This is a genomic window from Dorea phocaeensis, from assembly GCF_900240315.1.
GTDB classification, from domain to species: Bacteria; Bacillota; Clostridia; order Lachnospirales; family Lachnospiraceae; genus Dorea_B; species Dorea_B phocaeensis.
Map to the genome: position 1 here is coordinate 228,164 of NZ_OEPZ01000002.1, position 57,671 is coordinate 285,834.

The window sequence follows — 57,671 nt, forward strand, 5'->3', positions numbered from 1 at the left end:
ACAACAGAATGATCCGGGACACCGTTGTGTGCGATGACACAGACGATACCCGGACCCATAAAATTTTTCATGCATTAGATACAATCTGCTATGAATTTGATCTTAGCAAGCCTATTTGGCTTGATTCCAATATTGAGGAATTCAAGCGTCACGACAAAACTCGATTTTATCAGGACAACTTTGTGGATTCCATCGACTTTGACTATCTGGAAATCCATATCATCGAAGAATAATTTTAGGAGAATAATTTTCCTATTCGCTTCGGATTGCTGCCAACGGGCTTAGACGCATCGCTCTTCTTGCAGGGAAGTACCCGGCTGTCACACCTACCAGCACCGCAAATCCCATAGATAAAAGCACCAGCCACCATGGGATGTAGGAAATATTTCCGTCAAAGCCCATCGCCGCTCCGCTTCCGGTAATAAAGTTAATCACGCCGGACATTCCAAAGCTTAAGAGGTTGCCGACGGCTCCGCCAATCAAACCAATGGCCGCCGCTTCCACCAGAAACATCGTGCGGATATTGCTAAGCCTGCAGCCTAACACTTTCATAACGCCAATCTCTTTGGTTCGTTCATAGATCGACATCATCATCGTATTGGCGATTCCGATAGCCGCTACCAATAGAGAGACTGCGCCGATTCCTCCAAGTACCGCCTGTACAATGGCAAACTGGCTCTTCATCGTTTCCAGATATTCTGTATTGGTCTCCACTTCATAACCCATCCCCCGGATCATCTCTGCTACTGCATTCACCTGATCCAGTTCATCTACTTTCACCTGTGCATAAGAATAGCAGAACTCTTTATATGGCTTTCCAGACTTGGTCGTTGGCTGCCCTGGAATGGCGCGCCCTGCAAATTCTTTCTTTAACATCTGCTTTAACGTATCCAGATCGCAATAAATATTGTAGTAATTTGCATTGTAGGTATCCACATCTCCCGCCACAATTCCGCTGGCCATCACCACATGCTTTTCCACCGTCTTCGCCTGCGCCTCACGCCCGGATCCCCCGAAACTCTCTCCTGTATCTGCTCCGGATCCTCCCAAAGCGCCTCCTGCGCTGTTCTCCTGCTGATTCATATAACCTTCCTGATCCAGAATCATAAAAATCGGATCTTGGGCAAAGTCAATCTCCGGAAGTTCTCCCGTGTCATAATATCCCTTCCCGCTTCCTTTTTCATAGAACATGGTGGGAATCCCATTTCCATAAACCAAATCAAGATGGCTGGTATTGGTTTTCGGAAGACTTCCGCTTGCCAGCTCGATATTCTGCGCCTTCAATCCTTCTGGATTCATAGCCACCAGTTCCCCATATCCTTCGTACTTTCCTTTCAAAAACATTACCTGTGTAGAATATACCGGTGTTACAAAGGTCACGTGAGGAAGTTTTTCTAGTTCCTCAATGGTGTCGTCTTTCACATATTTTTCCGACTCTTTCTCCTGATCCCCTGAATACATCATGGTGTCTCCGGCCTGTTTGCCGCGTACCTTTACCATCGTAAGGCCGCCCGACTGTTCTACCTCCCTGTATAGGGATTCCTGCATGCCAAGTCCCAACGAAATCATAACAACAATGGACGCTGTTCCGATTACCACGCCCAAAATCGTAAGAAAGGTCCGAAGCTTTCTTCGGCGAAGATTGCTAATGCTCATCCTCAGAAGGTCTATCCAACTCATCCAGCAATCCCTCCTCTTCCATCGTAAGGCGCGCCTTCTTTTTCTTCTTGATTACAAACACCACTGCCAGAATCACGACCAAAGCCGCCAACAGTACAACCAGAAGAACCGGGAATCCCGAAGACGTCTCTTCCGGCATCATAGTCTCGGCCGGCATCTCTTCTTCCACAGCGTCTAACACCTCCAGCTGAAAGTCTTTCGTAGTCTTAGAAATATTTCCAGACTCGTCCTCGTAGCTGACTGTCATAGTCACCTTGCCGGGACCCTTGCCCGCCTTCTTTCCTTCCAGCATCGCATCGATTGATGCTGTCGCTCCGGATTCTACATTGCCAATAAAGACTTCTTCCTTTTCAATGCAAGCTCCTTCAAATACCGCCTTCAGATTGTAAAGCTTAATCCGTCCCAGATTATAAAGGCTGCACATGACGTTGGCTTCCTCGCCAACCGCAATGCTCTCCGGGCTGATCTCGAAGTCGCTAAATTCAAACCGCGCATCCTGTTTCACCGGAATTGATACGGACGACGCCGCTTCAATCTGCTGCGCATTGGCATCTTCATACTTCATATTCAGTTCCATGCTGTACGGCTTCTGCAGAAGATCCGCTTTGGCATTCAGCTGAATGGAAATGTCTGCCGTCCCGCCCGCTGCAATTCCTTCCAAGTAGACAGAGCTTGATCCGGAAGTGGGAAGAAATGCCGGCGCTGTACTCTGCTCATCTTTGCCTTCGGTCGGCGCCTCCATATCAAAGAGCATATTGCTGACTCTCATGGTCTTGGATGTATTTTTCAAATGAATCGTCAGAGTAAAGTCACTCCCCGCACGAACCTCTGCCGGATCCGTGGTAAATCCTGTCACAATCACTCGCGGCACAGCGCCATTTCCGCTGGCACCGCCGCTGTAGGATGCACCTCCATTACTGAATCCTCCTGCATCAGCAGATAAAAGATCATAGTCTGCGCCTCCCTGGCTTCCTCCGCCAATACTCTGCTGCTCATTTCCAGAACCATCCTGTCCGCCGGATGGCTTTTCTGCTTCCGGTTTCGCCGTCGTATTAACATAAAATTTCTTCTCTGTCAGCACACCGTCCGCCGAAGCAACCAAAAAACGAATCGTATATCTCGCTGTCGGCACGTCTTCCCTTTGAACAAATGTAAATGCAACATCCCTGGCCTCTCCCGGCTGCAGACTTCCAATCTCCTGTCGGTAATCCTGCACCTGGGTCTGGAACGGCCAATCCTGTCCGCCTTCTCCAAGGTCTGGAGCTACTGCTATCTGTTCAATCGGGGCAGACGTCTCATTGGTCACCGTCAACACCCACTCACGGCTCTCTCCCGCCTGATAAGTCGGAACCGTATTTTCCTTGGAAACAATACTTACCTTTCCCGCCTTCTTCCCCGTCTCTGCTGCATGAGACGCAAGTCCCGGCATTAGCGCGCTTCCTGCCAGCACTGCCGAAAATAATACTGCTGCTGCCTTCTTCCATGTTTTCATCTCTACTCTTCCTCCGTCCTGATTCTGTTGTCGTCAATCTTCAATATTTTCCCATCGCGAATATGGAATACCCGGTCTGCATATTCCGCCAAGTGCGCATCATGTGTAACCATTACGAGCGTTCGTTTCTGTTCCCGAACTACCTGCTGCATCAGACTCATCACCTCTTCGGATGTGTGAGAATCTAAGTTCCCGGTAGGCTCGTCAGCAAAAATGATCTTCGGATCCACCACAAGCGCTCTGGCCACACCAACTCTTTGCTGCTGCCCGCCTGACATCTGTTTTGGCAAATGTTTTTTATGCTTTCCAAGCTTAACCAGATCCAGCATTGCATCCGCTTTTTTCATCCGCACATTCCTGGGCACCCCACGAAAGCTAAGCGGGAGTGCAACATTTTCCACTGCGTTCATCGTCCCCATCAGATGAAACGACTGAAAAATAAAGCCAATATTCTCCCGCCGGAATGCAACCAGCTGCTCCTCATTTAACTTCTCGATATGGCGGTCTGCGATAACCACTTCGCCTTTGGTGGGCTTCTCCAGCCCCGCCAGCATGTTTAGGAGTGTGGATTTCCCAGAACCGGAAGTACCGACAATGGCACAGAATTCCCCCTCGTAAATCTGAAAGTCCAAACCGTCCAGCGCATGCACCACTTCATCGCCGACCCGGTACAGCTTATATAAATCTTTTACTTTGATTACCGTCTTCATGGCGCCCTCCTCTCGTCTTTTCATCATAGAGGATAAAAGGAAATTCTTTTGGTAGAGATTATGAAGTTTTTCTTAAAATTATGAAAGGCCGCTTACGCGACCCTTTCCTAACGACCCGTTACCTGGTACCGTTTATAGAACTGATATCCGAGAACCGTCACTGCCACCGAAATCGTAAGCCACAGAACCGGAACCACTTGCCATTTGTATAGATACTCCCCAAAAGCCGGAACCATCCTTACATTCAAGAGTCCCCAGGACGTTACATTCTGAGGTACGTAATCCCAAAGCTGGGACAGCACCCGGTATTGCTCCGGAACATTCACAAAAAAGGTGACGATCAGAAAACCTACTATGATCGCCATTGGCGCTGCCGGATTTTTCAGCTTCTCCGAGAGGAACATTGCAACTGCTCCATGGAGAACTCCCGCCAATACACACATGCCGAACATCATAAGGAACACCTGCCCTACGGTAAGAGCGAAAGAAACATCCGGCTGTGTCAGCTGAATCGGTGCGCCAAATCCTTCCGTTCCTTCTACGATCAGAGACGGCAATGCAGACACCAGGCACAAAAGCATACTGGTTATCACTGAAAAAGAAAGCCCGGTAAAAATCTTCACCCCGTAAAGAGTCCTTTTCCCAAGATTCGTACACAAGGTCAACTGATCCGTCTTCAGGCTGTGTTCATCGCCGAAAATGGCAGGAATACAAACAGCTGCCAGCAAAGTCTGCAAAAGCGCAGATACCATCATCATTCTGGTTGCCTTGTCATACCCTCCTGTCGGCTCATAGATAAATGGCTTTGTAATGGTATCCTCCAGTTTCTGAAAATACTCTTTTTCCTCCTTATTCAAATGATAAATCTCCCATTCCTTCTGCACATTGGCAAGCCGCTTCTCATACAGGCTTTGCTCTGTCAGACTCTGTACGTCATACTGCTCCATCTGCATCATCCCAACAGTATCCGTGATTTTTCCGCCCACACTGTCCGGATTTTCCTTCAGACGGCTTAGAAACGCTTCATCAATGGACGTTCCCGCCAATTCCTTATCTTCTTCCCGAATTCTGGTCATCCATTGGTATCCGGACATTTTCTCCTCTTTCCCATCGACTTCTTTCGTAAACGTCGCAAAATAGGTCACACTGGACATTAGAAAGCAGATACCCGAAAGCACCACAAACATTACCCAGACCATTTTCTTCTGAAAAATTTTCTTATATTCATACTTGGTTAACATCCAAAAATTACGCATGCTATTCCACCTCCCCGAACTGCTCCAGATAAAAGTGTTCCAGATCTCCTCCCACTTCATAAGGGGTTCCGTCAAAGATCAACTGTCCATCCTTCATCATCAGAATCCGATCTGCGATATGTTCAATGTCTAAGACGATATGCGTGGACAAAATCACAATATTCCGCTCTCCAAGCTCTGCAATCAAATCTCGAAAACGTACCCGTTCTTTGGGATCAAGTCCCGCCGTCGGCTCATCCAAAATCAAAAGTTTGGGCCGATTCAAAAGTGCCTGCGCAATTCCCAGGCGCTGCTTCATTCCACCCGAATAAGTCTTTACCTTCTTGCCTGCTACACTTTCCAACCCTACCAGATTCAATAATTCCCGACAGCGCTTCTTTGCGCTGTTCTTATCAAGCCCTTTAAGCGCCGCCATATACATCAGGAAATCTTTCCCCGTAAAATTCGGATAATAACCAAAATCCTGCGGCAGATATCCAAGTGCTTTGCGGTATTCCTCACTGGAAACGTCAAAGCCGTCCAACGACACGCTTCCGCCTGTGGGTTTTAAAATGCCGCACAGCATCCGCATCAGCGTCGTCTTTCCTGCTCCGTTAGCCCCCAGAAGTCCGTATACTCCAGGCGTCAGCTTCCGGCTAATGCGATCCACGGCAATTTTACTTCCGTACTGTTTTTTCAGTCTGTCTATTATTAATTCCATTGCAATTCCTCCGATTGTCTGATAAATTGATATACTTCTCTTCCCGCAAGGACAGCTCCTGACACAAGAAGCAGCGTCCACACGCCCGCTCCTGCCAGGTCAAACATAGAAACATTCATAATTCCAAACGTCATGCATGCCCCGCTGACGATCACTGCCGTTCCAACACAAAGAGAATGACTCTCCCTGCCATGCATTTTTCGAATCATCAAAAACATAACAAACACTGTAGAAAGCCATGGCAGAAGAATATGGATCCCAATCTCCAGTATTGCTTCCCTCCTGATCGTGTACAGAAACGGCATCAGCAAAAGTAATAAACACAATTGGAAAAGCCCCAGCGCTCCCAGCCTCGCCAAGAGAATATACTTCACCGAAAAACGCGACGCAAGCTCTAATTCTTCCATTCTATATCTTGTTGAACGCAGACCTTCTGCTACCACCATCAATGCCAGATACGGTACAAATGCCGACAGTCCCCAAAGTGTCCTGCCCTTCACAGATTGTTCTGCCACAATCACTGCCGCAAAAAATAGCACTGACACCAGCCAATTCCATTTGCGGATATAGCCAATCTGTATTCCTAAGACCTTCCAGCAAGACAGTTCCTCTTCTTGCCGCCACTCCTCCTTCTCCATTCTCTCTATCTTCTGAAGAAACGCTTCCTTCCCCTGAGGTACCGGGGCCTCGTAGATCATCTTCATTTGTGATTTCAACTGTGACTTTAACCGTCGTTTCAATGCTCTCTCCCCTTTCCCATGATATCTTCCAGCCTCCCTAAAACGGATTTCAGCTTTCTGTGTACTGCAAATCTTGAAATCCCCAGAATTTTCGCAATATCCGTCACCGATACGTCATTAACATACCGCCATACGAGCAGCTCCTGTTCTTCGATCTCCAACTGCTGCACGGCTTCCCTTAAATCCAGCGTGTCAATCAGATATTCCTCGCCCGACTTATCTTCAGCCGAAGACGAAAGCAGCCGTTCATATTCGTCTGGTAAAGCTTCTTCTTTGTTTCTTCTATAATAATCTGTGCACAGATTCCGGGCGATGGTATATAGATAAGCCAGACATTTCCCAACCTCCCGGTAAGATTTGTTTTCCAAAAAACGAAGGAAGGCTTCCTGCGTCAGATCTTCCGCCGTCTGACGATGCCGCACATGCATGTAACAGTAGCGGTAAATCTTATCATATTGTTCTTCTATGTTGTAATCCATGGATGTTTTGAGCCCTCCTTTCATAGGGTTTAACGGATTGGGGCGGGGATGTGTGCGGGGAAATGGAAAGTTTTATATTCTAATTTTTTGAGGCTGTCACTTTGATATGCCAAAAGCGACAGCCTCAAGAAATATTTTTTCAAGTTATAAATGATCTATTATTATTTGCTTAACCATAAGAAAATGCCGGCATCCAAAAGGCTGTTCAATAAAATCTTTTCCATCTTCTTCTCACCCTCCAAACTCATTCTTGAAATTCTACATAAATTATAAAGCAGTCATTTCAAAAAGTAAAATTTCCCTTGAAATAACTGCCTCCATATTGTTTCCGTATTCCCATTCACCCAATATTAAAATCCACCGTTTTGATAAGCTCTTGCAATCACATATGATGGTTCATAAAACGCACTGCAATTATAATTATCTATCGTATCGCAAATTTCATTATTATACACACGGATCATTCCATCTACATAATCTTCTTCCGGAACTAATGTATCAGAAATAAGTCTCTGATATACTTTTCCCATTTCTAAAGCTGTAGGTATTTTTTCTGCCAGTTCCTTATCAACCGCTGTAATATCAAAATCACCTTCTGCTAAAGCATATTCTTCAATCCAGTCATCTTCAACTTGCAAAGGATTTTCACAGTGAAGCACGTTTGCTACGCTGATCAAATGCTCTAATGCTTCCTTTCCAATTGTATTTACCACATATTTATTTTTCTGATGAATTCTACGAGCAACACGTTCAATCATATAGCAGATAAAATACAAATCATTTATCTTTATTTCTTCATCTGGGAAATACTTATTTGTCATAACGTTACGCTCCCTTCGTAATGCAAAGTTTGTAATGCCTCTTCTGTACAAAAAACAATCTGATGCGTAGGATATTTAAACTTAACCAAAGCCCAGAAAGCCTCTTTCGAAATATTTCCGGCAACATAGTCCTCTACGTAATCCCAAATCTGATCGTCTGCCATAGGCCCTTCCACAATATCATATGCATGCATCTGGCCTCTGCGACAATCCACAACAAACTCAAGCCATTCTTCCGTCATCTCAGGAAAGCAAAGAAGCTTAAGCTTTGGATTTTCAGCATAACTATAGTTGTTTACAACAGATGCTCCCTTTTTTGTTAACGCCCATCGTTTGGCTTGCTTTTCAATATTCGTACAATAAAATCCATATCCAAAATCCTTATAGTGACCATTAACGAGAATTTTCGGATTCGGCACTTCTACATTACTACCATGATAAATAATATTGTTTTCCATTATGCTTTCTCCTTACTTTCTGCCATGTAGCATCTGTTGCTCCATTGTCACGAACTTGTTACTTCGTTCTCTAATATGTCTCCATCTTAGCATGTATATACAAAAATAACAAGAAAACCAGCCTTTAAAAAAGGGCAAAGCAGTCATTTCAAAAAGTAAAATTCTCCTTGAAATAACTGCTTCCAAAACTATTTCTATCTCACAGGCTCCTACGCCTCTTTATTCTACGCTGATCCTCTCCACCAGCGGACGCCGGCTCTGTACCTTCAGGCACAGCCACGCGACAAACATGGGAAGTATCAACACACATCCCACATAGCAAAGAGTTCCAACCCACGGGAATTCATACTTCATATAAGATGCAATCTTCTGAAACCACCAGATCACTCCATAGCCGACTGCCGTTCCCACCGTCAGTGTGATCAGAATATTCGGCAATACCAGAAGAAGGCTCTCCCACAAAAGCATTTTCCGAAGCTGCTTTTCTTCCATACCAATAGATTCTAGCATGGACAGTTCTCTTCTCCTTGTCATAATACTGTTAATGATTGTATTTACTAGATTCAGAATGCTGAAAGTAATGACAAAAGCCGCAATGCCATAAATCATAATGGACAACTGTCTCACCTGATCCTCGGTAGCCAGCTTTTCCTCTTCTAAGGTTGACATATCAAGATGCGGATACTCTGCCAGCAGCGCTTTTAACTGTTGTTCCACTGCCGCCTGATTCTTATCATAATCTTCAATCGAAACCTTCAGATTCGCATTGGTGTTAATATCTCCCCACAGCTTCTTCATGGTATCTTCCGTCATAACAAACGTATCGCCATTCCTTGGAAGATCAAAATCTCCAGAAGCTGCGATTTCCACCGCTTCCTTCTTCTCTGTTCCGTCATACCACACCAGCGTCGCCTGATCCTTCGCCTTCGGCTTTATATTATAAACTTCTTCTATCAAATCCGGCATATAACAGATCAGTGAATTCTTTTCTGTCAGTTCATCATAATCAAGTCCCAGCTCCATCAGCTTCGGATTGCTTTCTAACTCTTCTCTTGTAATCGTATCAAAGGCAAGCCGCATGTTCGTGCGCTCCCCGAACTCCAGCATCCCATATCCCTTCTCTTCAAACTTCGCCTCTTTGACGTGAGGAATCGCCAGCACCTTCTGCCTTAACTCTTCATTCAATTGATCTGTCATCTGCAGCTTCGTTACTCCATAAGGATCCTGCTTGGAACGAGCATCATAATCATAGGAAATGTGGAAATCACAATCTTCAAATCCCCCTTGTCTTGCATAAGCATCCGTATCCCAGGACGCCAGATAAGTAGACGCTCCCATAAACAAAATGCCTCCAAATGCCAGAGAAATGGTAGCAAGGACCGCCTTTTTCTTTCCTCGCATCTGCCCCATTCTCGCCAAAACATACGGATTCAGCGGTTTGTGCTTCTTAGGCTTTTCCCCTTCTTTTTCTTCTGCATCTGCGCTTCTTGACGCCTCAATCGGGGAAATTCTAGAAGCCACTTTCGCTGGTTTTCCAATAGAAATCTGTACCACTACCGCGCCGAACACTGCCATTCCCACGAAGGTAAGAAGCGTATTTCCAAGATCAAATCCATCCGGCCGCGTAATGACTGCAACTGCCAGTCCAATCAGGAACCCCACCGGAATCGAGCATGCCGACAGATACCAGCCTTCCCTTCGTATCATTCCCCGAATCTGCTTCTGCGTCATTCCAATGGTCAGAAGCTGACCGATCTGCCGTACTCTTCCTGATACTGACAGATAGAAAATACTGTAAATAACGATGGCGCTGGCCAGACAGATAATGATGCTGATCACTGCCATGGCAATCACCGTTGTACTATTCGATCTTAAAGAATCGGCAAATTTACCATTGATATTTACTTGTCCCGCTTCCAGCCCGTAATCTTCGCCCATCTCAAATGCCAGGTTCTGAAACTCTACACTGTTCATCTGCTTTGCATTTCTTATCTTTGTCAGAGCATAATAACCGCCTGCTCCAAGCTCCTGATCTGCATCCGCAAATGCTTTTGACACCCACACCGGATAGATGGTCTGCTTCATATCTGATTCGGTGTATCCGCTGATGACAAATGTCTGCGGTTGACCGCCTCGTTCCAATGTGATTGTCTCCCCCACTTTGCAGGGCTTTCCAAGCGCTTTTAACAGAGAAACATCCACCACCGCTTCCGCTTCTTTCTTCGGCGGCTTTCCTTCTTTGATGTCATATGTGGTAATTCCGCCCCGGCTTTCCTCCGCGTAGCCAAGAGAATAAGAAAGATCGCCGTCTTTATATTGAATTCCCGGCTTATATCGCAGCACCACCTCATTTCGCTCGTCGGCTTCAACCTTCTGATACTGCTCTTCCGTCAAATCCATGAACATGACATGCTGCATTTGATCTAAGATCCGTCTCTGTGCTGTCTTCATACCCAGAACCGTAAGAATCATTCCAGAGAGCAGTGCGATTGCCAGCACAATGGTAAACGCAGAAAAGAAAGTATAAATGCGGTTTCCTTTCAAATTGCTTTTGGCAACCTTGGGAATGACTGCACGGTTGTTGTTTCTCGTAAGCATCGTACCCTCCCGTCTCATACTACCACCTGCTTTCTACAATCTTTCCGTCTTCAATTCGGATGGTACAGTCTGCGACCTGGGCAATCGCCTCGTCATGGGTGATCATCACGATTGTCTGCTCGAAATTCCGGCTCGTTTCCTTCAAAAGGCCAATTACTTCCTGGCTGGTGTGACTGTCAAGATTCCCGGTAGGTTCGTCTGCCAGAATAATAGCCGGCTTTGCGATCAGCGCTCTTGCAATTGCGACTCTCTGCTGCTGTCCTCCGGACAGTTTGTTGGGTTTCTGTTTCAGCTTTTCCTGAATCCCCAGTACCTTTACGATACTTTTTAAATACTCTCTGTCTACTCTTCTTCCGTCAAGTTCCACCGGAAGTACGATGTTATCGTACACCGTCAGATTCGGGAGCAGATTATAGTTCTGGAAAATAAATCCGATCTTTCTTCTTCGGAATACGGTTAGTTCTCCCCGGTCCATCGTCCCAAGCTCCTGACCATCCACTTCTACACTTCCACCTGTGGGCACATCCAGTCCTCCCAGCATATGAAGAAGCGTAGATTTCCCAGATCCGCTGGTTCCCACAATGGCTGTAAACGTCCCTTCTTCAATCTCCAGCGTCACACCGTCCAGCGCTTTCACAAGGATCGGCTCTTCTCCATAATATTTCGTAAGGTCTTTCGTTCGTAAAATATACATGTCCATTCTCCCTTCCGCTTTTCATATTTTTTAATTTATATCTTCTAATTATAGAAATGAGTTCTCTCAATCCGGTATCATTTCCACGAAAAAAATGTATCAAAACTGATACATTTCCTTCTCTATCGCTCTTCTTTTTTATTCGGAAGTAAAATCTCAAACCGAGAACCTTTTCCAAGCTTTGATTCCACCATAATATACCCACCCTGCAGGCTAATGATTCTTCTCGCAAGGTAGAGTCCCAGCCCCAGTCCCTCTTCCTGACCGGATGTTTTCTCCCGGTAAAACCGTTTGAAAATATCGTTATAATGCTCTGGCGCAATTCCTTTTCCCGTATCCTCGATCTGGATCTTCGTATACATCTCTCCTTCTTTCACCAAAAGAGAGACTTCCCCTTTCTCCGGCGTATATTTCACCGCATTATCCAAAATATTCTCCACTGCTTCTGCCGTCCACTTGACATCATGGACTACTTTTAAGGATTTTGGGCAATCCACCCGAAGTTCAATCTTTTTCTTCTCTGCGGCTGCTGCAATTCCTCCCACTGCCTTTGCCAGCGTCTGAAAGATGGGTTTTTCAACCAACGTCAGATGAATCATCTCCTGCTCTAATCTGGAAGAATGAATCAGAGATTCCACAAGAAATTCCAACTTATCTAACTGTTGCCTGATAATCTTCTCAAACCTCTTTTTCTCTTCCTCTGTTACTTCTTCGTCATCCAACATATCTTGATACATCCGAATATTGGAGACCGGCGTCTTAAGCTGATGAGAGATCTCTGACACAACCTTTTGTACTTCTTCTTTCTCACTTTGATTCTGCGCCGCCTGCCGGGAAAGGATCCGCTCCAGCTTATCAAGCTCCATCACTGCCTTAGAAGTGAGGGTATCCTGATTCTTTAGCTGCCACCTTCTAGCATACCCTTGACTTTCCCGCAAAGCAGTTTCCCGACTCCCCTTTCGCAAGCCCTGACTTTGACGCAGAATCTCCTGCGCACTCTCACACACCTCATCGGTAAAATCCACTATTTTTCTGCGGAAGTAAATATAAGACGCCAGGAAACCTCCCACACAGAAAAGCAGGCACAAACCACATACTGCAGCAATACTTATTTCCATCACTTCTTTCTCTCACCGCCAATCCACTGATATCCCATCCCATAAATCGTCTTAATATAGCTTTCTTCTTCCTCTTCAATCTTACTTCTAAGACGACTGATATTTAAAGTCAGCGCATGTTCATTAACATAGTTCCCCTTACTGTCCCAGATGTTTTCCAGCAACAGTTCCTTCGTCAGCACTTGCCCCCGATTCTTACAAAAGAATTCCAAAAGGTTATACTCTGTAGGCGTAAGGGAAAGCAATTCCCCTTTCTTCCATACTGTACGCTGTTCAAAATCAATTGCCAAACTGCCGCACACATATTGTTTCTTCTCATTTTCGGCATCCTGAATCTTAAGCCTTCTAAGCACTGCCTGGATTCGCTCCATCACGATCTTAATATTAAAAGGCTTGGTGATATATTCATCGGCTCCCAGCTTAAATCCGTAGAGCACTTCCTCATCCAGATTGTGGGCGGTCAGAAAAATAAACGGCAGATGATACTGCTCTTCCAACTCTCTGGCAAATGAAAAGCCGTCTCCATCCGGCAGATTCACGTCCAAAAGAGCAAGGTCGTAATGCCCTTGCTCTAAAATCCTCCTTGCATCCGCCAAAGAATAGGCTTCTTTGACTTCTATCTGTTTCTTCTGCAGGTTATAGCAAAGTCCTGCATTTAACATTTCGTCATCTTCAATCACTAACACTTTGCTCATACGTCTCTCCTTAGATGTCCACGGGGATTCTTATCGTATTTCCTATTATACCATTCATCCCCTTACTCCGCAAACCGGACTCTGTCGATCAGACTCTGCTTTTTGAAATTGGAGTTTACCAGATACGTAATCAAAAGCTGTACAAGAAGTACCACCACCGTCAGCACAATCGCCGGTACCACCGGATACTCATAGTACTTGATGGAGAACATTCCGTCTGCCTTCATCTTCAAGAATAATCCGTACCCTGCAAGGCTTCCGATTCCAAGAGAAAGCGCCAATGTTCCAAAGGTATAGAACAGCCCTTCCATTTGCAGCATCCTTATCATCTGCCGATCCGACATACCGATCGCCTGCAGCATGCCAAGCTCTTTCTTGCGCGCATAGACGCTGTTGATCATGGTATTGATCAGATTTAAAATTCCGATCATCCCGAATATAACCAATGCTCCGTACCCCGCGTATACGAACAGGCCAATTGCATTCTTCGCTTCCTCATAAGCCTGCTCATACGTTTTCATCTCCAGAAATTCTTCTTCCTGCACCAGAGATTTCACCGCTTCCGTCACGTCTTTGATCTTACTTTTTTCCACATAAATGTCAAAATCGTCTGTCAGATCTGTTTCACAAAAGCCCTGCAGCACGTCCGCCGGAAGACCAAAGCTATTGCCCAGAAGACTCTGGGGCGTATCTACCACCGCCACAATTTCAAACTCTTTTTCAATCGTTCGATCTCCGTCCAGGATTTCCAGTTCTACCGTATCTCCCAGCGTCAGATCTGAATTTCTTGTGACGTATCCATCGCCAAGGATAACTCCCGTTCCTTGTGAGAGCTTCGGATCCTTGACACTGCCTTTTTGCACATATGCTTTACATTCTTTCAACTCCTCTTCATTCAGCCCTGAAATACCCGTATAAAGATCCGAACCGTCGTCTTCTTTTAATTCTTCGACGTTCAGAAGATAAGCTCCTGCATACCAGCCCACTTCCAGGTTCTCTACGCCGTCCATCGCTAAAATCTGTTCTTTTCGTTCCTCGGTCAGCGGGTTATTCTTCTGGATATTCTGAATTTCCCGTTCCGGATGCATCATATCTCCCACCCAGGCATCAATACTGACATGGATATCACTTCGGATCTCATCTTCTGCCATGACCTTCTCATTCATACAGTTCAAAACCGTCGCCACCGTCATAAAGAAAATTCCAGTCATTCCTAGCGTCAGGATCGTAATCGCTGTGCGCCTTTGATTTTGCTTTAAATTCGTAATGGTCAGCCTTCGGATATTGAGTTCCCGGTATCCTTTGCGCTCTTTTTTCTTCTTTTTTTCCTGATCTCCCTGATAGCGGATCGCTTCCACCGCCGTGATCTTCCCTGCAATCTTCATCGGCTTAAGAAGTGACAGATACACCGTCAGGAATGCGACCACCGCTGCAAGCCCCAGAATCCAGGGCTGGACAAGTGAGATTCTTCCCTCTCTTAAGATCGTCTTGATGGTATCCGTCAATATATGATCTACAGGAATTATCTGATAAATCATGCGACGCAGAATCCAGACACCCAGTCCTGTACCAAGGAGCACTCCAGACGGAACGGCAAATACTGCAACAGCAAACCCTTCCCGGAATACCAGACTTCTAATCTGTCGTCTGGTTGCTCCAATCGCACGAAGTTTCCCATATTCCTGTACCTTTCCGAGCATAGACACATAATAAATACTATAGATCGTAAGAATTCCGGCCAGGACAATCACAATCATAAATGTGGCAAATCCAAAATACGCGGTGCTGTCTGTATAAATAGCGCTAAGCATTTCCGTATTCGGCACAATGTTCGTCTCCAGGACATCATATTCTCTGCCGATTGCTTTTAATTCTTCTGTTATCTGCTCCGTCGACTTCCCATCTACTTCGGCGAGACAGCCGTAGAATCGAAACCGGTGCTTTCCCTCCGGTAAAAGACTTCTGGCAAAACGTTCCGACACCATGGCAGAATACTTTCCACTTTCTTTCACCTCTTCTGAGTCCACCGTAAATCCCGTGATCACAAATTCCTGCTCTTTAGGAAGGCTAAGCTCTCCGCCTTGTTCCGTCTGAAACGAAAGGGAAATCTGATCCCCGATCTCTCCTGTCATTCCCATAGTTTCCAGGAAATCTCTGGAGACTACGATCTCATCTTTTTCTCTTGGCATGTTCCCCTCGGAAAGCTCGACCCGGTTCAGCCAGCAGGCGGTCTCATCTACTGCCACCATCCCACACACGATATCAGGATCCGTCGTCACAACATAGGCAGGATCTTCCCGAAGTCCGGCATCCGTAAACCGGTCGTCTTTCATAAGCTTTCCGGCCGTCTCTTCTGACACATTCCGAAACATCACATGATACGTCGGATAAATTTCCCGAACAGCTGCATTTTCTAAACGGAATGTTCCGAAAAATATGGTCGGCACAGTCGTCAGAAGCACGGAAGTCAATAGAATGGCAATTCCAATCAAAACATTTCTGCTCTTATTCTTCCGAAAATTTGCTAATGCTGTCTTTGTAAGAATACTCATCTAGCTCACCACCTTACCATCTGCAATCATGATAACGCGGTCTGCCATCTGCGCAATCGTCTCATCATGGGTAATCATCACCAGCGTCTGCCCATATTTATGCACACAATTTTTCAAAATAGAAATGACTTCCATTTCTGTCTTGGAATCCAGGTTCCCGGTGGGTTCATCTGCCAGGATCATAGCCGGGCGCGACGCCAGCGCTCTTGCAATCGCAACTCTTTGCTTCTGCCCTCCGGAAAGCTGGTTTGGCATCGCATGAAGCTTCTCCTCCATCCCAATACTCTTCACAATATCCATGACAAACTCTCGATTTACCTTCTTGCCGTCAAGACCGATCGGGAGCACAATATTCTCCCATACATTTAACGCCGGCATCAAGTTATAATCCTGAAAGATAAATCCAATCTTTCTTCTGCGAAACACCGCCAGCTGCTCATCCTTTAATGAGAAAATATCCCGCCCTTCAATCCATACCTTTCCGCTGTCCGGCCGATCTAAGCCTCCCAGCATATGAAGAAGCGTGCTCTTTCCGGAACCGGAGCGACCGACCACCGCTACAAACTCTCCGTGCTCTACTACAATGTCCGTGTGGTCAATCGCCCGCACCTGACTGGCTCCCTCGCCATAATATTTCACTAAATCCTTCGTCTCTAAAATCGGTTTCATGATAAAACTCCTTTCTCCATCTAGTCTTCCCTTCGTTGATAGTTCCATCATAAACCAGAAGTCTTACAGGAAGCTTGCAAGAACGATAACAAAATTGTTATCTTAGAGAATCAGCAATAGCCTCCGGTGACAACAACAACTTCCCGGCCTCTCCCATCTGGCCTACTTAGGCAGCATCATCTGGAACACACTTCCGCCTTTCCTTGACGGCTGTACTCTCACACTTCCGCCCTGCCCTTCTAGGATCTTTCTCACCAGGTAAAGACCAACTCCGGCTCCTTCCTGCGTCTCCACTTCTGCTCTCTTTCCCCGGTAGAATCTTTTGAAGATTTCGGTATACTCAGATCTTGCCACACCGATCCCCTCATCTTCCACCTCCACAGAGACATAGGACTGATACGGTATCACGCGGATTTCTACCCTGGAACCTTCCGGAGAATATTTTACCGCATTGTCCAGTACATTGGAAAATGCTTCCGCTGTCCACTTTACATCGTGATATAGCCTAAGATCTGTAAATTCTGTCATCTCTATTTCAATCTGTTTGTCATTCGCCTTCAAATATACGCCGTTTACCGCACGCAGAAGCGTTTCTTTCAGACTCGCATATTGCGGATGAAGCTGTATCATTGCCTGTTCCATACGGGATAAATTCGTAAGCGTTCCCATCAGATAATTTAACTTCTTCACTTCTCCTTTTCCACGCTCCAGAAACTCCTGCTTTTCTTCCGTTGTCGTTTCTTCATCTTCCATCAGCTCTAGACTCATACTAAGGGCTGCAACCGGCGTCTTGATCTGATGAGAGATATCTGTAATCAACGCTTTCGTCCCTTCTTTTTCTTTGACCATCTGTTCCTTCATAATATAGAATGCCCTCCCCAGCCGTTCCAGTTGTTCCAAAAGCTGAGAATGAATCCCCGTCCTCATATACGCCTCATCTGAGCGGAACTCATAGTCTCCATTTTCAAACGCCTCTAGATAATCCGAGATTTCCCGATAACTTTTATATTCTCTCCGATATTCCAGAAAGCACCACGCTCCATTTACCAGAAATGCCAGCCCGCATACAGCCCACATAGCGCCGGAAAAACACCTGTCCGAAAGCAGATATATGATAAGAAAAAATGCAGCAACTACCATAGTAGTAACTGCAAGATTAATTCTCAGTTTCCGTTCCAGCCAGATGTATCGCCTCTCTCTTTGATCCATTATTTTTTCGATACTTTTGTCATCCATAGATAACCAAGCCCCCTGACATTCTTAATGTATTCCCCTTCTTCCTTAGAAGAAAGTCTCTTTTTCAGACGGCTGATGGTCACCGGAACGATGTTATCGTCCACAAACTGTCCATCAAGCCCCCAAACCGCCTCCAAGATCTGTTCTTTGGAAATAATCTGCCCCGGATGTTCCAGGAAATAATGCAGAAGCTGAATTTCTTTCTTGCTCAAGTTCAGTTCTTCTCCGCCTTTGTATACCTTCATCTGTACACTCTGCATACAGATATCTTCCGCATAAAGTTCCCCGGTCTCCTCGGATCCGTTCTGCCGACTTTCAATCCGCCGCATAATGGCATTGACCTTAGAAATCAGCACCATCAGGCTGAACGGCTTGGTAATATAATCATCCGCGCCCACGTCATAACCATTTACAACATCCACTTCCTGATCTAACGCGGTAAGGAACAGGATATGCACATCGCTTTTCTTTCGTACCTCTTTGGCAAAATCCAGTCCATTCCCATCATTCATGGTAATGTCGCTGATGATGAGATCTATCTGATTCGTACGAAATACTTCTTCTGCTTCCGTCACCCCGAATGCACTTAAGACTTCATACCCTTCTTTTTGTAATTTTAAACTGATGCCACGGTTCAGGCTTTTATCGTCTTCCAGCAGTAAAATTCTTAACATCCTATCATCCCTCTCATGCTACTGGTTGAATCACTTCTTCCGTCTTCTAACTTCACCGAAAAATTCTATAGGAATTATAACACATATTTACACAAAATAAATTCATTTTGCATTGATTTTTCTGACACAGCGCATTATGATAGATACATGCAGATATAGTTCATCGGTAGAATGCTAGCTTCCCAAGCTGGAGAGGCGGGTTCAATTCCCGTTATCTGCTTACCAAAAGCAGGAGTAATGATTATGATAGAAACCAGCGGACTGAATATCCGATCCATCAAAAAAGAACCGTATTCCGGTTCTCATAATGGGATGCGTTATTATTTGATTACAAAAGATGAACTGATAAAAGTATTTCTTTATCCGGAACCCTGGTGCTTTGAAGCAACCCCGGACGATCAGAAGGAATGGAAAGAATTTCCCTTTTCTCAAGAAGGGCTAGACGAAGCAATTTCCTGGATCAACACCAACTATGAGGAACGCCGGAATTACTGGAATTCCTGCGCCAACGATAAGATGAAATGGTAACAGCCGCAAAAAATTTTGCGGCTGTTTTTCTATCCTTCTATTCTTTTATCATTTCCGAAGAATCTGTTTTCTTGCACTTTCTGTTAGGTCAGATCTTCCAAAACCTCTTCCGCAATATTTCTTGCGTGGTCAGAAATACGCTCCAGACATACCAGGGAATCTAAGAATACAATTCCAGCTTCCGTATTACACTGGTTATTCGTCAGACGCTTGATATGCTTGCTTCTTAAGCTGATTTCCAGATCATCTGCCTGCGTCTCTTTCTCAATTACCCGAAATGCTTTTTCCTTACTCTGCTCTACCAGGGAATCCAGTGCATAACGGTAACTGTCCGTACAGACATCCAGCATTTCCTTAATCTGCTCTTTTCCTACGTCCGAAAAGCTTACTTTCTTCTCATACAGCGTCTCTGCGAATTCTGAAATATTCTCACAGTAATCACTGATTCGTTCCATATCAGAAACAATCTGTAATAAATGTGCTACTGATTGATGTTCCTTCTCACTGATCTGAAGGGAACTCAGCTTAATGGCATAATTGGTAATTCCAGCACTCAGACGGTCTACCGTACTTTCCTCTTCCTTCAGGAACTGAATTTCTTCTTCTTTCTGGGTAAAGAGAACTGTTTTCGCCGCCTCCATAGACTCCAGGACGATCTGTCCCATACGCTCTACTTCGTTTACTACAGACTGAAGTGCGATAGCCGGAGTCTCTAAAATACGGTCGTCCAAAAGGACTCTGCTTCTGTCCTGCTCGTCCTCTTCCACGCGCCCGATCTTCTTCGCCAGCTTAATAATCCAGTTGGATACCGGGAAGAGAAGAACCGTCGTTCCGATATTAAATGCGGTATGCACCATACTGATCTGTGTCTGGGTGATAACGCCCGCACCGATATCTGTATTGAGCACCTCAAAGTAGAGAATTGCACCTACACTGAAAATAACGGTACCAATTACGTTAAATAACAAATGCATCAACGCTGCGGTCTTGGCGTTCTTCTTTGCTCCAAGACTTGACAGGATCGCGGTAATACAGGTACCGATATTCTGTCCCATAATAATGTAAATAGCTGCACTAAACGGAACCAGCCCTGCTGCCGCCAAACTCTGTAAGATACCAACAGATGCAGACGAACTCTGGATAATTGCCGTCACCAGCGTTCCCGCAAGAATACCAAGCAGCGGGTTGCTTCCCAGCGTTACGAAGATATTGCGGAATCCTTCCGAATCCTGAAGCGGAGCAACTGCCGAAGACATGGTCGTAATTCCAACGAACAACAGACCGAATCCTACGATAATGCTTGCCACTTCCTTAGATGAGCGGCGCTTTCCAATTAACATAATCACAACACCGACCATAATCGCAATCGGCGCCAGTGTAGACGGACTCAATACCTTCGCCCATTCTACGGATGATACCAGCCACCCGGTAACAGTCGTACCGATATTGGCACCCATAATCACACCCATCGCCTGAGTCAGATTCATAATTCCTGCATTTACGAAACCAACAACCATAACCGTCGTTGCGGATGAACTCTGGATGACTGCCGTGATGACAGCTCCCAAAAGGACTCCCATCATCTTATTCTTTGTCAACACTTCCAGCAGCGACTTCATCCTGTTTCCTGCCGCATTTTCCAGCCCCTGTGCCATGATCTGCATGCCATAGATAAACATGCCCAGACCCCCGACAAACGGTATGAGAATATTAAGGTAATTCATTGTTTTCCTCCTAAATATGCGTTAAAACTCGTCCTTTTTACCATACCATCTACTTCCTAAGAAAACAACAAATTTTTTCTATTTTTTCACCATTTTTCAACATTTTCTTTCGTCTTATTTTACTTTTTCATCTTCGGTTCAAAGACCAGAGAAGCCAGATATCCGAAAATAAGTGCCGCGCTGATTCCCACGGCGCTTGACGTAAGTCCTCCCGCGAAAATTCCCAGAAGCCCCTGGCTGTCTACCGCCTTCTTCACACCCTTCCACAAGAGATTTCCAAATCCAAGAAGCGGTACGCTTGCCCCGGCTCCTCCATAATCTACAATAGGCTGGTAAATTCCAAAAGCTCCAAGCACCGCTCCCAGACAGACCAAAAGAACCATCACACGCCCCGGCATCAATTTGGTACGATCCAAAAGGATCTGTACCAGCGCGCAGATCAGCCCGCCTACCCAAAATGCATTGAGATAATCCATTATTCGAGCCCTCCTTTACAGTGTTCCAGTACAATCCCGTGTGCAATCCCCGGAACGCTGGCTCCTTCGTTATAACTTACGGTAGACATCAACGCTCCTGTCGGCACGAATAACACCCGTTTCCATTCCCCGTTTGCAAGCTTGGGCAGAATATAAGAAGAAAGCGTTACCGCCGCACATCCACAGCCGCTTCCCCCGGCGTGGGTATCCTGCAGGTTCTGGTCAAAAATTGTCATTCCACAGTCCATATGCCGGCTCTTAATGTCAACCCCTTTTCCGCGCATCAGATCAAACAGAATGCTCTGCCCTACATACCCCAGATCTCCCGTAATAATCCGGTCGTAATCCTCTGTCGTACGCTCAAAATCCTTCAGGTTCTGAAGAATAGTATCGCACGCCGCCGGAGCCATGCAGGCTCCCATGTTCTGGGAATCCCTTAATCCGTAATCCACAATTTTCCCAATCGTTATCCCGGTTATCCACACCGGACTTTTGCGCTTTCCCACCACAAACGCACCGCTTCCGGTCACCGTCCAGTGCGCTGACAGCGGGCGCTGCGAAGCATATCCCAGTGGGAAACGGAACTCTTTTTCCGCACTTGCAAAATGGCTGGAAGTCACGGCCAGCATATAATCTCCATAGCCTGCTGCCACACTCATTCCTGCAAGCGCCAATGCTTCCCCGGACGTGGAACACGCCCCATAAAGGCCGAACATGGGAATCTTAAGCGCTTCCACTCCCCTGGAAGTCGCCACTCCCTGGCGCAGCAAATCCCCTCCATACAAGTATCGGATTTCCTCTGGTTTTAAATGGGCTTTGCGAAGCGCCAGCTGACAGGCTTCTTTTTGCATGGCGCTCTCTGCTTCTTCCCAGGTATTTTCCCCAAACAGGTCTTCCTTTGCCACCAGGTCAAACATCCTTCCAAGAGGGCCTTCTCCTTCTTTCGTTCCCGCGACAGACGCACTGCTCACCAGATACGCAGGACACTCAAATGCAATACTCTGCGCTCCCCTTATCATCCTATCACCCCCACTTCTCTTAATATCCAATATCCCAGCCCCAGTGCCCAGCTAGTAAAGACGCCATACAGGATCACCGGCCCTGCAATGGTAAAAATCTTACAACCGATTCCCATAACCTGTCCTTCTTTTTTATATTCAATCGCCGGAGCTGCCACAGAATTGGCAAATCCTGTTATGGGCACCAGCGCTCCGGCGCCGCCCCATTTGGCCAGAACCGGATAGAATCCCCAGCCAGTTAAGAACACGCTGACAAGTACCAGTATCAGCGATGTCCAGCTTCCGCTGGTGTCCGAATCCATTCCCAAGGATTTACAGTAATTTAAAATTCCCTGGCCTGCCACACAGATCAGACCGCCGGTCACAAATGCCTTTGCCATATTCATCGGAAGATTGTGTACCGGCGTCTTCTTTTTTACATAATTTTGATACGCCATTTGTTGTCTCTGTTCGTCCAATATTCTCACCTTCGCTTTTCTATCTTGCTTTCTATCTTACTTCTTATTTTACTTTCTATCTTTTTTCTTCTCACTTACCAGCCCTGCGAGAAGAAAATCAATGCGCCAAATCCTTTGCCAAGGGCAATTCCCAAAATGATATGGGGAACATACCTAAGAATTTTTATACGCCTTAAAAATACCGGAAAAAGGTTCAGCATTTCCGCAAGCGCCATTGCCCAGCACCCCACGAAAATTCCTCCCAGAATGCCAAATACCGGAACAAGCCAGTCGCCTCCCGGAATATCGATCTGATAAATGAAGAAAATATTTCCCAAAATCCCGCCAAGCGCCACCGCATCCTCATACAAAAGGATCTGCTCTCCCGTATGCGTTCGGTCTGCAAAGTCAGAGATTACCCCCAGTCCGGCAATCAGGGAAAACAGGCCTCCTGCGACTACGATACCGCTGCTAAGGCCGATCACTACCATGAGTATCTGTACTGCCCACATCTAGTTCTTTCTCCTTTCTGGAAAAATTTTCGATCAGGGTCGTCTGCAGATCATTTTCGTACAGGCGCATTTCCACCTCCATCGGTGTCGGATCCACCGTGAAACGTTTCTTCCCAAAATGATTGAAAAAGGTCAGAATCCCTATCACCAGACCGATGCAGTAAGTCAGTTCCAGCACCGTAAATCCATCGGAGGCACGCCCCGTCAGCAGTTCATAGATCTGCCCGAATAATTTCACAGTATCCACATCGTTATTAAACGCCATAATCGAAAATGCTGCTCCTGTAAAGCTGACCGCGACTACGCCCGCCGCTTTCAGATAGTGCCAGATACCTCCCGCCGACTTTTGTTCCTCGTAGGTTACGATAAAATCACTCTCTCCTATATTTTCAATCTCCACATCGGGGTATTCTTCGTGAATCAGTTCAATGACCTTCAGAATCGACACCGCCTGACGCTCTTGCTTCTTCGGACGCCCAGAGGACTCTTTCTGGAACTTTAACAGCCGAATCGCTTTTAGCTTCGCCAGTAAAATGGGATTGACCGATTCTATTTTCAGTACGTCTCCCAAGGTTACTGCCCGTTTTTCAACCTCTATATTCCGATCTGCTTTCAGATATACTGTTTCCTTCTTCTGCGCCATGTTTATCCCCTACTCTCTTCTCTGCTCTCTTTCCACACTTCTGTGTATTCTGCATCCACCAGAGTTCCTTCACTGATCAAATCCTCCGACTTCCCAGCATTAAAATAATAAATACATCCGAGAATGACCGCCACCGCCACAACGCAAAGCAGGCATACACGGAGTTTTTTTCTTGCATCATCCATACATTTCCACCTCTTTATGCCATTTGTGGATTAGTATGGATGATTCTTCTGAAAAATATACACGCGCATGCCTGTCAGATTTGTTCTCTTAAATTTTGTAAAATACGTTTTTCCATCCTGGAAACCTGAACCTGCGAAATGCCAAGTTCCTTTCCTACCTGCGTCTGGGTCTTCTCTGCAAAATATCGAAGATAGAGAAGCCTTCGTTCCTCCTTCTCAAGCCCCGTCAGAAGCTGCGAAAGAAGCATATGATTGACAATCTGCTCTTCTTGCTCCTTTTCCTGCGGAAGCTTATCCATTAAGCGGACTTCCTGGCCTTCACTTTGGAAAACAGGTCGGTGAAGAGATTCCACTTCACTTCCGACTTCCAGAGCCATGGTTAATTCCTCTTCATCCACCTGAAGATTCTGTGCCAGTTCACACACTGTTGGTTCCCGCCCCAACTGCTCCTGCAAAGTCTCTCTGCATTTTCCGGCCCGGTAAGCCAATTCTTTTAGGGAACGGCTGACCTTGATCATTCCATCGTCCCGAAGGAACCGGCGGATTTCTCCGGAAATCATAGGAACCGCGTAAGTAGAAAATCGTACGTCATAAGAAAGATCAAATTTATCGATCGCCTTTAAAAGCCCGATATTTCCGATCTGGAACAGATCCTCCGCCTCCGCGCCCCTGTTATAAAAACGTTTTACAATACACCAGACCAGTCCGGTGTTCTCTTCCACCAATCGTGCCCTTGCTTCTTCATCCCCCTCGTGAGATTTCTGAATCAAAGCGATTGTGTGGTCCATAGTCTCCTTCCTTTTCCAATTGTTTTCTCCATTTTCACGGTCGTTCCCTTTCCTGGTTCCGACTCTACTTCCAGCTTGTCCATAAATGCTTCCATAAAGGAAAATCCCATGCCGGATCGGTCGAGCTCCGGCTTCGTTGTATAAAGCGGCTCCATCGCCTGCTGCACATTTTCCATTCCCACGCCCTCATCTCGAATCGTGAGAAACAATGTGCTTCCCTGCGTTCTCCCATGAATAAAGATACTATGTACCTCTCCCTCATAGCCATGGATAATTGCATTGGTAACTGCTTCCGACACCGCCGTCTTCACATCCGATACTTCTTCCACTGTCGGATTTAAGGATGTCATAAAAGCTGCCACCGTCACCCGTGCAAAAGACTCGTTGGATGAACGGCTGTCAAAAATGAGCTCCATTTCATTCGTATGCTCCATCTACTTCTCCTCCTCATATATCTGCATAATTTTCGTCACCCCGGACATCGTCAGAATCTTCTTCATTCTCTCACTGGTATGTACTGCACAGACCTGCCCGCCCAACAGGCAGATCTTCCGATAACGTCCCATGATCACTCCAATCCCGGAACTGTCCATGAAATTCGTATCTGCAAAATCAAATATCACATATCGAATATGATTGCGTGCAATCAGATGATCCGATTCCTTGCGTATTTCCTCCACATTATGGTGATCCACCTCTTGGGGCAGAAACACCGTCAGACAATTCTCCTGTACCTGATATTTCATGTTTTTCCTTCCTTTCACCCTGTCCCGAATTGCAAAAAAAGATATGCAGAACCTTTTTCTGCATATCTTTTCTTTCGTGTATCCGGCGCTTTTTCGCCGCGCCTGTTTATTCTTATGTTTTTCTCTTGTTATTCTTCTCCGCCTGCGCTTTGAGCATCCAGCGCCGCCTGGGCATTTTCTGCCGCCTGCGTTCCCGCGTAGCTTTCGATCACCTTCTGGTACTTCAGATTTGCCTGTTCTATATCTCCGGACTTTTCATAAGACTGTGCCAACAGAAGCATGGCCGCTCCGTCGTTATAGCCCTCGTCCATCTGCATTACCTTCTCCAGATTGGTGATTGCCGACGCATAATTGGCCACCTCAAAGTTCTCCTGTGCGGTTCCAAAGAGATTGGTACACATCCGAGGATACAATTCCCCCGTGATCTCTTCGTATTGATCTCTTCCAACGGTTCCCAGGGAATCGGGCACAATCTTTAGAAGCTCTTCCAACATGGCTTCATCTCCCATATCCTTCGCCGCATAGTGCTTCGCAATATTCATCACCAGCTCGTAACTATCCTTGGTTGAATTTGCCGTTGCCTGCGCATTCTCCGTCTCTTCACTGGTAGACCGATACGCATCCAATTCCTTAGTCAACGCACTAATCTCCGCCTCCTGTGTGGCAATCTTATCACTAAATGCCACAGACTGCTCATTGATCTTCTCCTGTCTGGATGCGGTAATCGCCGGCATCACCAGAAACCACATAACTGCCACGCCCACAACCAGTCCAATCACAATATTTCCAACAGAATGAAGCCCTGCATTTTCCTTAAATCCGGAAGACACCGGTTGGATAATCGTCTCATTTCCGATATTGTAGGTAACCGTATGCTGCTCTTTCTTCTCTTTTTCCTTCACCCGCACCGTCCGCTCCTTGCGGATTTGATTCAATTCATGCATATACCGCAAGGTAATATCATCCGTCGTATCCAGCTTATACGCCGCCCGGACAGCCTGCCTTGCCTTGGAATATTGTTCCGTATGCATGTAGATCAATGCCAGCAGCTGGTAAGCCTTTACATAGGATGGATGCGCTGCCACTGCCTTTTTCAGGTGAATAATTGCAAGATCTTCTCCATTCTGATAACAAATGGAAAGAGCCTGATTATATTTTTTCAGCGCCTGATTGACGGCATCCAGTTCTTCTGGATTCTCGCGCACCTTTTGAATATAATAATTGGCAATATTTTCGTGAGACTGAAAATTCTTACTTAAAATCCACTCTACCAGCGCCTCTCCCACGTCACCCCGTCCATAATAGACGAGTCCCAGAAGATTTCTCGCTGCAATATTGGCTGTATTATATTGTAAACTTTTTTTCAGCGATGTGATGGCTCCGGACAAATCCCGAATATTCGCCTTCTTCATCCCATCGTTGTACCAGTAGTTCGACTGATACATCAGCTTTGTTGTATATTCCATATACTTCCCTCTGTGACAATTCTTTTATTTTGTCTGTTCAATCATTTCCCGCAGAATATCCGTCATATCTGTCAGATCTTCCTGATAGACTGCATCTTCAATATCTTCTACTTCCAGGCTTGGCTGGAATTTCTTCAGTTCTTCCTCAAAATTCAGCATGATTACCGCCTCCTGCCAGTAACTTTTTTACCATTCCCACCAGGTACAACGAGCCAAGACAATAAATCTTCCCCTCTTTGCTCCGGTTCTGCTCCGCAGTGCGAAGCGCATCTTTCAATTCTTTTCTTTCCAGTACCGGCCGGTCAGTATAACGCTCAAACACTGCTTTTAACTCTTCTGCCGGAACTCTTCTTTTATCTTCAATCTCTGTGACCACATAACACCTTGCAGGGATCTGTGTACAGAGATCCTGTATCATTTCCTCATACTTCTTATCCGCTACTGCCGAAAACACAATGACCGGATCTCCTTCTAACTCTTTTGTCCCCGGCGCTTCCTGCGACACTGCCGCACTTTTTTCAGCTTCGCGCACACTCTCTGCGAATGCCGCAATGGCTCCCGGATTATGCGCACCATCCAGAATCATATGGTCGCCGATCCGCTCCATTCTTCCTTCCCAGGTAATCCCAGCCAAAGCTTCGGCCCATACCCGGCTTCTCTCTTTGATCTCCTGCTTTCGCCCTGCAGCTTCCATCAAATATTCCGCCGTCTCAAGCGCCAGCTCCACATTCATAGCCTGATAACAGCCGCAAAGTGGGATCTCGTAGATAACATCTTTATCATACGCATTTACCCGTGAAAATGCAATATGTTTCCAGTCAACTTCTCGGATTTCGTACGCATTTTTCGAGATTTCTCTACACGGCGCACCTACCGCTTCTGCCGTCTTCCTGATCACATCACTGCTCTTTTTGCAGCTTCCGTCAAAGAACACCGGCACGTCTTTTTTGAGAATTCCCGCCTTTTCTGCCGCGATTTTTTCAATCGTATCTCCTAAAATATCCGTGTGATCCAGACTGATCGAGGTAATGACACAGGCCGCCGGATGTTCCACCGCATTGGTAGCATCCAAACGTCCCCCAAGACCTGTCTCTAGAATAATGTAATCCACCTTTTCTCTGGCAAACGTCAGCATCCCCATTCCGAACAAAAATTCAAAATAGGAAGGATGCCCCAGGCCTTCTTCCTCCATCTGCCCGGCCACTTCTTCGACCTCTTTAAAAATCTCCAGAAAACGCTCATCACTAATCTGCTGATTGTTGATCCTGATCCGCTCATTGACAGATACAAGATGAGGGGATGTAAAGAACCCTGTCTTTTTCCCCTCAGCCATCAAGATCGCCTGCAGATATGCACATACCGAACCTTTTCCATTCGTTCCGGCAACGTGAATGATTCTCGCGTCCATCGCCGGATCCGACAGCCTGTGTAAGAACTCCCGGGTATGCCAAAGCGGATGCTTCTTCGTAAACTTCGGAATTCTCTCAATGTAGGCTGCTGCTTCTTCATATGTGAACTGCCCTTTGATCATTTTATTTTCTCCTTATCAGCCTGTTCTACCCATGACTTTGTCTTGTCGGTCGCCGTTCCTTCCTGGCGTACCAACTCTCCGCCCTGATAGATATAATCGTCTGATTTTCGGAACAATGTATTGCTGGATCCCATCTGATTCACCGAGATCACATCGCCGTCTTTTAACTCCACCTCGGAAATGTCAATTCTTGTATTATTTAAGAAGTTGCTCTTTTGCTTCTCCCCGTTCACAAAAATCTTACTGGACTTGGTGAAGTTTTCTCCGTATAAACTGTATCCGTCATCCAAATGCGGAACTAAATTTTGAAGCGTTACATCCCGAACGCCCATTACCATATGTGTATCCTCTGCCGTGATCGGCGGCTTGCCGCCATACACGTACTGATCACCATACAGGATATCATACTGCAGAAGTTCCAGGTCTGCCAGATAATTCTTGGTCTTGCGTCGTTCCTGATGATAGTTGAACACAGAACCGGAATGAATATCCAAACGGTCAAATACGTCTGCCATAATCTGATATGCCGCTACATTGCGATCCTGCTTTTCTAGACCGATGTTATCCCAAATCACATAATTGGTATTATAGAGATAACGCCCTTTTAAGTCCTCCGCTTTCAATCCCATGGTTGGAAGATGGTCTCCATAGAACACGATCACACTCGGTTCCCCGCGCTCTTTTACTGCCTGAACCAGATGTCCGGCAAACTGATCCATCTCATAAACTTGATTTACATAGTATTCCCATTTGTTCTTCAACGCTTCGTCTTCGATGCCTTCTACTTTAATCACCGGTTCTTCCAACACCGGTTCTTCCGGATAATCTCCATGTCCCTGCACGCTGATTCCAAATACGAAATCCTGCTGCGGTGTGGTATCCATGGCTTCCAGAATGTGCTGCACCAAAATATCATCCTTCGCCCAGCCGTTTTCCGTCATCTGCAGGATGTTCATAAATTCCTTACTGGTGAAACTATCAAATCCTGTATTGTTGAACACCCGCGCACGACTGTAAAAATTCCCACCGTTGTTGTGAAGCGCATGACTTCCATATCCCAAAGATTGTAGTGCCGTCGCAGCACTTTCACAGGTCTTCTCCTTCAGATAGGTTTTATATGGATATTCACCCGGACCAAAATATCGAAGATTCATACCCGTAAGCACCTCAAACTCTGTGTTTGCCGTACCAGCTCCTACAGACGGTACTTTGAAATATCCCGAAGAGTAATTCTCATACATCTCATGGAGATTCGGACATGCATCCTGGGAAGTTGTGAAAAATTCTGCCTCATCCACATCAAAGTAGGACTCCAGCTGCACAAAGATAATATTCGGCAGCTCTTCCTCGCTTCGTCCCGTCTCACTCTTGGTAATCTCGTTATGGTTCGTAATCGTATCCAACGTCTTTTCGCTGTAATCCGTCGGCTCGTTGATTCCGGTATTGAAAAGACTTGCCATAAAGCAATATGGAAGACCATAATCTTCATAAGCAAATGCAATATTTCCAAAATAGGTCGATACCACTCGCTTTTCCACCGCCAAGTCTGATACCAGCGCGTATGCTCCAAAAGAAGCTACAATTCCTACAAGCGCCCAGACTTTCCGAACCTTCCCAGCGTACTGACCGCCGCGCTTCCACATGGATACAATCCATACCACCACGGCAGCGATTCCAATTCCCAGTACAACCAGCTCAAATCCGTTGAAATAGTTATTAATCAGTGTCAGTCCATCGCTTGCCACCTTTAAGTCCTGGGCGTTAAACGGTGTGACTCGCTTCATCAGCATATAACCATTGGTCACACCAATCACCATCCAGAACACGGTGACGATAATTCTGGTAAATACTCTCCGCTTCACCAGATACACGATGGAAAATGTGCAGAAAATCATAAAGGCATTGTAAAGGAATACCAAAGGCGTCTCCGTCATATAGCCCCATGCTTCAAATGCCGAATGTCTGGAGATTGCCTCAATTGCAAAGTTGATCGCACATGCCAACAGCATGTGGAACACCAGTGAAAAGCGATTCATAAACTTGTAGACCGGCTGCATCTTTCTTGCAAACGCACTGTTACGCCGTTCCTCAATAATGCGGGCGCGCCGTTCTCTCTTCGCTTTCCACCAGGCTTTTACGTCTTCTTTCTTCAAATTCTTCAATTTATGAAATGTCCCTTTGATATCAGTTTTTTTCAAACGAATCTTTTTCATACTATCCCCTTATGTCTTCTACCTGTTCCACGTTGTTTATGACTGTTTTGCCTTCAGACCTTCCAGTCTTTCTTTTACCTGTTCCATCATCTGCTTATAAGTCTCAAGCTTCTCACGCTCTTCACGCACCTTTGCCTCCGGAGCCTTGCTGACAAATTTTTCATTATTCAGCATTCCCGTTGCGCGGGCAATCTCCTTGTTAAGGCGTGCTTCTTCTTTACTCAGACGCTCAATCTCCTGCTCAAAGTCAATCAGCTCATTTAACGGAACATAAACCGTCGCATCCGGAACGACTACAGATACTGCGTCATCCGCAATATTGGCACGATCATGCTGCACGATGAAATCATTGGCTGCTGCCATCATCATAGCTGAATTTTTCAATTCTTCCAGACCTTTGCAGATCGCTTCGTCTTCACATACGACGTAGATCGTTGCCTTTCTTCCGTTTGGTACGTTCATCTCCGCACGAACGTTGCGGACACCGCGAACGATCTCTTTATAGTGCTCTACAATCGTTTCCTCTGCCGGGAAGTTATTTGCTTCTTCGTATACCGGCCATGTAGAAATCATCAGAGATTCTTCTTCCGGAACCAGAGTGCTGTAAATCTCTTCCGTTACAAATGGCATATATGGATGCAGAAGTTTCAAAGAATTCTTCAGCACTTCTCTTAAGGTCCAAAGAGCTTCATTCGCGCCCTTCTCATCTTCCTCAGCATGATAAATGCGGTACTTCGCAAGCTCAATATACCAGTCACAGAACTCATCCCACATAAAGTCATAGATCTTGGCAAGGGCAATTCCCAGCTCAAATTTATCCATATTATCGGTAACTTCTTTGATCAGCTGATTACACTTGGTAAGAATCCAGCAGTCTGCCGGGTTCGTAAGCTTCTCTGGCTTCGTCAGGTTCTTCTCATCTAAGTTCATCAGAATGAACCGGGATGCATTCCATACCTTATTGGCAAAGTTTCGGCTCGCCTCAACTCGCTCATTATAGAAACGCATATCATTTCCAGGTGCATTTCCGGTAATCAGCGTCATACGAAGAGCGTCCGCACCATACTGGTCGATGATCTCCAGCGGATCAATTCCGTTTCCAAGGGATTTACTCATCTTACGTCCCTGTGAATCTCTAACCAGTCCATGGATAAATACGGTATGGAACGGAGACTTTTCGGTATGTGCATATCCAGAGAATACCATACGGATTACCCAGAAGAAAATAATATCGTATCCGGTTACCAGCACGTCTGTCGGATAGAAGTAATCCAGTTCTTCTGTCTGATCCGGCCATCCCAGTGTAGAGAACGGCCACAGTGCAGAACTAAACCAGGTATCCAGCGTATCCTCATCCTGTGTGAAATGTGTACCTCCACATTTCGGACACTTGCCTGGCATCTCTCTTGCCACTACAATCTCGCCGCACTCATCACAGTAGTACGCCGGAATCCGGTGTCCCCACCAGATCTGTCTGGAAATACACCAGTCGCGGATATTCTCCAGCCAGTGCAGATAAATCTTATCAAAACGCTCCGGAACAAATTTCAATTCGCCCGTCTTAATCGCATTGATTGCCGGTTTTGCCAACTCCTCCATCTTCACAAACCACTGCTGTTTTACCATTGGCTCTACCGTGGTATGGCACCTGTCATGGGTTCCTACATTATGAGAGTGTGGCTCGATCTTTACCAGGTATCCCTGTTCTTCCAGATCTTTCACCATTGCCTTTCTTGCTTCGTAGCGATCCATACCTGCATATTTGCCGCCCCACTGCTCATTGATGGTGGCGTCGTCGTTCATCACATTAATTTCCGGAAGGTTGTGACGCTTTCCAACCTCAAAGTCGTTCGGGTCGTGAGCCGGAGTAATCTTTACAGCTCCGGTTCCAAACTCTTTATCTACATAGTAATCTGCCACAATCGGAATCTCTCTGTCCGTCAATGGCAGGAGACACTTCTTTCCTACAATGTCTTTGTATCTCTCATCATCCGGATGCACTGCAATCGCTGTATCTCCTAACATAGTCTCCGGACGTGTAGTTGCAATCTCAAGGAATTCATCCGTTCCGACGATTGGGTACTTGATATGCCAGAAACTTCCTTCCTGCTCTTCATGCTCTACCTCAGCATCTGAAAGAGATGTCTTACATACCGGACACCAGTTAATGATTCTGGATCCTCTGTAAATATATCCTTCTTCATATAATTTAATAAATACTTCCTCTACGGCTTTGGAACATCCTTCATCCATGGTAAAACGCTCTCTGTCCCAATCACAGGAAGTTCCCAGTTTTTTCAGCTGGGAAGTAATGGTTCCGCCGTACTCTTCCTTCCACTCCCAGGTTCTCTCTAAGAATTTCTCACGTCCCAGTTCTTTCTTGTCAATTCCTTCTTCTTTTAACTGGTTCGTTACCTTCACCTCTGTAGAGATGGCTGCATGGTCTGTTCCCGGAACCCACAGCGCATTGTACCCTTGCATTCTCTTGTAACGGATCAGAATATCCTGCAGAGTATTGTCAAGTGCATGTCCCATATGCAGCTTACCGGTAATATTCGGCGGTGGCATTACGATGGTAAATGGTTTTCTGTCTCGGTCTACTTCTGCATGGAAGTAACGGTTCTCACACCATTTGTCATATAATTTTGATTCAATCGCTTTTGGATTGTATGTTGTCTCAAGATTTTTACTCATAGTTTCTCCCTTTTCCCTTTCCTTCACACATTTTTCACATTTTCTGGTATAAAAAAGCCCTTTACATAATGTATGTAAAGGGCGATTGTCGTCGCGGTACCACCTTCATTGATATGATCACAGATCATATATCTCATCTTATTCTTTAACGGGAACGACTCCGGGACTGCCTAGCCTTTTCATCGATGTCCTAACTCATCTCGCTGCAATTCTTCTTACCGTACAGGTTCAGCAATCCGGCTCGGAAGCTACCTTCTGCATCTTCATCGCTAAGCGCCTCTCAGCCTACGGGCCGCTCTCTCTGACAGGTGAACCAATGCATACTCCTCTTCTTCAACGCCTTTACTTTTTAAAACTAATGACTATGATATCTATCAGTCCAGCGTTTGTCAAGGAGTTTAGGGAATTTTCAGAAACTCTTAAGGAGTTGTCCCCTTCTCTACTTTTCCCCTCACAAAGATTGTTTCCCCTACTATTTTATGGTATCCTAAACCATAACTTCTATTGGCTTTCTTAGGAAATGCCGATCAAACCATCAGAAAGGCAGATGACTTCTATGAAATCGGAATATGTAACGCATAACTTTGCCCCCATCTTCGATCAAAACTCGCAGATTTTGATGCTTGGAACCATGCCTTCCCCAAAATCCAGGGAAACCGGCTTCTACTATGGACATCCTCGAAATCGTTTTTGGAAAGTGGTATCGGATGTATGCGGCGAACCGCTTCCGGAAAGCAAAGAGGACAAAATTCAGTTCGCATTAAGAAATCGAATCGCCATTTGGGATGTGCTGGCTGGATGCGAAATTGCCGGAGCCGATGACAGCAGTATCAGAAATCCGATTCCCAATGACATGAACGTGATTTTAGAAAGAGCGAATATCAAGGCCATCTTCGCAACCGGCACAAAGGCTTCCCAGCTATACCGCCGCCACTGCCAGCCCAAGACCGGCATCGAGGTGATCTGCCTTCCTTCCACCAGCCCCGCCAACTGCCGCATCAGTTACGAGCAGTTATATGAAGCCTATTCCCAAATCTGTAAATATTTATAAATTCTTTCAAATGATTCACAAAAAGAATTCACAAGGAGCACGATTATGAATCCCTATCTTACCAATTTAAGCAAAGAAGAAAAAATAGAACGTCTGATTACACTTTTAAAAGAAGAAAATCCCGGATATGCCTCCCTTGCCGAACCCGCGGATGCCGCTGGAAAGCGAAGGCTTCTTCGCACCCTGATGAACGTACGCTGGCCGGGTGAGATTTCCGCGGAATACCAAACACTTCAAGATTCCCTTTTGCAGGAAGAGAGTAAGGAGCGCGGAATCGTCTCTATTAAGGAGCTTCCTACCGCAGCCTCTTTATACCCTTGTACAAAGATCAAAAACGCGGACCGAATCACCCTCTGGCAGGGCGATATCACACGCCTGTCTGCCGACGCCATTGTAAACGCTGCAAACAGTCAGCTTCTTGGATGCTTCGTTCCCTGTCACGGCTGCATCGATAATGTGATTCATTCTGCAGCAGGCGTACAGCTTCGTAATGAATGCGCCCGTCTAATGGAAGCCCAGGGGCATGACGAACCCGTCGGCAAGGCCAAAATCACCTCCGGTTATAATCTGCCTGCCAAGCATGTTATCCACACCGTCGGTCCCATCGTCGGTCAGGAGGTAACTGATCGCCAAAGGGAAGAGCTTCGCTCCTGCTATTTAAGCTGCCTGAAGCTTGCAGCGAAACAGGGTTTAAAAACCATCGCTTTCTGCTGCATTTCTACCGGGGAATTTCATTTTCCCAACAAAGAAGCGGCTCAGATCGCGCTTCAGACCATTGACACCTGCCTGTCTGTCCTGGATCTTTCTCGGGTGGTAATCAACGTATTTAAAGAGGAAGACTTTCACATTTACAAAAATCTATTTGAGGAGCAAATCGTATCATGGAAAATCTGATCTTTAGTTTAAATGCAACTGTCCCTATCTTCCTGCTGATGATTCTGGGAATCTTCCTTCGGAAAATCGGCTGGGTAGATCATGCATTTGCATCCAAAATGAACACCTTCGTCTTTCGGCTTCCGCTGCCCGTTCTGGTGTTCAGCGACTTGGCAACGGTAGATTTCTCCCAAGTTTGGGATGTCCGCTTCGTGCTCTTTTGTTTTTTTGCAACACTTTTTAGCATCGCTCTTGCAGCGCTTCTTTCCCGAATCTGGAAAGCTACGCCTATACAGGGTGAGTTTATTCAGGCTTCCTATCGAAGCAGCGCCGCCCTTCTTGGCATTGCATTTATCCAGAATATTTATGGAACCGCCGGCATGGCGCCTCTTATGATCGTTGGAAGCGTGCCCCTTTATAACATCATGGCAGTGCTGGTACTCTCCCTGTGCAAATCCAATCAACAGGGACTTTCAGGCGACGTTCTTAAGAACACCCTCAAAGGGATTGTAACCAATCCAATCCTGATCGGAATCGCAGCCGGACTTCTCTGGTCTGCCATCGGCATTCCCATGCCTTCCATCGCCGCGAAAACGATTTCCAATATTGGCAGCATCGCCACTCCAATGGGGCTGATTGCTATGGGCGCTTCCTTTGATTTTCAAAAAGCGCGTGCCAAACTTGCCCCGGCTGTCACCGCTTCCTTTCTGAAGCTCATAGGATTTGCAGCACTGTTTCTCCCTCTGGCTGTTTCCTTTGGATTCCGCGAGGAAAAGCTGGTTGCCATCCTGGTTATGCTAGGCTCTGCCACAACCGTCAGCAGCTTCGTAATGGCCAAAAATATGGAACACGAAGGGGTTCTGTCTTCCAGCGTCGTCATGCTGACCACTATGTTCAGTGCATTTACGCTGACCGGATGGCTTTATCTCTTAAAATGTATGGGCGTGATCTAGTCTTCTTGTTGTGAAGACTCTTCGCTCGTGGTATAATATACTTCATAACGTACTACTCACAAAGGGTAATTCCTGCGTGAAAAGGCGGAGCAATGAAATGAACACGAAAAAGGGTAGGGAGAAGTCTACTCTTTTTGTGGAACCCGGCCCGCTGTGCCGGGCTTTTTGTTTTTAAGGAGAATCTCTATGGAAAATATGCAGACACTTCGAAATCTGCTTCAAAAACTAAAGATCAGCCATTCTCTCTCTTTCGATGAATGGATAACTCTGATTAATGGGCGTACTCCCAAACTTTCAGAAGAATTATTTGCCATGGCCAGAGATCAGCGTCACCGCTATTATGGGCATGACGTCTATGTTCGGGGACTAATTGAATTTACCAATTACTGCAAAAACGACTGCCTCTACTGCGGCATCCGCAAAAGCAACAGAAATGCCCACCGCTATCGTTTGACCAAGGATCAGATTCTTGACTGCTGCAAAACAGGATATCAGCTTGGCTTTCGGACCTTCGTTCTGCAGGGAGGAGAAGATGGTTACTTTACCGACGAACGGATCATCGATCTTATCCATGCCATCAAAAAGGATTATCCTGACTGCGCCGTCACTTTATCTATCGGTGAAAAATCCCGCGCCAGCTACCAGGCCTTTTTGGATGCCGGAGCCGACCGATACCTTCTTCGCCACGAGACCTTTGACCACGCACATTATGAAAGCCTTCACCCGCCAGGCCTGACTGCCGCCAGCCGCCAGAAGTGTCTGTGGGATCTAAAATCCATCGGGTACCAGGTGGGCACCGGCTTCATGGTCGGCTCTCCCGGTCAGGTAGCAGAACATCTCGCAGAAGATATGCAGTTTATCCAGCAACTTAATCCACAGATGATTGGAATCGGGCCTTTCATCCCGCACCATGACACCCCGTTTGCCGACCAGGCTGCCGGAACACTGGAGCTTACTTTATTTCTTTTGGGACTGCTTCGGCTGATGCTTCCAAAGGTTCTGCTTCCTGCAACCACCGCTCTTGGCACCATTCATCCAAAGGGACGGGAACTGGGTATCCTCGCCGGGGCAAATGTTGTAATGCCCAACCTCTCTCCAACCGATGTGCGCAAGGATTATCTGCTCTACGATAACAAAATCTGTACCGGAGAGGAAGCCGCCGAATGCCGCCACGATCTGGAGGAACGCATGCAGTCCATCGGCTATCAGGTCGTTACTGCGAGGGGCGATTCTCTCAATATCTAGAAACGCTTGCCGCCGGCACACTATAAATATGTCATTTGGGATACCGTCTGGAAACACACAGCGATATCCCTGTTATAAAAGGAGGACTTAAAAATGTATGATGTAAATTCCAAACATGCAGAAGACTTTATTAACCACGAGGAAATTCTTTCAACACTGGCTTATGCCGATGAAAACAAGAACAACCTCCCTCTCATTGAATCTCTGATCGAAAAAGCCGCTAAGCGCAAAGGGCTCTCTCACCGGGAGGCTTCTGTTCTTTTGGCCTGTGAAGATCCCGATTTAAACGAGAAGATCTTCCGCCTCGCGGAGCAAATCAAAAAAGATTTCTATGGTAATCGAATTGTATTGTTTGCACCGCTCTATCTGTCAAACTACTGTATCAATGGCTGTACTTATTGTCCATATCATTTGAAAAACAAACATATCCCACGCAAGAAATTATCCCAGGAAGATATCAAACGGGAAGTCATTGCACTGCAGGATATGGGACACAAGCGTCTGGCGCTGGAAGCCGGTGAAGATCCGGTTCACAACACCATGGATTACTATTTGGATTCCATCAACACCATTTACAATATCAAGCATAAAAACGGAGCAATCCGCCGGGTAAATATCAATATTGCTGCCACGACAGTGGATAACTACCGCCTGTTGAAGGAAGCCGGAATCGGAACCTACATCCTGTTCCAGGAAACCTATCATAAAGAAAGCTATCTGGAGCTGCATCCGACAGGTCCAAAACACGACTATGATTATCACACCGAAGCCATGGACCGTGCTATGGAAGGCGGCGTAGACGATGTAGGAATCGGCGTTTTATTCGGACTAGATAAATTCCGCTATGAATTTGCCGGACTTCTGATGCATGCAGAACATCTGGAAGCAGCATTTGGCGTTGGCCCTCACACCATCAGCGTTCCAAGACTTCGCAATGCCGATGATATTGATGCAGATGCATTTACAAATGGAATCGATGACGACACCTTTGCCAAGATCGTAGCCTGCATCCGAATCGCGGTTCCTTACACCGGCATGATCATTTCCACAAGAGAAAGCCAGCAAGTGCGCGAGCGTGTACTGCATCTTGGCGTCTCTCAGATCAGCGGCGGCTCCCGCACCAGCGTAGGCGGTTACTGCGAACCAGAACCGGAAGATGAAAAATCCGAACAGTTCGATGTCATCGACAACCGCACCCTGGATGAAGTCGTACAGTGGCTGATGAAAATGGACTATCTGCCAAGCTTCTGCACCGCCTGCTACCGAGAAGGTCGTACCGGGGACCGCTTCATGTCCCTATGTAAGAGCGGACAGATTCAGAACTGCTGCCATCCTAACGCATTGATGACGCTGGAAGAATATCTGATGGACTACGCTTCTCCGGAAACCAAACGTATCGGCGATATGCTGATCGATCGGGAAGTTTTAAACGTCCCAAATGAAAAAGCACGCGCCGTCGTGCTGGAGAACCTGAAGCTGATCCGGGAAAACAACCGCAGAGACTTCCGCTTCTAACTCTCAAATAAGAACACGAAAGAAGGGAACGTCTGGAGGACACTATTATGAGCTTAAATAACACTCCGTCTGCCGAAAGGATCCACATTGGGATCTTCGGCAGGCGCAATGCCGGAAAATCCAGCCTGATCAATGCTCTGACTGGGCAGAATCTTGCCATCGTATCCGACGTAAAGGGCACCACTACAGATCCGGTCTTAAAAGCAATGGAACTTCTCCCCCTCGGTCCGGTCGTTATGATTGATACTCCCGGTCTCGATGACACGGGAGAACTCGGCGCTCTGCGCATACAAAAAACCTATCAAATCTTGAATAAAACGGACATTGCTCTTGTGGTCATCGATACCACTGTCGGAATGACGGATGCCGATGCTGCTATTTTAACGCGGATTCAAGAAAAAGAGATTCCTTATCTTCTCGTTTGGAACAAGGCAGACCAGCTGGGAACAGACGCAGAATTAAAAGGGGATTTTGCTGGTTCCATTCCCAAGGAGCATTCTATTCTAATCAGTGCAAGCACGGGCAGCCATATTCACGAACTCAAAGAAAAACTGGCCTCTCTGGTACCAACGCAAGGAAATGACCGTCGAATTGTCAGTGACCTAATCCGCCCCGGTGATTTTGTGGTACTGGTGGTTCCCATTGATAAAGCTGCGCCAAAAGGGCGTCTCATTCTTCCTCAGCAGCAAACGATCCGAGATATTCTCGATACCGGAGCCACTGCCATCGTCACCAGAGACACCGAGCTTTCCGATACCTTGAATCGGCTGGGCGAACCGCCTTCCCTTGTGATTACTGACAGCCAGGCATTTGAAAAAGTGGCAAGGCTGACGCCGCCAGAGGTACCGCTAACTTCCTTTTCCATTCTATTTGCAAGATATAAGGGAAATCTTAACACCGTCGTAAACGGTGCCCGCGCCCTTGATATGCTAAAGGATCAGGACACCGTTTTAATCTGCGAAGGCTGCACCCATCACCGCCAATGCGAAGATATCGGAACAGTCAAGCTACCTCGGTGGATCCGGGAACACACCGGAAAATCCCTAAATTTTGTATTCACCAGCGGTACCGAATTCCCGACAGATCTTCGCCCTTACCGAATGATTATTCACTGCGGAGGATGCACGCTGAATGAACGGGAAATGCAGTTCCGACTGAAATGTGCCGAAGATGCAGGCATTCCCATCACCAACTATGGAACTGCAATTGCATATATGAAGGGAATCCTTGAGCGAAGTATTCAGGTGTTTGAAAACAATCTATAGATTCAAAAAAAGCTGTAAAGTTTTCATATCAAACTTTACAGCTTTCTTATCTTTATCATAGAAAATGAGAAATAATCTGATGTCAGCAACGCATAGGCATTCGTTGCCAGAATCGAAGCTCGTCTCTGTCTGTAAATTCATTTTGCACAAATATTTGTCAAAAACAAATATTCTTTCTTTCCATCATGCAACCACTGGATGAATTCCGGAACACCTGGCAATACCTGATTGCCATGATAGATCACACCATCCATATCACAGATGAATCCTTTTTTTCATTAAAATCGATTATGGATTTTATCATGTTCATATGCGCCCTTCCTTTCTTGTTTCTTTAGAATACACCTTACTCTTTTCATAATAGAATAAAACTCTTTTTTCTACAAATATTTTCATATTATATCATCCACACATAAAATCAAATACAAAGTACTGTGAAATCAAAGTAAATATTTCTATCAACAGCACCTTTTATGACAACATCTCTTTCACACAAGTACTCCGATAATCACTCGGTGATATTTTATATCTTTCTTTAAATACTCGGTTAAACGTTCTCTGACTTTCAAATCCACTATCCAGACAAATGTTTGTAATAGAATCACTCGTATTTTCCAAACGATGGCATGCATAGTTCAGCCTTGCATCGTTAAGATATTGATTAAAGTTTCTATGGAATGTCTTGGAAAAGAGTCTGGATAAAACATATTTGCTCACCCCCAGATCTTTTGCCATCTCTTCCAACGAAAACTTCTTCTTGAAATTTGCTGATATATAGGAAACTGTCTGGTAAATAAGATCATTGCTCCCCACACTACTCTTTTCTACCAAATTTAATTTTCCTATGCAGCGTACCAACACAATTTGAAGATATGCCTGTGCAACAGTAATATCCGACTGTTCTGTCTCTAAAATTGCATTTATAACCCTATATACCTCCGGTTCAACCTTTTCCGCTTTGATGATTGGGTATTCAGGAGCCATGGATTGCATGATATCTGCAAATTTGGCTATCGTAAATGGCGATGCAATCAGATGAGTCGCTTTATTTACACCGGGTGTCAGTACCTGATAGTGATGAATAACATCTGGAAATACAAAGCCTATATCTCCTTTTTCCATATGGTATAGTTCCTGTCCGACACCAAGTTCTAATGATCCACTTGTTACACAAACGATCTCCAGTGCATCATGAAGATGTGGTTCAATATGTTTTGACTTCCTATTTATTGCTATAATCTCCTCTTTTGTGTCAACATATTTTAACTGCATGAAATACTCCCCTTTGCAATATTTGTCTATATCTTCTTTCGATTTGGCAAGCAATCCTTTTACACCTATCTTATAATCAACTTGTAAATAAGGAAAGGAGGAATTGCAAATGAGCAACCTAAAAAAATATCTGAATGACCTTTTAGTATTCTACACTGAATATTTTGAGCATCCTTACCATGTATAAATACTAAAAGGACTATTTTGTGAAAACTGAATATTTTCTTAAGGCCATTTCACAAAAATGAAGTGGTCCTTTTTTATTTTCAAAATACAGTTCTATCACCTTATATATAGAAAAAGCACTGTCTCATCGAGCAACGACCAGGCAACGCTTTCTCCTGTCAATTCTAATTTATGTCTGATGCATCTGTTACTTCATCTGCAGCAATTCCTTTTTCTGCTTTCAGTTTTTTATTTGCATCTTCTACATTCATTCTTGAAAGTACAAACATAATCAATACATCAAAGATTAACGGAAGCCAAAGATACATAAACTGCATCATATCAAGTGCAGACTGCGGCTGAGTTGCATTTGTTCCGATATATCCACTGAACTCAAGCAGCCATCCAACAACAGCGGTTCCAATACCTCCACCGATTTTTACGCCAAGAGAAGTACAAGAGTACATCGTTCCGTCAATTCTCTTTCCCTGTGTAAGATAAGTGTATTCAGAGCAGGATGCGATAACTGCATTCATATCTCCCTGCCATGGTCCCTGACCTAAGGCTGCAAGAGCTGTAAATGCTATCATCAGCGGAACACTGCCCATATATCCTGCAACAACAACAAGCGCTCTACCGATGACTGCTAAGACATAACCTCTTAAGTTCAGTTTATACATACCTTTCCACTTACCAACTAATGTCGGTGTGAAAATCAGGGCAATGATCAGTGGAATATTTACTGCCCATGCAAATTGTCCAAACAAATTCTTATTTTTCAGTACCCATGTCATGTAATAAATGCCAGCTCCAATCATGGCACCATATAACTGCTGTAAAATATATGTTCCACAAATCATCATGTAATATTTGTTTTTAACAAGAAGCTTGAATGCCTGTACCATTCCGTACTTTTCATTATCATCCTTTACTGCTCCTTCGTTAAGTTCTTCCTCAGGAAGTTCCTTAACAGAAAGTGCTGAAATCGTATTTACGACAAGACCAATGATTGCATAGATAATAGCAACCGTTCTCCATGCTGCAGCATCTCCACCACATTTATCTACAAATCCAACTGTAATTGCCTGAATCAGAAGACTTGTTGAAAACGCAAAAATAAAACGGTAAGATCCCATCTGCACACGCTCTTTGCTGTTCTTTGTAATCAGTGACGTAAGTGCTGAATAAGCAATATTGTTTGCTGTATAAAACACACCATTTAACAATGTGTAAGAGATAAAGAACCATGCATATTTAGCCGTTGTTCCCAAGCTGACTGGTACTGCAAAACAGCAGACCAGCGTAATGGCACAACCAATATATCCATATAGCATCCAGGGTTTCGCTTTTCCCATTTTACTGTGTGTTTTGTCAATCATTGATCCAAAAAATATATCCGTAAAACCATCAAATAGTTTTGATACGGCAATCAGGGTACCTACGACACCTGCAGCAAGTCCTACTGAGTCCGTCAAATAGACCATCATAAAAGATGTCAGGAACGCATAGACTACATTACCTGCAATATCGCCTGATCCATATCCAATTTTGTTATACCATTTCAAATACTTTTTTTCTTCCATCGAATTTCTTTGCTCCTCATCTTCATCGCACTTAGAATTTCAAAATGTCTAACAGAGTATGATGTCTAATTCTAGTTTTTTCTCTGTTTTTGTCTGATTGCTCTGTATATCCGGACTTTACATAACAATCAGACTCTCTTTCCTTGTTTACGGGTTACATGAAACTTTATTATCCCTTTATATACGGTATCAGTGTAAACTGGAACCGGAATAATACATCATCAAATCGGTACTGCTCCAATACAACTGGACCACAACTATTAGAACCAATGCCATTTAGTGCATAGTCAACACAAAATACTACACTATCTGATTCTGTCAGTTCATAATTATGCGTTTTCTCCTCAAGTTCTTCCTGCGTATAATAAGAAGCATTGAATGAGAAGGCATTTTCCGCAGAGACCACAATTCCATATCGACTGTTGTTAAGCTCTATATATTCACAATCATAATGGCTTCCATTTTCCTGTGGGCGAATATAATCCTCATGCAAATCATCTACATTTGCCTGATACAAACCGTGGCTCGCAGCCTGATGTTTGTCACAATAGCTTTCCTGTGGTCCCATTCCAAAGTATCGTACAGCTGAAAGTTTTTTATCCAGGAACATCCTCACACCAAATCTTGGCAGGTCTGGGAATTCATCATCTTTTGTTACTTCAATATCTGCATCAATCTTTCCAGCAGCTTCTATTTTCCATGTGATCGTCACATCAAGAATCTTCTGTACTGTCTCTGCCACAACGGATGCATGGCTTGTAATTTTCACACCATGCTTTCCCTGCACGACCTCTGTCGTGTAAGCTCTTGTATAAGCTTTATCATAATGGGCTTTCTTCCATTCAGACTTAATGTACATATCGTTATCTGTTGGAGCTCTCCAAATATTTAATTCCATCGGATGGTTCAAGTATTCCCGCCCTGCGAATTTCATCTCTGTAAAGAGTGCAGTACGTTTGTCTATGGTATAAGCAAATTCACGCCCCTTGATATGGATCTGTGTATCATTTTCATTTACCTGTAACTCAGAGTCCACTGCTGTTTTTTGTAGCCATTTCTCAGCAAGTTTACATTTTGCACCGTCTTTGCTCACCTCAATTTCATCGAATCCAAGAATATGGTCTTCATCCAACAGTGGCAATTCCTTTTTCAGATGGTAAATAAATTTTAAATAACATTTTCCACTCTCTGGCACATTGATTTTAAGGTTTATTTTTCCTTCACTGTGTGGTGCTGCTGAAACTTCTGGAAGTTTACCTTTGCTGATTACAAGCCCGTCCTGCGTCAGTTCATAACTGATCTTCACATAATCTTTCAAGTCATCAAAATCCATGTAGTTATGAAGCACCAGTTCTCCGCTTTCTTTGTCATAGGAAATAACCCTTGCCGGGCGATAAACATTCTTGTATTCCAAAAGTCCTGTATGTACCGTTCTGTCCGGATATACTAATCCATCCATACAGAAGTTGCCATCATGAATTTCTTCGCCATGGTCGCCCCCATAAGCATATATAGTCTTTCCATTCTCAGCAGTTCCATGAGCAATCGCATGGTCACACCATTCCCAGACAAAGCCGCCGCACATTTTATCATTATCCTGAATCATCTGGAAGTAATCTTCAAAATCTCCAGGTCCGTTTCCCATACTGTGACAGTACTCTACCAAAAGGAAGGGTTTGCTTCCATCTTTATCCAGATATTCCTGAATTTCGGAAAGCGCCGGATACATCCGGCTGTACACATCCAGATTGCTGTAATCATATGTTTCATCATAATTACGGTATCTTGCACTCTCATATTGTGTGATGCGGTCTGGATCAAAATTCTTTGTCCATTCCAGTGCTTTTTCAAAGTTGCAGCCATAAGCACTCTCATTTCCCATTGACCACATAACAATACAGAAACGGTTTTTGTCACGTTCCACCATGAGTTTTACGCGATCAACGATTGCCTCTTCCCATGCCGGATCATCTGCAATCATCTCATTCCATCGTTTGAACCGATTGTAATCGGTGTCTTCTTTTCTGTAGATCATAAATGGACCATGAGCTTCAATATCTGCTTCATCTATCACCATGAATCCATACTTGTCACACATTTCATAGAAAAATGGTGCGTTCGGATAGTGGCTGGAACGGATCGCATTAAAATTATGCTGCTTCATTAACGTAAGATCGGTTGTGAGCTGTTCCAGACTGATTGTAAATCCAGTAACCGGATCGGAATCATGTCGATTGACACCACGGAATTTAATCTTCTGTCCATTTAGGTAAATGACCTGGTCTTTAATCTCTATCTTTCTTAATGCAATGTGATCTACAATTACTTCATTCTCTGTTTCAAGAATCAATTTATATAGATATGGATTTTCTGTATTCCAAAGTTCCGGACTTGCAATTTCTAATACAGCTGTTCCTTCTTCAGCAATACTTCCTAGTGCTACAACTGCTCCGTTTCTATCTTCAATCGAAATTTTTACATTTAAGGGAAAGTAGAATTTCATTTCAATTTCTACTTTCGCAAGCATATCCTCAATTCTTGTTTTAATATGATAATCACTGATTGCCTGTTTTGGGCGTTTCAAAATATACACATCCCGAAAAATACCACTCATACGGAATTTGTCCTGATCTTCCAAATAGGAACCATCACACCACTTCATGACCAGAACCGCTATGCTGTTCTCTCCGTCCCGAAGGAGGTCGGTGATATCAAACTCACTGGTCATATGAGAAACCTGGCTATACCCTACATAAGAGCCATTGATCCATACATAAAAGCAACTGTCTACTCCTTCAAAGTTCAAAAAAGCTTTTGATGCTTTCTCATCTCTGCTGTACTCAAAATTATGTACATAAGCTCCACACGGAATATCCTGTGGCACATATGGTGGATCAAACGGAAACGGATACCGGATGTTTGTATACTGGTGTATATCATATCCTGCCATCTGCCATACACTTGGAACCTGAATCTCATCAAAATTTTCTGTATCATAATTCTTCTCAAAGAAAGAATCCTGAATGTCATAGATGCTGTTAAAATACTGGAACTTCCAAGTTCCGTTCAATAACTGCATTCGGTCTGACTCTTCCCTGTGCTCCACCAGGTTATCCATTCTTTTGGATGCCGGAATAAAATAGGCTCTAGCTGGCATTGTGTTTTCGTGCAGTACGCTTAGATTTTCATAATAACGTGGTACGATCATAAATAACTCTCCTCCAATACATATACTTTTTTGTTCTTTGTTTTCCTAAAGCAAACCTTATACTTTACTTTTTTGTTTACGTTCCTTAGTTATGCTATATATAACTTATCCTAATCCGCAAAATATGTCTATGAATTGGATTAGACAAAATATGCACTAAATGATACAATGATAAAAAGTACGAAAAGAGGTGCTGTCCTATGTATTTGAACACCGGTTATTTAAACCACTCCCATATGGATTTCAAAGACAAAAGTCGCCCACTGGTTGTAGGAAGCTGTGGTACTTACCGTCTTTCCAGACATCCCAAACTTCCGACCTACCGTCCAAGGGGTCGTCTGGATTATCAGATTATATATATCACTGCTGGTTGTGGGCATTTTCATTTTGACAATGTGGATAACGAAACGATTGTCCCCGCCGGCAACATTGTACTGTACAGACCGAAGGAACTTCAGAAATATGAATATTACGGAGAAGATAAGACAGAAGTATACTGGATTCACTTCACAGGAAGCAATGTGAAAAATATCTTACGTCAATATGGGTTTCCGGATAAAGAACGTGTCTTTCAAGTGGGTACATCTAATGAATATGAACAAATTTTCAAACGTATCATTATCGAGCTCCAACGCTGTCAAGACAATTATGAGGAAATGCTTGTCCTTTTGCTACGTCATCTTCTGATCAGTTTCCACCGGGAACTGACAAGAGAGCACATATTAAAAAATGAATATCTTGATCATGAGATGGATAATGCTGTTACCTTTTTCAGTGAAAACTACAATCAAAATATCAATATTGATGATTATGCTGCCTCACGAGGCATGAGTGTCAGCTGGTTTATCCGAAATTTCAAAAAATATACCGGTTCTACACCAATGCAATTCATTGTGGGAATCCGCATCAACAATGCTCAGATGTTACTTGAAACAACAACTTATTCCATCAATGAGATTTCTAAGATTGTCGGATATGATAACCAGCTTTATTTCAGTCGGCTTTTTCACAAGCTGAAAGGATATTCGCCAAGAGAATACCGAAAAATAAGAAATAAGTTATGAAATCTATAATGTCATAAAAACTAAATGTCAAAAAAGGATGCCACCGAATCAAAACAGATTACGTGACATCCTCTTCTTTTTATTAGTGCTATTTTATAAATTCAACCGAATAGTAATACATGTACTCATTATCTGTATTTATATGCTCCCCTGCAATATCCTGTATTGGCAACGAACTCTCTCCTTGTTCGCCATAGATCAGTGTTGCCAATCCTTGCTCTGTTCCGTACTCTATCGTGCTTTTGTTCTCTATAGAGGTCGCAGATCTTCCATAATATTCTCTGTTTGCAACACCTTCCAAGATTGGCGTTTCTGTCATATATTTTGAATATTCATCTGCTGCAATAAGCTTTGCAGTAAAATTATCAAAATCCGGAGTGATGACAATCAATCCATTTTTTGCAGATTTCACGTCCTCATAGGAAAGTTCCAAAACTCGTTTATGAGAAACTCGTTTTCCAGGATGATATTCTGACAAGTAAACGTATAATGCTTGAAATGTATCTTTTGAATTGTATTGAAACATCATGGTTCCATCAATTCCGGACAACAATTCAGCCGTTTTCATTTCTACACTATCCGGATCTACTGCTTCTATATAATTTTGTGGTTGCCGCAATTTATTACATACCATGATTCCAAGAGTAATAGCAAATACTCCCACAGCAATAAGAAGTACAGCAATATTCTATTTCAGATCATAAGCAATTTTGCTTAAAAAATCAATCCCTATTCAAATTCATACCATTCCTTAAATCTCAGTCTTTGAGCAAAATACGATTTTTTTTGTATTCAATCATGCTATCTTTCTGCATTTTAGAAAGCTCGTTGCACATAGTACTGCGGTCAACATTCAAGTAATCTGCTAATTGCTGGCGGTTATATGGAATCAGAAAAGAATTGCTTCCGGCATGTTTTGCGCATTCTGAAAAATAAGACATCAATCGGCCTCGTATGGATTTGGAACTGGTGTGCAAAATCCTTTGTGAAAGTTGCAGACTTTTATGAGCACAGACAGTCAGTAGATTTCGTGCAAGGTTTGTATGAAAAGGGCAGGCGTTTGTGCAGGTAGTCAGAACACGTCCCACATTCATAAACAACACAGAGGTATCTTCCACGGCAGACACTGTAACCAGCATCGGCTGTCCCGGAATACAGGCATATACCTCAGCAAATACAGAACCAGGTGCAACACTTCCTAAAATGCTGGTATTCCCCCAAATATCGTTACAAGATATCATTGCCATGCCTGACAGTACAATGCCGATATTCTCTATAATACTCCCTTCTGAAAGAATTACTTCTCCTTTTTTATAATTGCGTTTTACACTATTCAAACAGCTTAAAAGCGAGGAGATGTCATCTTCTTCTAACCCACGGAATAGCTGCATATCGGATAATTTCATATTTTTTACACTTTCGTTGTTATAACAACAGATTTTTATTTTTAATTATAATATACTATGCCCAGAAAGACAAGAGAAAGGATGGTATAAAATGATTCGAAGAATTATCCAAATAGATGAAGAAAAATGTAACGGATGTGGTGCGTGTGCCGAAGCTTGTCACGAGGGTGCAATCGGCATGGTAAACGGCAAAGCAACACTTCTGCGAGATGATTATTGTGATGGTTTGGGAGATTGTCTGCCAACCTGCCCGACAGGTGCAATTTCCTTTGTGGAGAGAGAAGCTGCCGCCTATGATGAAAAAGCTGTGCAGGAAAATATGAGGAAAAAAGCGAAAAGCAATCATGCCGCTGTTCCCCATGCAGGCTGCCCCGGCAGTCGAATGCAGCGTATTCAACATTCACAAGAAACAACTCCTTCTGCCCAGGTACAGACAGAATCACAGTTGGGACAATGGCCATGCCAAATCAAACTGGTACCGACTAATGCACCATATTTTGACGGCGCAAACTTGTTAATTACAGCGGATTGCAGTGCATACGCCTATGCCAGAATGCACGAGGATTTCATGCGTGGGAAAATTACGATTATCGGCTGTCCAAAGCTTGACAGCATAGACTACAGCGAAAAGCTGACGCAGATCATTCAAAACAACAACATTCAAAGTGTAACGGTTGTACGCATGGAAGTTCCCTGCTGCGGCGGACTGGAATTAGCTGCCAAAAAAGCGTTGCAGGCAAGCGGAAAATTCATTCCTTGGCAGATTGTTACGATTTCGTTGGGTGGTAAAATTTTGGAATAACAGGAGAGATACTATGAGTAAAAAAATGAAAAACATTGCTCAATCAGAAGTACTGACGCTGAGAGAACAAATTTCTTATCAGGAGGGGCAGGTTGTCAGCAAAACTTTGACACAAAACCAGGCAGTAAGTATTACCCTGTTCTCATTCGCAAAGGGCGAAGAGATCAGTACCCATGAATCGGGTGGGGACGCCTTCGTCACCTGCTTGGATGGTATCGGAAAAATCACGATTGATGGCGTTGAATATCTGCTGCACGAAGGAGAATCTATTGTCATGCCAGCAGGCCATCCCCATGCGGTATATGGGCAGGAAGCGTTCAAGATGCTTTTAGTAGTTGTATTTTAATCAAAGCTACATATGTCCACGCTACGTAAAGTTGATGTCTTTTCAATCCTCAACAGAGCAATTAACAACACACTGAAAGTTAATTCAAAATGGACAGAAATATATGGAATATCCATTCAAGGAATCCTAAATTATTGTAAAGAGACATGGTGGATCCAAATCCTTTGGACACTTATTTCTATGGTTATTGGTGCTGTAATTGGAGAATTTATTGGAAAAATTATCTAACCATTACTTATTCTACCTAATTCAACACAAATAACGACAAAAAGCCCTTAGCCATGAGTTTTATACCCACAGCTAAGGGCTTAGTTTATAATATGGATTTATTTGTTGCACAACCGCCTGTCAATCATTCTCTAACCCTAAAACCACTGGATTACAAGAATAATGGCTCTCATGCAACCGTTATCAATTTGTTATCAAAAGACTTTTAAAAATGCTGCAAACCCGCATAAACGCTAGGTTCACTAAGCATTTTTGTTTATTCGAATTCGCAAATAAAATCTCGTCACTATACTTTTTAGTATTGGTATTATGGTTCTATTTGGTTTTATATGTGTTCTACTATCCTACATCCATAGACCGCACTGAACGGTGTTATCAATTTGTTATCACATCTCTGTTATCAATCAAAGATTCTCGTGATATCCTGATATCGGTTAACTACACGATAAATCTCTACATATTCGTTACCGACCTTATAGATAATCACATACTCTTCCCATATCGCATATTTATAATCTGTCCGAAAGCTGACCCGTTTGGAGAGATCCGCCTCCATTCCAGGAAACATCTGAAGATTTTCAAATTAATCATAAATCTCTTTTATCGTCTTCGTAGCATATTCCTCGTTGTCTTCGGCAATGTAATCCCGAATATTCTTCAGATTCCACCTCACGATGAACAACACCCTACTATTCAGCTATATACTTCCTTGTTACCTGGGCGTATTCGGGACTTTCACCCGTTAGAGCGCGCCCATGGGCGCGCAAACCACAAAAAGCTGTAAAATTCAACGTGAACTTTTACAGCTTTATTCAAACTATGCTTTTTTTACCTAAAAGAAGCTACCCACTACGTAAAAGAAACGCAAGACCCGTATCCGTTATGGATATGAGCCTTGAAGAATTGGAGAATTGTAATCCTTAGATTTTACAAGTAAAATCTTTCCAGTTTTGTTTTAAAAAATTGAATTAATGGACCGTTGAAGCAGGCATTTATAATTGTACCAATCCCTACTACCGACCAGATACCAGCCCCAGATGCAATGGCAAATATGATTCCGATAATCACGACAACAACATCCGAAAGAATCCTTGCTTTATGGAATGGAATTTTCTGATGTGTCAGTTTCTCGATTATAATTGCGACACTGTCATATGGAGCGATTCCCATATCTGCGACCATATATAATGCCACTCCCATAGATGCCATCAGCTGAGCAAGCAGCAGTGCAATGATACGCAGTGGCAGATTCATCTGAATCTGCACTACATCATTCGCTACATAACAAATAAAATCTGCAATATATCCGACAAATACCATATTGATAATGGTCCCCGTACCAATGCAGGATCTTGCCTGAAAGAATACAACTACAAGAATGATCGCATTGACAAGTAGTTGCCACGTTCCAAAACTCCATCCGATAAACCCACTGATTCCAAGATTCATTGCACTGAATGGATCCACGCCAAATTGTGAAAGTCGTAAGAAAGATACACATAATCCTATGAAAAATATTCCCAGTACCATTCCGCTGATTCTTTTTGTCTTCGTCATGCTCTATCTTACCTCCTGAACTTTTTTGCCTTTCAGCATATATATTCTAGATTCAAAATCGGTACAAGGAGTCACATTCCCAGGTACTTCACCAGCTGTCACATCGGATGTGATCAATCCATAATTCATCAATTCATCTCCGTAATTTTCTGTATGGTTCCATACATTTTCATAAATCATATCCGGGTTCAATCCCTGTAATCTGACACGGCTATACGGCTGATTCACTCCATTTAAAACACGATAGTAGCCTACGATCGCAAGCGTGCGGTCTTCATTTGTCACCATCCATACCGTCTCATTTCCTTCGAATGGACTTTTCAGACGATAAAATGTTCCAAACTGTAACACTTCTCGATATTCTTTCATAAATGTGATCTGTTCTTTTACTTCTTTGATCTCTTCTTCTGTTAATTTGTTGAGATCCAGTTCGTATCCAAAAGTTCCAAAGTATGCTACATTCGCTCTTGTATGTAATGGGGTATTGCGAAATACCTGGTGATTCGGGACAACAGACACATGGCTTCCCATACTGCTGAGCGGATAACACATGGAAGTTCCATACTGAATCTTCAGACGCTCGATCGCATCTGAATCATCGCTTGTCCATCCCTGCGGTGCATAATACAGCATTCCTGGGTCAAATCTTCCGCCACCACTGGAGCAGGATTCGAATAATACTTCCGGAAACTCATTTGTCAAACGCTCATACAGATCATATACGCCTAAAATATAACGGTGGAACACTTCTCCTTGTCTGTCTGAAGGCAGTTTGCTGCTGTAGCATTCGGTAATGCTACGGTTCATATCCCATTTGATATATGAGATTTTTGACTCCGATAATAACTTTGCCATCATTCCATAAATATGATCCACTACTTCTTTTCTTGAGAAATCAAGTACATACTGATATCTGCCGTGTGACGTATTTCTTCCCGGTGTCTGTAAGATCCAGTCTGGATGTGCGCGATAAAGATCAGAGTCTTTATTTACCATCTCCGTTTCAAACCAAAGACCGAATTTTAATCCAAGTGCTTCGATTCTTTCTGACAGACCTTTGATTCCATTTGGCAGGAGTTCTTCATTTGCCACCCAGTCGCCAAGACCGGCTCTGTCATTTCTTCTTGCTCCAAACCATCCGTCATCTAAAACAAACAGCTCTACTCCACATTCTTTTGCTTTCCCGGCAATCGCTACAAGACGATCTTCCGTAAAGTCAAAATAAGTTGCTTCCCAGTTGTTATTTAAGATTGGTCTTGCTTTATCGCGCCAGTACCCTCTTGCGAGTCTCTTTGCGTACAGCTTCTGGAATGTCTGGCTCATGCCATTTAATCCATTTTCACTGTAAACTAGAATGGCTTCCGGTGTCTGGAAGCTTTCTCCCGGTTCTAATTTCCAATCGAATCCTTCCGGATTGATCCCGGCTGTAATTCGTGTCACATCGTGTGTATCTACTTCTGCCTGCATACGGAAATTACCACTGTATACAAGACTTACTCCGATTGCTTCTCCTGCATTTTCATCTGTGTTGTGACGTTTTAATGCAAGGAACGGATTGTGCTCGTGTGAAGAATTTCCACGCATGCTGTCAATAGCTGTTATACCCTGCTCTAATGTTCGATTTTTAATATAGCGCTCTCTGGACCATGCACCGGACAACTGCATCCATTCATAATCCTTATCCGGAAGATCCAGGCTTAAGCTCATCATATTTAATACATGCAGATTTTTCTCACCTGCATTTTCAATGTACGCACTTCTTGCAATTGCACTGTATTCATCAAAAATGGTATATAAAAGCGCCAGTTTCGCACCGGTCAGAGCGTCTTTCAGGAAGATGCGCAATGTCTGCGCTTCTCCTTTAGACTCTGTATAAGTTGCCGGCAATCCGGAGAGCTTTGGTTTTCCGTCAATAATCTCATAACTGTCATATTGGAACTCACTGATCCTGCTGCCGTTTTCCTGCAGCAATTCAATTGCCGGATGTCTATAATCTGTCGTACCATAAACCGGATATTCCTGTCGGATATGTTCCAATGAAAAGGTACGATCCCACTCATATATGTACGATGTCATTGGGCGTTCACATTTCTCAACCAGATAAGAAAAATCTGCTTTATCATGAAGTCGTTTTCCAAAATATAATTGTCCCAGATGCCCATTTTCTAATACACATAAGATATAACTGATTTTTCCATTGTATAAATGAAAAGTTTTCGTTTCTTCGTGAAAAATAATCTGTCTCATATACTACCCCTTTTACAATTGAATTATTGTCTCTTAAGCTGTCTGTTTTTTCTCATGCATTTCATTTACTTTTCTTGTGATCTCTTCCATCTTTTCACCTTTTAAAGTGTAGTATTTTTTGTAAATACCAAAGCTTGCAAATGCAAGAATGATTGGAATTACAAGCATTAACATGCGAATACCCATAACGGTCGCTGCGCTCTGCGTTGCTGCTTTTGCATTGTATCCTACAATCTGAAGACCAATTCCTGTTAATCCACCTGCTGCTGCCATAGCTGCCTTCATAAGGAATGTCTGTGCGGAGCATGTTACGCTTTCATTTCGTACACCAAATTTCACTTCTCCATAGTCGATAACATCTGCCATACAGCATGTTGTTACTCCAAGCGAAAGACCTGAACCGAAGAAAAGCAGTGCACAGCATACAACAACTAACACTTTACTCTGTGGTGCTACATATCCTGCAACACCGAGCAGTACAAATCCAGCAATCGGAAGTCCGCATGCAAATGCGTATACTTTTTCACGGCTGATTTTTGCTGCGATTTTCGGGAAACATAAAAGTCCTACCATCTCGGCAATGATCGCAAATCCAAAGATAGAATACAGATATTCATCGTGGCATACACATTTAAAATAATATACAGCAAAGCTTTTTGCGATCTGTGTACAGAGGTTAAATGTCAAAAGTAATCCGATGAATGCAAGCAGCTGATCATTTTTTACAATTACATGAAATGCCTGTTTCAGGCTTGTCTTTTCTGCTGATACACCTACTGTTGATTCCTCTTTTACATTGAATACAGTAATACCGATTGTAACGATGAAAATAACTGCGATAATAATTGCGAAAAGTGTGTATCCTTTTTCTGCATAAAGATTACTCTCGCCTGCAGCTTTGTTCAGGTAATTGATAATGTAAAGTCCAAATGTTGATACTGAAAATCCTGCAAGACTTGCGAAAAATCTTGGAATTACGGATACTTTCTCACGTTCGTGTGGGTCATTTGTCAGGTTCGGAAGCCATGACCAGTAAGGAACATCCATGACCGTATAAGTCATTCCATATAAAATGTACATAACAGATACATATACGTACAATGCTGTTCCTGACAGGTTAAAGCTATGGAATAACAATACAAATACAACTGAGTTTACTAATGTTCCGATTACAAGCCAGATTCTGAATTTACCAAAACGTGTATGTGTATTGTCAACGATCATTCCCATCATCGGGTCATTGATTGCATCCCATATTCTTGCCACAAAAAACAGTACGCCGACAAATGCCGGTGCCAGATACAAAGTATCTGTAAAATAAAGCATTAAAAATGCTCCTACTAAATTGCAAATTGCATCTTTACCGATTGCCCCAATTCCAAAACATAATTTTTCTCTTGTAGACGCATATTTATATTGCGGATTTTTCTGAGTTTCTTTTTGGTTTCCCATGATTCTCCTCCTCTAATACTCCTTTGATTACTTGTTATCTGAGTGAAGAAACTTGTGCACTTGTTTCTTATGTTCGTTGATACAAGTATAGCTTACAAAAAAAGGCATCCGTTATACCTTTTTGTTAAGAGTTATATCCTAAATGTTAGGTATCGGATGCCTTTTTCAACATTTTATCTATTCTTTTTCGACGTCTCCTACATAAATTGTTTTATGTTTCTTATATTCTTTCAGTTCGTTTTGTGCACTGATCAATCGTTCTCGGACAACCTTTCTGTTATCATTGCGATATTGGGTCGGCGTCATTCCCATTTTCTGCTTGAATACTTTACCGAAAGCAAGGGAATTGCGATAGCCACAGGAAACTGCAATCTCCTCCACAGTCAGATCTGTAAGTGTGAGTTGCTCCTTTCCTCTGGAAATTCGAAATTCCGTCAAAAAATCTTTTGGCGAGATTCCAAGACTGTTCATAAATATTGTATATAAATAACTTCGGTTAAGTGCCAGATAATCAGCTATATCTTCCACTGTGATTTTCTGTGAATAGTAATTCTTTATATAAGCAATTGCTTCCTGCACATGTATGCTTTCTTTTGTATCATCCGCATATTGCTGAATTTCAATACCACGAGCCAGGACGGAGAAAAACTGATAAAGTTTTCCCTGGAGATAGTATAGATTTTCCGCAGTTGAATGCGTATGCTGAAGCATTTCAAATACAATTTCTTTCAGCTCTTTTCCATATTCGCATTCACATATAAGCTGACGACTGTTCAGTCCAAGATCTCTGACAAATCTCTGCGCTTCTGTGCCCCCAAATCCTACCCAAAGGTAAGACCATGGATCCTTTTTATCTGCCTGATAAAAGGTCAGACTCTCCGGCTCGATCAAAAAAGCCTGCCCTTCTTTCAAATGATATTTCGTTTCTCCGACTTGATAAATCCCTTTGCCTTTCATCACATAATGCAAAATATAATTCGGTCTTGTAGCCGGTCCATAGCTATGTAATGGTTCGCATTCTGCAAATCCGCAGAAACATAAATGAAAATCTTTAAACTTTGGTTTTAACAGTTGTAATACGTAAGAATCTTCCATAATATGCATCCTCCTGTTCTCACTATAATTATAGCGTTACTGGTTCATGTTTACAATTGAGCCCTTGTTTAATTATCAACTTCCCTTCTGCATTTGTTCCATCCGTCTCTTTTCTTCCAGAGCTTTCTCGTTTTGAATATTTATCTCTTCATATACTCTGTACTGGCAAATGCAAAATCGAACATCCTTTTCCGAAATTTATCAAATTTTCTTGTTTTTTAATTCTCCATCAGTGTGGTTACTGTGTCATGGAGTTTAACTCATCGAAAATAAAGAACCTTTCTTTGATATCTTTTTTCTAAATGCAGGCAACAAAAAAACAGTCTGCCTTGACGAAAATCACTTCAATCAAAACAAACTGTTCTTCATATTTACTCTAATTTTATTTTATGAGAATAACTGATTTCACGAAATTTGCAGGTGAATCTGGAATATAAACAAGAGAAAAAAATATTTTTCAAACTCCATTTGCACTCCATTTGGTCTTTTCGACACCCCGCAAAGCCTTTATTTATGGGCTTTTCCGCAATTTTTCAATATCAAGGGACAATTCCATTTATCCTCCAAAGGACAAAATCGAGTATTCTCTCTTCCCTTTTCCGCCCCTGTTTTTTATCTGATATTTTCCCGACTATTTCCTGATGATAACCTCTGATATTTTTTCCTGATTATCTCCCTGAAATGCCCTGTTTATAAGGTTTCTTGTACTTTTCCAGAAGATTATTTGAATATGAAAAGAACGACCTGACAAAGGCTTTTCTGCCTTGTCTAAGGTCGTTCTTTTCATATTTCTATTCTTTTTCAGACTAC

General features: G+C 43.9%; 52 protein-coding genes, 1 tRNA gene, 2 pseudogenes and 1 other annotated feature (1 of these 56 cut by a window edge). Of the genes and pseudogenes, 12 read left to right on the plus strand and 43 right to left on the minus strand.

Annotation, left to right across the window (positions count from 1 at the left end):
* Positions 1–233 carry the 3' portion of a hypothetical protein gene (locus C0979_RS05070; RefSeq protein ID WP_101694985.1) on the plus strand. The gene continues 31 nt to the left of window position 1, outside the view, so the window shows 233 of its 264 coding nt (coding positions 32–264); the start codon falls outside the window, past its left edge; it ends in the stop codon at positions 231–233.
* 19 nt (positions 234–252) lie between these two features.
* Here C0979_RS05070 and C0979_RS05075 read toward each other — a convergent pair whose 3' ends face one another.
* From C0979_RS05075 to C0979_RS05155, 17 genes are all read right to left on the minus strand, one after another.
* Positions 253–1,680 carry an ABC transporter permease gene (locus tag C0979_RS05075; RefSeq protein WP_101694986.1) on the minus strand — a complete coding sequence of 476 codons (1,428 nt, stop codon included), beginning with the start codon at positions 1,678–1,680 and terminating at the stop codon, positions 253–255.
* Positions 1,646–3,172, minus strand: a complete 1,527-nt coding sequence (locus tag C0979_RS05080) for a COG1361 S-layer family protein (protein ID WP_101694987.1) — start codon at positions 3,170–3,172, stop codon at positions 1,646–1,648. Before C0979_RS05080 ends, C0979_RS05075 begins: the two co-directional genes overlap by 35 nt.
* Before the next feature lie 2 nt (positions 3,173–3,174).
* Positions 3,175–3,882, minus strand: coding sequence for an ABC transporter ATP-binding protein (locus C0979_RS05085; protein ID WP_101694988.1), 708 nt, complete (start codon positions 3,880–3,882; stop codon positions 3,175–3,177).
* A gap of 107 nt (positions 3,883–3,989) precedes the next feature.
* Positions 3,990–5,138 (minus strand): ABC-2 family transporter permease, encoded by a 1,149-nt coding sequence (locus C0979_RS05090; RefSeq protein ID WP_101694989.1) that lies wholly within the window; start codon positions 5,136–5,138, stop codon positions 3,990–3,992.
* Position 5,139: 1 nt separating this feature from the next.
* Positions 5,140–5,838, minus strand: a complete 699-nt coding sequence (locus tag C0979_RS05095; RefSeq protein WP_101694990.1) for an ABC transporter ATP-binding protein — start codon at positions 5,836–5,838, stop codon at positions 5,140–5,142.
* Positions 5,829–6,578 (minus strand): hypothetical protein, encoded by a 750-nt coding sequence (locus C0979_RS05100; RefSeq protein WP_101694991.1) that lies wholly within the window; start codon positions 6,576–6,578, stop codon positions 5,829–5,831. The genes C0979_RS05095 and C0979_RS05100 overlap by 10 nt, the downstream gene beginning before the upstream one ends.
* Entirely contained in the window at positions 6,575–7,057 is a 483-nt protein-coding gene (locus C0979_RS05105) for an RNA polymerase sigma factor (RefSeq protein ID WP_101694992.1), read from the minus strand. Before C0979_RS05105 ends, C0979_RS05100 begins: the two co-directional genes overlap by 4 nt.
* 350 nt (positions 7,058–7,407) lie before the next feature.
* On the minus strand, positions 7,408–7,878 hold the full coding sequence (locus C0979_RS05110) for a hypothetical protein (RefSeq protein ID WP_101694993.1): 471 nt from the start codon (positions 7,876–7,878) through the stop codon (positions 7,408–7,410).
* On the minus strand, positions 7,875–8,336 hold the full coding sequence (locus tag C0979_RS05115; RefSeq protein WP_101694994.1) for a DUF3990 domain-containing protein: 462 nt from the start codon (positions 8,334–8,336) through the stop codon (positions 7,875–7,877). Before C0979_RS05115 ends, C0979_RS05110 begins: the two co-directional genes overlap by 4 nt.
* Positions 8,337–8,555: 219 nt before the next feature.
* The gene (locus C0979_RS05120; RefSeq protein WP_101694995.1) at positions 8,556–10,952 is read right to left on the minus strand and encodes an ABC transporter permease; all 2,397 of its coding nucleotides are present in this window, start codon (positions 10,950–10,952) and stop codon (positions 8,556–8,558) included.
* A gap of 1 nt (position 10,953) precedes the next feature.
* A complete protein-coding gene (locus tag C0979_RS05125; RefSeq protein ID WP_101694996.1) occupies positions 10,954–11,628 on the minus strand; it encodes an ABC transporter ATP-binding protein in 675 nt (224 codons plus the stop codon).
* Between the two features lie 122 nt (positions 11,629–11,750).
* The gene (locus tag C0979_RS05130; RefSeq protein ID WP_101694997.1) at positions 11,751–12,746 is read right to left on the minus strand and encodes a sensor histidine kinase; all 996 of its coding nucleotides are present in this window, start codon (positions 12,744–12,746) and stop codon (positions 11,751–11,753) included.
* Positions 12,746–13,441 carry a response regulator transcription factor gene (locus C0979_RS05135; protein ID WP_101694998.1) on the minus strand — a complete coding sequence of 232 codons (696 nt, stop codon included), beginning with the start codon at positions 13,439–13,441 and terminating at the stop codon, positions 12,746–12,748. Before C0979_RS05135 ends, C0979_RS05130 begins: the two co-directional genes overlap by 1 nt.
* A 62-nt stretch (positions 13,442–13,503) precedes the next feature.
* On the minus strand, positions 13,504–15,993 hold the full coding sequence (locus tag C0979_RS05140; RefSeq protein WP_101694999.1) for an ABC transporter permease: 2,490 nt from the start codon (positions 15,991–15,993) through the stop codon (positions 13,504–13,506).
* Complete coding sequence (locus C0979_RS05145) at positions 15,994–16,662, minus strand: ABC transporter ATP-binding protein (protein WP_101695000.1); 669 nt, start codon at positions 16,660–16,662, stop codon at positions 15,994–15,996.
* A gap of 162 nt (positions 16,663–16,824) precedes the next feature.
* Entirely contained in the window at positions 16,825–17,898 is a 1,074-nt protein-coding gene (locus C0979_RS05150) for a sensor histidine kinase (RefSeq protein ID WP_242962650.1), read from the minus strand.
* Positions 17,871–18,572: a response regulator transcription factor gene (locus tag C0979_RS05155; protein WP_101695001.1), complete on the minus strand. Its 702-nt coding sequence runs from the start codon at positions 18,570–18,572 to the stop codon at positions 17,871–17,873. The genes C0979_RS05150 and C0979_RS05155 overlap by 28 nt, the downstream gene beginning before the upstream one ends.
* Before the next feature lie 149 nt (positions 18,573–18,721).
* Here C0979_RS05155 and C0979_RS05160 point away from each other — a divergent pair.
* Positions 18,722–18,792: transfer RNA gene (locus C0979_RS05160), tRNA-Gly, on the plus strand.
* A gap of 23 nt (positions 18,793–18,815) precedes the next feature.
* Positions 18,816–19,100 (plus strand): GNAT family acetyltransferase, encoded by a 285-nt coding sequence (locus tag C0979_RS05165; protein WP_101695002.1) that lies wholly within the window; start codon positions 18,816–18,818, stop codon positions 19,098–19,100.
* Between the two features lie 83 nt (positions 19,101–19,183).
* Here the strand turns inward: C0979_RS05165 and C0979_RS05170 are convergent, their stop codons facing one another.
* The 15 genes from C0979_RS05170 to C0979_RS05235 all read right to left on the minus strand — a co-directional run bounded on the left by C0979_RS05170 (position 19,184) and on the right by C0979_RS05235 (position 33,534).
* Positions 19,184–20,824, minus strand: coding sequence for a Na/Pi cotransporter family protein (locus C0979_RS05170; protein WP_101695003.1), 1,641 nt, complete (start codon positions 20,822–20,824; stop codon positions 19,184–19,186).
* Positions 20,825–20,943: 119 nt separating this feature from the next.
* Positions 20,944–21,300 carry a stage V sporulation protein AE gene (gene spoVAE / locus C0979_RS05175; protein WP_101695004.1) on the minus strand — a complete coding sequence of 119 codons (357 nt, stop codon included), beginning with the start codon at positions 21,298–21,300 and terminating at the stop codon, positions 20,944–20,946.
* On the minus strand, positions 21,300–22,319 hold the full coding sequence (locus C0979_RS05180; protein ID WP_101695005.1) for a stage V sporulation protein AD: 1,020 nt from the start codon (positions 22,317–22,319) through the stop codon (positions 21,300–21,302). The genes spoVAE and C0979_RS05180 overlap by 1 nt, the downstream gene beginning before the upstream one ends.
* Positions 22,316–22,777: a SpoVA/SpoVAEb family sporulation membrane protein gene (locus C0979_RS05185; protein ID WP_159459852.1), complete on the minus strand. Its 462-nt coding sequence runs from the start codon at positions 22,775–22,777 to the stop codon at positions 22,316–22,318. The genes C0979_RS05180 and C0979_RS05185 overlap by 4 nt, the downstream gene beginning before the upstream one ends.
* Positions 22,778–22,851: 74 nt before the next feature.
* Positions 22,852–23,268 (minus strand): stage V sporulation protein AB, encoded by a 417-nt coding sequence (locus C0979_RS05190; protein ID WP_101695007.1) that lies wholly within the window; start codon positions 23,266–23,268, stop codon positions 22,852–22,854.
* A complete protein-coding gene (locus C0979_RS05195) occupies positions 23,228–23,911 on the minus strand; it encodes a stage V sporulation protein AA (RefSeq protein ID WP_101695008.1) in 684 nt (227 codons plus the stop codon). The genes C0979_RS05190 and C0979_RS05195 overlap by 41 nt, the downstream gene beginning before the upstream one ends.
* A 2-nt stretch (positions 23,912–23,913) precedes the next feature.
* Positions 23,914–24,096 carry a hypothetical protein gene (locus C0979_RS05200; RefSeq protein ID WP_101695009.1) on the minus strand — a complete coding sequence of 61 codons (183 nt, stop codon included), beginning with the start codon at positions 24,094–24,096 and terminating at the stop codon, positions 23,914–23,916.
* Between the two features lie 74 nt (positions 24,097–24,170).
* Positions 24,171–24,884, minus strand: coding sequence for a SigF/SigG family RNA polymerase sporulation sigma factor (locus C0979_RS05205; protein ID WP_101695010.1), 714 nt, complete (start codon positions 24,882–24,884; stop codon positions 24,171–24,173).
* A complete protein-coding gene (gene spoIIAB, locus C0979_RS05210; RefSeq protein ID WP_101695011.1) occupies positions 24,863–25,318 on the minus strand; it encodes an anti-sigma F factor in 456 nt (151 codons plus the stop codon). The genes C0979_RS05205 and spoIIAB overlap by 22 nt, the downstream gene beginning before the upstream one ends.
* Positions 25,319–25,630 carry an STAS domain-containing protein gene (locus C0979_RS05215; RefSeq protein WP_101695012.1) on the minus strand — a complete coding sequence of 104 codons (312 nt, stop codon included), beginning with the start codon at positions 25,628–25,630 and terminating at the stop codon, positions 25,319–25,321.
* Positions 25,631–25,758: 128 nt separating this feature from the next.
* Complete coding sequence (locus C0979_RS05220) at positions 25,759–27,096, minus strand: tetratricopeptide repeat protein (RefSeq protein ID WP_101695013.1); 1,338 nt, start codon at positions 27,094–27,096, stop codon at positions 25,759–25,761.
* 24 nt (positions 27,097–27,120) lie between these two features.
* Positions 27,121–27,255 (minus strand): hypothetical protein, encoded by a 135-nt coding sequence (locus C0979_RS12200; protein WP_004607343.1) that lies wholly within the window; start codon positions 27,253–27,255, stop codon positions 27,121–27,123.
* Positions 27,242–28,627, minus strand: a complete 1,386-nt coding sequence (locus C0979_RS05225) for a bifunctional folylpolyglutamate synthase/dihydrofolate synthase (protein ID WP_101695014.1) — start codon at positions 28,625–28,627, stop codon at positions 27,242–27,244. Before C0979_RS05225 ends, C0979_RS12200 begins: the two co-directional genes overlap by 14 nt.
* Complete coding sequence (locus tag C0979_RS05230; RefSeq protein ID WP_101695015.1) at positions 28,624–30,840, minus strand: LTA synthase family protein; 2,217 nt, start codon at positions 30,838–30,840, stop codon at positions 28,624–28,626. Before C0979_RS05230 ends, C0979_RS05225 begins: the two co-directional genes overlap by 4 nt.
* Positions 30,841–30,876: 36 nt before the next feature.
* Entirely contained in the window at positions 30,877–33,534 is a 2,658-nt protein-coding gene (locus C0979_RS05235; RefSeq protein ID WP_101695016.1) for a valine--tRNA ligase, read from the minus strand.
* A gap of 74 nt (positions 33,535–33,608) precedes the next feature.
* Positions 33,609–33,880 (minus strand) — a binding site (T-box leader).
* Between the two features lie 210 nt (positions 33,881–34,090).
* On the opposite strand from C0979_RS05235, the gene C0979_RS05240 reads away from it, so the two are divergent.
* From C0979_RS05240 to hydF, 6 genes are all read left to right on the plus strand, one after another.
* Positions 34,091–34,585, plus strand: a complete 495-nt coding sequence (locus tag C0979_RS05240) for a DNA-deoxyinosine glycosylase (protein WP_101695017.1) — start codon at positions 34,091–34,093, stop codon at positions 34,583–34,585.
* Positions 34,586–34,630: 45 nt separating this feature from the next.
* Positions 34,631–35,479 (plus strand): protein-ADP-ribose hydrolase, encoded by an 849-nt coding sequence (locus C0979_RS05245; RefSeq protein ID WP_101695018.1) that lies wholly within the window; start codon positions 34,631–34,633, stop codon positions 35,477–35,479.
* Positions 35,467–36,411 carry an AEC family transporter gene (locus C0979_RS05250; RefSeq protein ID WP_101695019.1) on the plus strand — a complete coding sequence of 315 codons (945 nt, stop codon included), beginning with the start codon at positions 35,467–35,469 and terminating at the stop codon, positions 36,409–36,411. The genes C0979_RS05245 and C0979_RS05250 overlap by 13 nt, the downstream gene beginning before the upstream one ends.
* Positions 36,412–36,606: 195 nt before the next feature.
* Entirely contained in the window at positions 36,607–37,656 is a 1,050-nt protein-coding gene (gene hydE, locus C0979_RS05255; protein WP_101695321.1) for a [FeFe] hydrogenase H-cluster radical SAM maturase HydE, read from the plus strand.
* A gap of 93 nt (positions 37,657–37,749) precedes the next feature.
* A complete protein-coding gene (gene hydG / locus C0979_RS05260; protein WP_101695020.1) occupies positions 37,750–39,171 on the plus strand; it encodes a [FeFe] hydrogenase H-cluster radical SAM maturase HydG in 1,422 nt (473 codons plus the stop codon).
* 47 nt (positions 39,172–39,218) lie between these two features.
* Positions 39,219–40,436, plus strand: a complete 1,218-nt coding sequence (hydF, locus tag C0979_RS05265) for a [FeFe] hydrogenase H-cluster maturation GTPase HydF (protein WP_101695021.1) — start codon at positions 39,219–39,221, stop codon at positions 40,434–40,436.
* Positions 40,437–40,588: 152 nt separating this feature from the next.
* On the opposite strand, the pseudogene C0979_RS12370 reads toward hydF, so the two are convergent.
* From C0979_RS12370 to C0979_RS05285, 4 genes and pseudogenes are all read right to left on the minus strand, one after another.
* Positions 40,589–40,746 (minus strand): annotated as a pseudogene (locus C0979_RS12370) (TIGR01457 family HAD-type hydrolase); the annotation flags it as partial.
* 161 nt (positions 40,747–40,907) lie between these two features.
* Positions 40,908–41,708, minus strand: a complete 801-nt coding sequence (locus C0979_RS05275; RefSeq protein ID WP_101695022.1) for a helix-turn-helix transcriptional regulator — start codon at positions 41,706–41,708, stop codon at positions 40,908–40,910.
* A gap of 350 nt (positions 41,709–42,058) precedes the next feature.
* Entirely contained in the window at positions 42,059–43,456 is a 1,398-nt protein-coding gene (locus C0979_RS05280; protein ID WP_101695023.1) for an MFS transporter, read from the minus strand.
* A gap of 169 nt (positions 43,457–43,625) precedes the next feature.
* Entirely contained in the window at positions 43,626–46,664 is a 3,039-nt protein-coding gene (locus C0979_RS05285; protein WP_101695024.1) for a glycoside hydrolase family 2 TIM barrel-domain containing protein, read from the minus strand.
* A 200-nt stretch (positions 46,665–46,864) separates the two neighbouring features.
* Here C0979_RS05285 and C0979_RS05290 point away from each other — a divergent pair, with 200 nt between their 5' ends.
* On the plus strand, positions 46,865–47,728 hold the full coding sequence (locus C0979_RS05290; RefSeq protein ID WP_101695025.1) for an AraC family transcriptional regulator: 864 nt from the start codon (positions 46,865–46,867) through the stop codon (positions 47,726–47,728).
* Between the two features lie 88 nt (positions 47,729–47,816).
* Here C0979_RS05290 and C0979_RS05295 read toward each other — a convergent pair whose 3' ends face one another.
* Positions 47,817–48,296, minus strand: coding sequence for a hypothetical protein (locus tag C0979_RS05295; RefSeq protein WP_242962651.1), 480 nt, complete (start codon positions 48,294–48,296; stop codon positions 47,817–47,819).
* Positions 48,297–48,486: 190 nt separating this feature from the next.
* A complete protein-coding gene (locus C0979_RS05300) occupies positions 48,487–49,134 on the minus strand; it encodes a Crp/Fnr family transcriptional regulator (RefSeq protein ID WP_101695026.1) in 648 nt (215 codons plus the stop codon).
* A 91-nt stretch (positions 49,135–49,225) separates the two neighbouring features.
* Between C0979_RS05300 and C0979_RS05305 the strand changes: the two genes are divergently transcribed.
* Together C0979_RS05305 and C0979_RS05310 are read left to right on the plus strand one after the other, a co-directional pair.
* Positions 49,226–49,936 carry an ATP-binding protein gene (locus C0979_RS05305; protein WP_101695027.1) on the plus strand — a complete coding sequence of 237 codons (711 nt, stop codon included), beginning with the start codon at positions 49,226–49,228 and terminating at the stop codon, positions 49,934–49,936.
* 13 nt (positions 49,937–49,949) lie between these two features.
* Complete coding sequence (locus tag C0979_RS05310) at positions 49,950–50,282, plus strand: cupin domain-containing protein (protein WP_009242442.1); 333 nt, start codon at positions 49,950–49,952, stop codon at positions 50,280–50,282.
* A 628-nt stretch (positions 50,283–50,910) separates the two neighbouring features.
* Here C0979_RS05310 and C0979_RS12375 read toward each other — a convergent pair.
* From C0979_RS12375 to C0979_RS05335, 5 genes and pseudogenes are all read right to left on the minus strand, one after another.
* Positions 50,911–51,207 (minus strand): annotated as a pseudogene (locus C0979_RS12375) (type II toxin-antitoxin system RelE/ParE family toxin).
* Positions 51,208–51,437: 230 nt separating this feature from the next.
* Complete coding sequence (locus C0979_RS05320; protein WP_101695028.1) at positions 51,438–52,067, minus strand: YczE/YyaS/YitT family protein; 630 nt, start codon at positions 52,065–52,067, stop codon at positions 51,438–51,440.
* A 3-nt stretch (positions 52,068–52,070) separates the two neighbouring features.
* Positions 52,071–54,314 (minus strand): alpha-galactosidase, encoded by a 2,244-nt coding sequence (locus C0979_RS05325; protein WP_101695029.1) that lies wholly within the window; start codon positions 54,312–54,314, stop codon positions 52,071–52,073.
* A 33-nt stretch (positions 54,315–54,347) separates the two neighbouring features.
* Positions 54,348–55,766 carry a melibiose:sodium transporter MelB gene (gene melB, locus C0979_RS05330; protein WP_101695030.1) on the minus strand — a complete coding sequence of 473 codons (1,419 nt, stop codon included), beginning with the start codon at positions 55,764–55,766 and terminating at the stop codon, positions 54,348–54,350.
* A 177-nt stretch (positions 55,767–55,943) separates the two neighbouring features.
* Entirely contained in the window at positions 55,944–56,861 is a 918-nt protein-coding gene (locus C0979_RS05335; protein WP_101695031.1) for an AraC family transcriptional regulator, read from the minus strand.
* Positions 56,862–57,671 lie beyond the last annotated feature (810 nt).

What these genes read in the sequence shown, in the direction of transcription:
- C0979_RS05190 (WP_101695007.1), bottom strand. Translation starts at nt 23,268, where the DNA reads ATGTGGGCAGTACAGATACTCATGGTAGTGATCGGCCTTAGCAGCGGT.
- C0979_RS05305 (WP_101695027.1), top strand. Translation starts at nt 49,226, where the DNA reads ATGATTCGAAGAATTATCCAAATAGATGAAGAAAAATGTAACGGATGT.
- C0979_RS05145 (WP_101695000.1), bottom strand. Translation starts at nt 16,662, where the DNA reads ATGAAACCGATTTTAGAGACGAAGGATTTAGTGAAATATTATGGCGAG.
- C0979_RS05080 (WP_101694987.1), bottom strand. Translation starts at nt 3,172, where the DNA reads ATGAAAACATGGAAGAAGGCAGCAGCAGTATTATTTTCGGCAGTGCTG.
- C0979_RS05195 (WP_101695008.1), bottom strand. Translation starts at nt 23,911, where the DNA reads ATGGCGCAGAAGAAGGAAACAGTATATCTGAAAGCAGATCGGAATATA.
- C0979_RS05240 (WP_101695017.1), top strand. Translation starts at nt 34,091, where the DNA reads ATGAAATCGGAATATGTAACGCATAACTTTGCCCCCATCTTCGATCAA.
- C0979_RS05300 (WP_101695026.1), bottom strand. Translation starts at nt 49,134, where the DNA reads ATGAAATTATCCGATATGCAGCTATTCCGTGGGTTAGAAGAAGATGAC.
- melB (WP_101695030.1), bottom strand. Translation starts at nt 55,766, where the DNA reads ATGGGAAACCAAAAAGAAACTCAGAAAAATCCGCAATATAAATATGCG.
- C0979_RS05135 (WP_101694998.1), bottom strand. Translation starts at nt 13,441, where the DNA reads ATGAGCAAAGTGTTAGTGATTGAAGATGACGAAATGTTAAATGCAGGA.
- C0979_RS05180 (WP_101695005.1), bottom strand. Translation starts at nt 22,319, where the DNA reads ATGATAAGGGGAGCGCAGAGTATTGCATTTGAGTGTCCTGCGTATCTG.
- C0979_RS05105 (WP_101694992.1), bottom strand. Translation starts at nt 7,057, where the DNA reads ATGGATTACAACATAGAAGAACAATATGATAAGATTTACCGCTACTGT.
- C0979_RS05325 (WP_101695029.1), bottom strand. Translation starts at nt 54,314, where the DNA reads ATGAGACAGATTATTTTTCACGAAGAAACGAAAACTTTTCATTTATAC.
- C0979_RS05110 (WP_101694993.1), bottom strand. Translation starts at nt 7,878, where the DNA reads ATGACAAATAAGTATTTCCCAGATGAAGAAATAAAGATAAATGATTTG.
- C0979_RS05290 (WP_101695025.1), top strand. Translation starts at nt 46,865, where the DNA reads ATGTATTTGAACACCGGTTATTTAAACCACTCCCATATGGATTTCAAA.
- C0979_RS05250 (WP_101695019.1), top strand. Translation starts at nt 35,467, where the DNA reads ATGGAAAATCTGATCTTTAGTTTAAATGCAACTGTCCCTATCTTCCTG.
- C0979_RS05165 (WP_101695002.1), top strand. Translation starts at nt 18,816, where the DNA reads ATGATAGAAACCAGCGGACTGAATATCCGATCCATCAAAAAAGAACCG.
- C0979_RS05310 (WP_009242442.1), top strand. Translation starts at nt 49,950, where the DNA reads ATGAGTAAAAAAATGAAAAACATTGCTCAATCAGAAGTACTGACGCTG.
- C0979_RS05150 (WP_242962650.1), bottom strand. Translation starts at nt 17,898, where the DNA reads ATGGATGACAAAAGTATCGAAAAAATAATGGATCAAAGAGAGAGGCGA.
- C0979_RS05225 (WP_101695014.1), bottom strand. Translation starts at nt 28,627, where the DNA reads ATGATCAAAGGGCAGTTCACATATGAAGAAGCAGCAGCCTACATTGAG.
- C0979_RS05280 (WP_101695023.1), bottom strand. Translation starts at nt 43,456, where the DNA reads ATGGAAGAAAAAAAGTATTTGAAATGGTATAACAAAATTGGATATGGA.
- C0979_RS05130 (WP_101694997.1), bottom strand. Translation starts at nt 12,746, where the DNA reads ATGGAAATAAGTATTGCTGCAGTATGTGGTTTGTGCCTGCTTTTCTGT.
- hydG (WP_101695020.1), top strand. Translation starts at nt 37,750, where the DNA reads ATGTATGATGTAAATTCCAAACATGCAGAAGACTTTATTAACCACGAG.
- C0979_RS05215 (WP_101695012.1), bottom strand. Translation starts at nt 25,630, where the DNA reads ATGAAATATCAGGTACAGGAGAATTGTCTGACGGTGTTTCTGCCCCAA.
- C0979_RS05285 (WP_101695024.1), bottom strand. Translation starts at nt 46,664, where the DNA reads ATGATCGTACCACGTTATTATGAAAATCTAAGCGTACTGCACGAAAAC.
- C0979_RS05090 (WP_101694989.1), bottom strand. Translation starts at nt 5,138, where the DNA reads ATGCGTAATTTTTGGATGTTAACCAAGTATGAATATAAGAAAATTTTT.
- C0979_RS05075 (WP_101694986.1), bottom strand. Translation starts at nt 1,680, where the DNA reads ATGAGTTGGATAGACCTTCTGAGGATGAGCATTAGCAATCTTCGCCGA.
- C0979_RS05140 (WP_101694999.1), bottom strand. Translation starts at nt 15,993, where the DNA reads ATGAGTATTCTTACAAAGACAGCATTAGCAAATTTTCGGAAGAATAAG.
- hydF (WP_101695021.1), top strand. Translation starts at nt 39,219, where the DNA reads ATGAGCTTAAATAACACTCCGTCTGCCGAAAGGATCCACATTGGGATC.
- C0979_RS05200 (WP_101695009.1), bottom strand. Translation starts at nt 24,096, where the DNA reads ATGGATGATGCAAGAAAAAAACTCCGTGTATGCCTGCTTTGCGTTGTG.
- C0979_RS05170 (WP_101695003.1), bottom strand. Translation starts at nt 20,824, where the DNA reads ATGAATTACCTTAATATTCTCATACCGTTTGTCGGGGGTCTGGGCATG.
- C0979_RS05295 (WP_242962651.1), bottom strand. Translation starts at nt 48,296, where the DNA reads ATGAAAACGGCTGAATTGTTGTCCGGAATTGATGGAACCATGATGTTT.
- C0979_RS05220 (WP_101695013.1), bottom strand. Translation starts at nt 27,096, where the DNA reads ATGGAATATACAACAAAGCTGATGTATCAGTCGAACTACTGGTACAAC.
- hydE (WP_101695321.1), top strand. Translation starts at nt 36,607, where the DNA reads ATGCAGACACTTCGAAATCTGCTTCAAAAACTAAAGATCAGCCATTCT.
- C0979_RS05245 (WP_101695018.1), top strand. Translation starts at nt 34,631, where the DNA reads ATGAATCCCTATCTTACCAATTTAAGCAAAGAAGAAAAAATAGAACGT.
- C0979_RS12200 (WP_004607343.1), bottom strand. Translation starts at nt 27,255, where the DNA reads ATGCTGAATTTTGAGGAAGAACTGAAGAAATTCCAGCCAAGCCTGGAA.
- C0979_RS05235 (WP_101695016.1), bottom strand. Translation starts at nt 33,534, where the DNA reads ATGAGTAAAAATCTTGAGACAACATACAATCCAAAAGCGATTGAATCA.
- C0979_RS05085 (WP_101694988.1), bottom strand. Translation starts at nt 3,882, where the DNA reads ATGAAGACGGTAATCAAAGTAAAAGATTTATATAAGCTGTACCGGGTC.
- C0979_RS05155 (WP_101695001.1), bottom strand. Translation starts at nt 18,572, where the DNA reads ATGTTAAGAATTTTACTGCTGGAAGACGATAAAAGCCTGAACCGTGGC.
- C0979_RS05205 (WP_101695010.1), bottom strand. Translation starts at nt 24,884, where the DNA reads ATGGACCACACAATCGCTTTGATTCAGAAATCTCACGAGGGGGATGAA.
- C0979_RS05125 (WP_101694996.1), bottom strand. Translation starts at nt 11,628, where the DNA reads ATGTATATTTTACGAACGAAAGACCTTACGAAATATTATGGAGAAGAG.
- spoVAE (WP_101695004.1), bottom strand. Translation starts at nt 21,300, where the DNA reads ATGGATTATCTCAATGCATTTTGGGTAGGCGGGCTGATCTGCGCGCTG.
- C0979_RS05115 (WP_101694994.1), bottom strand. Translation starts at nt 8,336, where the DNA reads ATGGAAAACAATATTATTTATCATGGTAGTAATGTAGAAGTGCCGAAT.
- C0979_RS05095 (WP_101694990.1), bottom strand. Translation starts at nt 5,838, where the DNA reads ATGGAATTAATAATAGACAGACTGAAAAAACAGTACGGAAGTAAAATT.
- C0979_RS05230 (WP_101695015.1), bottom strand. Translation starts at nt 30,840, where the DNA reads ATGAAAAAGATTCGTTTGAAAAAAACTGATATCAAAGGGACATTTCAT.
- C0979_RS05335 (WP_101695031.1), bottom strand. Translation starts at nt 56,861, where the DNA reads ATGGAAGATTCTTACGTATTACAACTGTTAAAACCAAAGTTTAAAGAT.
- C0979_RS05320 (WP_101695028.1), bottom strand. Translation starts at nt 52,067, where the DNA reads ATGACGAAGACAAAAAGAATCAGCGGAATGGTACTGGGAATATTTTTC.
- spoIIAB (WP_101695011.1), bottom strand. Translation starts at nt 25,318, where the DNA reads ATGGAGCATACGAATGAAATGGAGCTCATTTTTGACAGCCGTTCATCC.
- C0979_RS05275 (WP_101695022.1), bottom strand. Translation starts at nt 41,708, where the DNA reads ATGCAGTTAAAATATGTTGACACAAAAGAGGAGATTATAGCAATAAAT.
- C0979_RS05120 (WP_101694995.1), bottom strand. Translation starts at nt 10,952, where the DNA reads ATGAGACGGGAGGGTACGATGCTTACGAGAAACAACAACCGTGCAGTC.